We start from the raw sequence: 55,568 nt of genomic DNA, 5'->3' as shown, positions 1-55,568 counted from the left end.
GAGAGGTGGGGAATGCGCGAGATCAGCCTGGACCGCCTGCGCACGCTGGTCGCCATCGCGGACCACGGGTCCTTTGTCGCGGCGGCGCAATGGCTTCATCTCGCGCCGCCGACCGTCAGTCTTCACATTGCCGAACTGGAAAGCCGCATCGGCGCACCGTTGCTGTCCCGCACGCGCGGCAACGTGCGGCCGTCGCCCATCGGCGAAGTGTTGGTGGAACGGGCGCGGCGTCTGCTGGCCGAGGTCGAATCCACGCTGGACGATGTGCAGCGGCAGGTGCAGGGGTTGACCGGGCGCGTACGCCTCGGCGCATCGACCGGGGCGATCGCGCACCTGCTGCCGCAGGCGGTGGCCCGGTTGCGCGAGCAGCATCCGGACATCGATGTCCAGATCGCGGTGCTTACGTCGCACGACACGCTGGCGCGCATTGCGCAGGGCACGCTCGATATCGGACTGGTGGCGTTGCCGCAGACGGCGGTCGCGGGATTGTCGATCCGCGCGTGGCGGCGCGATCCGGTGATGGCGTTTCTGCCGGCGGACTGGCCGCTCCCGGCGCGCGTCACGCCCGGCTATCTGGCTGCCCGCCCGCTGATACTCAACGATGCGACCACGCGCCTGTCGCGGCTCACGACGGAATGGTTCGCGCTCGGCGGCCACCGGCCGGAACCACGGATCGAACTCAACTACAACGATGCGATCAAGAGCCTGGTCGCTGCGGGTTACGGCGCGACGCTGCTGCCGCACGAGGCGGGGGCCCCGCTATCCGACGCACGCGTCGTCATGCGGGCGTTGCGTCCGGCGTTGTGGCGGGAACTGGGTATCGCGCATCGGGCGGGAGCGGTCGAACGGGCGACACAGCACGTGCTCGATGCGTTGTGGGCGTTGAAGGCGCGATAGCGCGCCGGCATGCGGGAACGGCATTGCGGCTGTTCGTTCGTGCCGGCCGCATCTGCATCCGCGGCATGACGCCTTAAAGCCGGTTGTCCTTCGCGAGCGTCAGCACGCGCGCCCAGCGTTGTGCATCGCGCTTGTCCATCATCGGCAGCTTCCACTCGCTGCGCACGGCATCGCGCACGTGCACGACGAGATGCCAGCGGCCGCCGATCGGCGCGGCCTGACAGCCGTCGAGTTGCGACAGCGTATAGCGGCCATCCGCGCCGTCGTGCGACAGCCACAGCAGCCCCTGCGTCGCGGACACACGCAGCTCGCCCCACGCGCGATGCACGACGTGGGTCCAGCCTTCTTCCTTCGTATTCGGTGCGATGTCGCGGCGGCGCTTGATCCACCACGCGATCAGCGCGATCAGGATCGCGGCGGCGAGCACGGCGGCCGCGATGGCAACCGGCTGGCCGAACTGCGCGGCGATGACATGAAACAGGTGAACCGCGCCCCATCCGAGAGCGATGAGCGCGAAGAGTGCGATGAAGATCGGCATGGCGAATCGGGAAAGAAGACGGACCGGCGCATCCATCGCGCCGATCCGTCGCACACGGCATTACCGTTTGCGGTGAATGTCGTGCGTCACGAAGCCCGAGTCGTTGTTGGGCAGCGCGAGGCCGTCCTTGACTGCGAGCGTCTTGCGGATGTCGTCGAGACCCGCGGACCAGTGGTCACGCATCGTCGACAGACCGAACTGATAGTCCTTGTAGTGATGTTCGTACGCCTTCTGCTGGTAGATCAGGTGCTGGATGTTGTACTTCTTGCTGCACGACATCGCATCGGCCTCGACGCACCACGGATCCGCCTTGCGCTGTTCTTCCGGCACCTGGTCGAGCACGTGGCGCAGCACGTTGCGGTAGCGCTGTTCGCGCTGCAGCGTGTCGGTGACGAAACGCGTGCGGCTCGAATACTGGACGTCCTTCGTGCGCTCGGCGACGTCGGCCATCGAGCGCGGCAGCGGCCCGCGCGCGCTCCACAGATCGACCTGGAACGCGAGCGTGTCGCGGCGCGGCCGGGCACGGAGCACTTCCATCAGCGGCGTATTCGACACCACACCGCCGTCCCAGTAGTACTCGCCGTCGATCTCGACCGGCGGGAACGCGGGCGGCAGCGCGCCGGACGCCATGAAATGCTCGGGCGCGAGGCGGGTGCGCGTGTTGTCGAAGTACACGAAGTTGCCGGTGCCGACGTTGACCGCGCCGACCGACACGCGCGTCTCGCCCGAGTTGATCCGGTCGAAATCGCACAGCTTCAGCAGCGTCGCGCGCAGTTGCGACGTGTCGTACCAGCTGATCTTCTCCGGGTGATCGGACACGCCCGGCACCGGCGGCGGAAAGCGCGGCACGAAGAAGCCCTGCTGGCCCTGCATCATCGCGCTCGCGGCCTGCGACGCGGTGAAGAACGTGCGGATCTGGTCGATGCTGTTGAACAGCGCGAATTCGAATGCGGCCGGAACCGTCGGGAAGAACGCCGGCTTGCAGATCGTTTCCCAGAACTCGCGCAGCCGCTCGACGCGATGCTCGGGCGCATTGCCCGCGATCAGCGCGGTGTTGAGCGCGCCGATCGAGATGCCCGCGATCCAGTCGAGCGGAATGCCCGCCTCGTGCAGCCCTTCGAACACGCCGGCCTGGTACGCGCCGAGCGCACCGCCGCCTTGCAGCACGAGCGCGATCGTCTCGTACGGCAGCGTGCGCGCGGCGGCCGGTGCGCCGACCTCGTGATGCAGGTCCGCTGCATCGACGGCCTGTTTTTCTGTTCGGGCGTGCGGTTTCATCAGTTCTCCGAGAAATCCCGCCATTCATGGCGGAGACGGATGGCGCGACGTCGACGGACGGCGCACCATCGTGAGTAGTGAGAATAGGCGGTGATGCGGGAATCGCCTCCCTTCAGGGAGGCGGGGGCGTTACTGCATGAACCAGCCGTGGCTGACGATGAACGACTGGCCCGTGAGCGCGGCGCTCGGGAAGGCCGACAGGAACAGCACCGTCTGCGCGACGTCCTGGACGGTCGTGAACACGCCGTCGACCGTATTGCCGAGCATCACCTTCTTCACCACTTCCTCTTCGCTGATGCCGAGCTCCTTCGCCTGCTCCGGAATCTGCTTGTCGACCAGCGGCGTGCGCACGAAGCCCGGACACACGACGTGCGAGCGCACGTTGTGCTTCGCGCCTTCCTTTGCCAGCACGCGCGCCAGGCCGAGCAGGCCGTGCTTGGCCGTCACGTATGCCGACTTCAGCGGCGACGCTTCGTGCGAGTGCACCGAACCCATGTAGATCACGACACCGCCGCGATCGTCCTTGTACATGTGCTTGAGCGCGGCCTTGGTCGTCAGGAACGCGCCGTCGACGTGGATCGCCTGCATCTTCTTCCAGTCGGAGAACGCGTAGTTCTCGATCGGGTTGACGATCTGGATGCCTGCGTTCGACACGAGGATGTCGACCGAGCCGAACGTTGCGGCCACCTTGTCGATCCCGCTGTTCACGGCTTCCTCGTTCGTCACGTCCATCGCGACGCCGATCGCCTTGCCGCCCGCCTTGACGATCTCGTCGGCAACGGCATTCGCGCCGTCCTGGTTCAGGTCGGCGATCGCAACGGCCGCGCCCGCCTTGGCGAGCTCGAGTGCGATTTCCTTGCCGATGCCGCTCGCGGCGCCCGTGACGACTGCGGTCTTGCCATTCAGGTTGCTCATGTTCGAATTCCCGTGGTGAAAGGATTGACAGGGAGAAAGGACTGCGGACGTGTTACTGAGCCAGGTAATCGTAGACGACTTCGCCGAGACCCAATGTCAAATCTGCGACCAGGTGGCGGGCTTCGACGATTTCGAGCACCGGCAGATCGGCCACGGGCGCGAGTGCGTGCGGCGCCAGCTCGAGCGATGCGGGGCCCGTCCACGCGCCCTTCATCTTGATGTCCTGCATGTAGTAGCGCACCAGTTCGCAGACGCGCGCGGTGCCGTCGACGTGCGGGATGATCTTCAGCAGGAAATTGGGGCCGGCGAGACGCTTGGTCTGCTCGTCGATGTCCAGTTCCTTGTGCTTGTAGCCCATCGTGCCGGTGGCGACGCGCACCTTGCCGTAGTCGAGCGTGCCGAGGATGTGGTCGGTGTTCACGTGCAGCGTGGGCGACGCGAGCTTCTTCGGGAAGCCCCACAGCTCGCGGCCGCCGGCGATCGGCGGGTGATCGTCGAGATACATCGCGAGCGTATAGCCGCCCGGCTGGCCGTTGTATTCGACGGGAATCACCTGACCGCTTTCGGTGTAGTCGCCGAAGCCGGTGGAATCGGCCATGCGAATGAATTCGTAATGCACGAGCGGCTCGGTGACCTGCAGCGGCTCGGGGACGATTTCGCGGAGACGGTCCGGATCGGTGCGATACGTGATGATCAGAAACTCACGATCGACGAAACGGTACGGGCCCATCGGGAAGGCAGGGCTGGTCAACGGCATCGCAAACGCTTTCGATCGGACATCGCTGGGTTTCATGCGGACTCCTTGTTGTTGATCGCTTCGTGGATGAGTGCTCGTAAGCTCGTAATCCTATGCCTGTGCGTTACCGTTGTGCGATGCCGCATTTGGAATTAATTGTTGCCGATTTCGAAGCATTCGCAGCGTAAATATTGAGATGAATGACGCAAACGGCCTGGACGACACGCGGCGTCCCGATGTTTGCACACGTCGATGACGCCACGATGTGAAAAAGGTGAGTCTTTACGGGGGGCTGGGTGAGCCTTTTCGGGAGACGGTCGCGCGGGAATATGACAATTTCGTGAACTTGTGTTGCAGTGCAGGCTCTAAGTGCGTTCGCCGCCGCGGGCTTCGTCGCGTGCGGCCGCCCATTAAGCATCGCTTAAGCGGGTACGCCTTAGCATCGTTCGTATCAGGCCGGGCAACCGGCCGATTTTTTACGCCCCACGCAACCGGATTCATGCAGACCCTCAATCTCACCCTCTTTTCCGCCATCAACGCCGGGGTTGCGCCGCAGCCGGGCGTTGCCCGCCTCGCCATCTTCGCCGCCGACTGGCTCGTCTATGCGTTGCCCGCGATGCTGCTGCTGACCTGGATCTTCGGCGCGCGCCAGTCGCGGCGCCAGGCGATCGAAGCCGGCGTCGGCGTGTGCGTGGCGCTCGTGCTCGCCCAGGTCATCGGACATTTCTGGTTCTCGCCGCGCCCGTTCATGGCCGGTGTCGGCACGCAACTGATTCCGCACGCGCCGGACAGCTCGTTTCCGAGCGATCACATGACGTTCGCGTGGAGCATGGCGGTCGGGCTGATGCTCGGCGGCACGACCCGGCTCACCGGGTTCGTGATGGCCGCGATGGCCGTGGCGATTGCATGGGGACGTATCTATGCGGGCGTGCACTGGCCGTTCGACATGGCGGGCGGCGTGCTGGTCGGCACGGCCGGCGCGCTGGCTGCGCACCTGTACGGGCAACGCGTGACCGCGCGGCTCGAACGGCTCGGCGATTCGGTGCATGCCGTCGTGATGGGCCGCCGGCACGCGCCGTAAGCGGCAGGAGATCGGGCAGGACGCCGTCAGCCGGGTGTCTTGGCCGATTCGGCCGATGCGGACGGGCCGCCGCCCGCATCGTGTAGTTCAGGGGTATCGGCCGGGTGTTGCGTGGCGTCGCGGTCGAGTGCGCTTTCCTTCAGGATCGCGCACATCGCGACGAACAGCGCGAGTACCACCGCGGCAAGGCCGCAATAGCCGGCGATCTTCAGGTTGCGAAGGAACGGCGACGCGTGGCTTTCTTTTGTCATGACCGGGCGCTCCTGGGCGGGCTGCGGCGGCTGTCGCCCGACAGCGGCGTCGCACCCACAGATATATACCAGTCGCGATCGCGGTGCCAAGCCCGCTGGTGCGCCGACGCCACGATTGTGTCATCGGCCGGTCAACCTCAATCGGGTACCCCTTGACCGGGTACCCGCTCCCGTCAGTCTTCCAGCGTTTCGTGCACGGCCGCCGCGCCGCGCTTCCAGTAGGCCGCCGCGCGGATGCGCGACTTGTCGACGCCGCGCTCGCCGGTCAAATGCTGGCGTACCGCACGCATCGACAGCGCTTCGCCCGCCGCCCACACGTAGCCGTCGCCGGACGGCGGCAGCGGCAGGTCGCGCACGGCATTCAGCAGCACGTCGCTGTCCGCCGCGTCGGCTTCGGCGCGGAAGCGCCAGATTTCATGCACGTCGGCGCGGGTGTCGAACGCGATCTGCGCGGTGCGATCCGCGACTTCCATCACGACGGCCACGCGCGCACCGGCCGGCAATTCCTCGAGACGCCGCGCGACTGCCGGCAGTGCCGTATCGTCGCCGATCAGCAGGTGCCAGTCGAAACCGGTCGGGACGACGAACGAACCGCGCGGGCCGCCGATGCCGAGCCATTGGCCGACGCGTGCCTGGGCGGCCCACTGCGACGCAGGGCCCGGGTGGTTCAGCACGAATTCCAGATCGAGTTCGCCGGCGGCGCGGTCGAAGCGGCGCGGCGTGAAGTCGCGCGCGACCGGCTTCGGCTCGCCTTCCGGAAACTCCGGACCGTTCGCGCCGAGCGTCGGCAGCACGGGCCGTTCAGAGCCGGGCGGCGGGAAAAATACCTTCACGTGATCGTCGAACGACGCGGATTCGAAATCCGCGAGATCGGGGCCGCCGAGCGTGACGCGCAGCAGGTGCGGCGTCACGGCGTGCACGCGCAAGACTTGCAGCAAGCGGAACTTGAGGGTGTGGCGCACGCGGGTCACGGTGCGGTCGGATGTGTTCTGCATCAATCCGTTCTCCTTAGGGTTTGACGGGGCGGCGCGGATCACGCGCCGGTGCCGCCTTCGATTTCGGCCGTCGCGCGGCGCATGATGGCCGCGATGCGGCGCTGTTCGTCGGCGTCGGCGGCGCTCTTGTGCAGCAGCGCGCGCTTGAGTGCGAGGCGAGCCTCGACGAATTCCGGCAGCCAGCCCGCTTGCGCGTCGTCCTGCGTTTCATTGCCCGCCGATTCCCCGGCGAACGCGCGGCGCATGAACTCCATCTTGCGCGCGAGGTGCGTGAGGCGGGCGAACAGCGTGTCGACGCGTTCGCGCTGGGCATCGAGATGCGCGCGGCCGGCGTCGGTCAGCGCATAGCGCTTGCGGTTGCCTTCCGCCTGCGACGCGACGAAACCGACTTCTTCGAGATACGTGAGCGCCGGATACACCATGCCGGGGCTCGGGCTGTAGAAACCGTTCGAACGCGTGTCGAGCGCCTTGATCAGCTCGTAGCCGTGGCTCGGTTGCTCGGCGACCAGGGCAAGCAACAGCAGCTGGAGATCGTCGGAGCTGAACTGGCGGCCGCGCGGCATGCCGTCGTCGCCGAAATCGCCAAAGCCGCCGCGCCCGCCACGGCCACCGAACGGGCCGCCACCAAACGGATCGTGGCCGCGACGGTGGCGGCCGATCGCGTACCAGAGACCGGCGAACCAGTCAGGGCGGCCATGCGCACCATGACCGTCGCATCGGGCATGGCCGCGGGAAGGGTTGTGTCGCATGATCGAGTCCTATATGTCGAAAAACATATCTAAAGATATATATCGAAAGATAGGTCGTCAAGGAGATTTATTGGGGCTGGATGATGGGGTGAGGATGGAGCTGGCAGCGTGCGGCGGAGATTGCCGTCGATGCGTTCCAGCTCGTTCGTTGGCGAGTCGGTCACGACGATCGGACGGTCGACGCGTTGCCGGCTTCTGCAGCCTTGGCCAGCGACAGATCGTGACGCAGCGACGTGCTGGCACGTATCCGCTTGCCGATGACACCGCGAGACATTGGCCGTGACGCACTAGAACTGCGCAGTAATTCATGTAATGCAATCTACTAAAATGCCGATGGCCATTATTTAAATCGTTTGAACTATTTAATTTATTTTTTTTGATCAAACAAAATTTCCGCGCCGGCAAAGGTATTTAAATGCGTCCCGTCATCCAATGAGGTGCTTCTGCTCGACTCAAGCCTGTCATGGATCGCGGAGTCGTGAAGATTTTCGACCCTTTATATTTGAACTGAAGCTTTGCCGAAAATGTAAAGCATTGCAATATCAAAACGGTATTTGAGCATTTCGATTGCGATGCATGATTTTGTTTGGCAGGATTTTCATCAAGTTGCTCGACTTAAAAAAACAAAACGGCAGGCCATTCAATCAGCCGAAATAACACGTGCCGGATGAGCAACGATTCGAAAGGAAGCTGACGAAGGAACTGGTAACGAGGCGGCGAACGGTCGACATCGTTCGCGATCATTGAATCAATCGCTTTCCCGGGCGTCGACGCGTCACTCGAGCGACCCGGGCGAATCCGACACGGGGCAGCCATGGCGATACTCAAGAACGATTCTTCCGGGGAAGCGTGCCTGCTCCGCGCGTATCACGTGTTCGGTCGCGATACCGCGCGCTGCGATACGGTCATCCGCGACGCGTCGGTATCCCGTGTCCATGCCCATATCCGCTGGGCCGGCGGGCTATGGGAGCTCCACGATCACAGCAGCAACGGCACGTCGGTATCGGGCGTGCCGTTGCGCGACGGCGAGCACGCGGTGCTGCAGCGCGGCGACGTCATCCGGTTCGGCACGGCGGGTGTCGCTCCCTGGCGCGTCGATGCGCTCGACGATCCGGCCGATACGCTGTGGCCGGTACGGGGCGCCGTGCATCCGATCGTGCTCACGCCCCGCCAGATCCTGGCTGCCCACGCCGCGCAGCCGGTCACGATCGTCCAGTCGCCGGCCGGCGAATGGCTGTGCGACGACACGTTGCCGCCGCGCGCGCTCCATGACGGCGATGAAGTGTCGACGGGGGGCTTCACGTGGCGCGTGGCGCTCGTGCGCCATGGCTCGACCATGACGCTGCGCGCGCCTGCCGATCCGACCGCGCCGTCCCGACTGCTCGAGTTCTTCGTCAGCCGGGACGAAGAACACGCACGTGCGCTGCTGCACATTCGCGGCGGTGTGGTCGACCTCGGCGAGCGCGCGCATCACTACAGCCTCGTCACGCTTGCCCGCGCACGCTCGGCCGACATGCAGGCCGGCTACGACGCCGCCACGCAAGGCTGGATCGAACTCGACCGGCTGGCGCGCATGCTCGGTATCGATACGTCCCATCTCAACGTGCAGATTCATCGCGCCCGGAGCCAGTTCGCGGCGCTGCCGGGGCTGGACGCGAGCCAGCTCGTCGAGCGGCGGCGCGGCAGCGTCCGCTTCGGCGATTTCCCGTTCCGCGTCATGCGTGGCGAGCGCCTCGAGTGCCAGTCGGTGCCGCGCGTCGAGCCGCGTATCGGCATGCATCGTCCGGTGCCGGATCCGGTCGTCTACTGCTCGTGAACGCGGAACGACAACCCGGGTTGCCGACGGCGTCACGCGCACGCGTCGGGCCGCATACGCGTGAATCGCCGCAGCCCGCCGCGCCCTTCGCGACGTTGGCCGGCAAGCGGCATTACCGGCTCGGTGCGTTGCTCGGTGAAGGCGGCAGCGGCGTGGTGTTCCGCGCGACCTGCTGCGAGACGGGGCAAGACGTCGCGATCAAGCTGATGCGGGACGATGTCGCGCGGACCGCAACCGAGCGCGCGCGCCAGCGCATGCGCTTCCGGTGCGAGACAGGCCTGTGCGAGGCGCTACGTCACCCGAACATCGTGGCGTTGCTGGACAAGGGCGAGGCACCCGACGGGCGGTTGTTCGCCGTATTCGAACGCGTGCAGGGCCGGACCCTGCGCGACCGGCTTGCGATGGAGGGGCCGTTGTCGGCCGTCGACACGGGGCGGCTGATGACGGAGGTGCTCGATGCGCTCGCCGCTGCGCATCGCCGCGGCATCGTGCACCGGGATCTGACGCCGCACAACATCGTGATCGCGATGGCCGACGACGGGCCGCACGCGAAGCTGCTCGATTTCGGGATCGGTGCGCTGTTGCCCGGCACGGCAGATATCGCGCCGCAGGCCGCGACGCTCGCGGTCGAGGTGCTCGGCTCGCCGTCATATTGCGCGCCCGAGCAATTGCGCAACGAACCGCCGACGCCCGGAAGCGACCTGTATGCGTGGGGCCTGGTCGTGATCGAATGCCTGACGGGCGAAGTCGTGATGCAGGGCGCAAGCGTGGCCGACATTCTGTATCAGCAGCTCAGCCCGGTGGATATCGCGCTTCCGCGGTCGGTCGCGTCGCATCCGCTCGGCTCCGTGCTGCGGCATGCGTTGAGCAAGAATCCGGCGCAGCGTGCCGCCTCGGCCGACGAACTCGCGGCGCAGTTTCGCGCGATCAATTTCGCTGCGCTCGTCGGCCCGTTCGATGCCGGTCGTGCAAGCCGGCGCACGCAGCCGCACCCGTTCACACCGCGCAGCGAGGCAGTCGCAACGGCTGGCGAATACCGGCAGGTCACCACGCTGTGCTGTTGCGTGACGATCACCGGAGACGGCCGGCAACGTCATGCGGGAACCGATCACGGCGCCCTGCTCGACCGCTACGAGGCGCAATGGCTGACGAAGTGCGCGGATATCGCCGTCGGCTATGGCGCGCAGGTCGATGAGCGGCTCGGCGACACGCTGCTGTTCCATTTCGGCCTGCAAGGCGATATCGACCGGCCCGCGCGCCGCGCGGCGCGTGCGGCACTCGACATGGTGCGGGTGGCCGGGCGCGCACGGCTGCCGGTGCCGGCCGACGCCCGCGATGCCGTCGGTGGTGAAGGCTGGCACGTCGAAGTGGCCGCCGCGATTCACGTCGGGCAGGTTCTCGCGCATGCGTCGCAAATGTCGGGCGGATCGACGCCGGCCGCCGCGTCGCGGCTGTTGCGGCTTGCCGGGCCCGGGCAGATCCTGATCAGCGACGATGCGCGGCTCGCGCTCGAACGGCATGCCGACTTCCGGCCGACCGGGTTGCGGCTGGCGCGGGCGGGCCTCGCGCCGCAGCCGGTGCACGAACTGCTCGGCGAGTGTCGGGCCGATACGCCGTTCGATTCGCTCGACGGCGGCATGAGGGTGCCGATGATCGGCCGCACGCGTGAACTCGACACACTGCTGCGCGCGTGGCAGGAGACGTGCGCACGCCATCGTCGTGCGATGCGCGGCGTGCCGCGGCTCGTCGTCGGCGATGCGGGAATCGGCAAGTCGCGCGTCGTGCATGCGCTGTGCGAGGCCGTGCGGACACAGGGCCACGCGTTCGCGTATTGCGGGTGCCTGCCCGAGCGGGAGAATCATGCGCTGTTTCCGATTCTGCGGTTCATCAGTGCGCATTGGCAACTCGATGCCGACAGCCCGCCCGGTACCACGCGCGCGGCGATCGACGCGATGCTCGCGCCGCTCGAATGCGATCGTGTGGCGGCCCGTGTCGCGCTGTCGACCTGGCTGGGGTTGCCCTGCGATGCGAAGGAGGCACGGTGGTCGGGCGCACGCGAACCGCACGCGCTGTTCGACGTGCTCGAGCAATTGATCGTGTCGCTTGGCAAGGGCGCGCCGGTGTTGCTCGTCGTCGAGGATGTGCAGTGGATCGACCGCTCGACCGAGGCCTTTCTTGCGTTCCTGCAGCGCTCGCCGCGCGCGGCGGCGCTCTGCGTCGTGCTCACGTCACGACCCGCCCGACTCGCTCGTTGGCGTGGCGCGACCGAACGCCAGGTGCTGCGCCGCCTGTCGCGCGACGATGCGCAGCGCCTGATGTCGGCATGCCTGGGCCAGGGCGCGCTCGATCCGGCCCGGCTCGACCCGCTCGTCCATCGGACGGCAGGCATTCCGCTGTTCATCGAGGCCGTCGCGCGCGAGCTGACGATGCGTGGGTCGGACGGCTCGCTCGCCGGGCTGCGGACGACCGACCCGTGCCCGCTTCCGCTCAGTCTCGGCGGAATGCTCGGACGCGCGTTCGACCGGATCGACGACGCGCGCGACACCGCGCAGCTCGCCGCGACGATCGGGCTCGAGGTGGATGCGCACTTGCTGGCCGCGGCATCGCCGCATGATCGCGCGACGCTCGACGCGCACCTGCAGCTGCTGCTAGAAGAACGGATCATGTACGCGCAGCATCGGCGCGATCGCGTGTTCTATTCGTTTCGCCATGCGTTGATTCGCGACGCGGCGTACGCGTCGATGCCGCCGGCCGTGCGATGCGCCAACCATGCGCGAGTCAGCCGCGCGCTGGCCGCGCAAACCGATCGCGGCGCCGGCGCGCATGCGAACGGCGTCGACGGACACTGCGCGCGCGCGTGCATGTGAATCCTGCATTCGATGCACGGATGTCCCAGCGGCGCCGCAACCCGCGTCCTACAGTGGGCCAGATATGCCGATCCGCCTTCCAGCGCCGGATCGGCCTTTAATCTGGAGACAGCCACATGACAGCCGAATACACCCTTCAACACCGGATCGCGGGCGAGGCATGCGACGCCGCACAGGGCGAGTGGTTCGAGAAATTCGAACCGTGCACCGGACACCTGCTTGCACGCGTGGCGGCCGGCACCGGTGCGGACGTCGACCGGGCCGTGCGCGCAGCCCGCGCGGAATTCGACGGCGGACACTGGAGCCGGTTGCCCGGCGCGGCGCGGGCGAAGCTGCTGCATCGGCTGGCCGACCTGCTCGAGCACGACGCTGAGCGCTTCGTCGAGCTGCTCGTGCGCGAACAGGGGCGCCCGGCCCTGGAAGTGCGCATGATGGACCTGCCGATGTCGATCGACACGCTGCGCTACTTCGCCGGATGGGCGGACAAGCTCGAAGGCCGCCAGATTCCGACCGGCGGCTTTATGGGGCGCCCGACCGTCAACTACACGGTGCGCGAAGCGGTTGGCGTCGCTGGCCTGATCGTGCCGTGGAATGCGCCGCTGATGATCGCGTGCTGGAAGCTCGCGCCCGCGCTCGCGGCCGGCTGCACGGTCGTGATCAAGCCGTCGGAGGACGCGCCGCTCGCAGTCGGCGCGCTGGCGGACCTGGCGGCGCAGGCGGGCTTTCCGCCGGGCGTCGTGAATCTCGTGCACGGCATCGGCGCGTCGGTCGGCGCCGCGCTGGTCAATCACCCGGGCGTCGACAAGATCAGCTTCACCGGCAGCACCGAGGTCGGCCGCACGATCGCGCGCGAAGCCGGCGCCCGGTTCAAGCGGCTGACGCTGGAACTCGGCGGCAAGGCGCCGCAGATCATCTTCGACGACGCGAATCTCGAGCAGGCGATCGCCGGCGTTGCGATGGGGTTGTTCGTCAACCAGGGGCAGACGTGCGCGGCCGGCACGCGCGTGCTGGTGCAGCGCCGTCACTACGACGACGTCGTCGGCGCGCTCGCGCATGCGGCGCGGTCGGTCAAGGTAGGCACGCCGTTCGACCCCGATACGCAGATGGGCGCGCTGATCAGCGCCCGCCATGCCGATCGCGTGAAGACGCACATCGCAGCGGCGCTGCGCGACGGCGCGACGATGGTCGCGGGCGACGAGCCGGTGCCGTCGCAGGGCTTCTTCGTGCGGCCGACCGTGTTTGCGAACGTCGATCCGGCGATGCGCATCGCGCGCGACGAAGTGTTCGGGCCGGTCGGCACGATCATTCCGTTCGATACGGAAGACGAGGCCGTCGCGCTGGCGAACGACACCGTCTATGCGCTGTCAGCATCGCTGTGGACCCGCGATCTCACGACCGCGCACCGCACCGCGGCCCGGCTGCGGGTCGGCGCGGTCGCGGTGAACGCGTGGAGCCCGCTCGACGCGCGGCTGCCGTGGGGCGGTTTCAAGGAGAGCGGCGTCGGGCGCGACCTGTCGCAAAGCGGGCTCGATGCGTACCTGGAGGAGAAGGTCGTCACGATCGCGATGTAGCCGCGCACGTTCCGGCACGGAGACACCACAACAACAAGATCGCGGGCGTTGCGTGGCTCGCCCGCCTATCCCACTCGACAGACACATGACTACTCAAGACCTGACCTTCGATTACGTCGTCATCGGCGCGGGTTCCGCCGGTTGCGTCGTGGCCGCGCGGCTGATCCAGCAGAACGCCGGTTCGGTGCTGCTGCTGGAAGCCGGCACGCGCGACGACAATCCGTTTCACCGGATTCCGGGCGGCGTGATGCAGGTGTTCCAGAAGAAATCGTGGCCCTACATGACCGAACCGCAGCCGAACGCGAACGGCCGCAGCATGATCATCGCGCAGGGCAAGGTGCTGGGCGGCGGCAGTTCGGTCAACGGGATGATCTATATCCGCGGGCAGCGCGAGGACTACGACGACTGGGCGACGCAGTGGGGATGCACGGACTGGCGCTACGACGACGTGCTGCCGTATTTCATGAAGGCGGAAGCGAACGAAAGCCTGGGGCCCGCGTATCACGGCCAGACCGGCCCGCTGCCCGTCAGCGAGAACCGCTATCGCCATCCGTTGACGGCCGCGTTCATCCGGGCCGGGCAGGAAATGGGGCTGCGCTACGTCAACGACTTCAACGGCGAAGTGCAGCAGGGCATCGGCTATTACCAGACGACGACGCGCAACGGCGAACGTGCGAGCACCGCACAGACCTATCTGGCGTCGGTGCGCAACGACGCGAAGCTGAAGGTGGTGACCGGCGCACTCGTGCACCGGATCCGGACCGATGCGGGGCACGCGGTCGCGGTCGAATTCAGCGAAGGCGGAAATGCGCCCGTGTCGGTGCGTGTGCGCAACGAGGTCGTCGTGAGCGCGGGGGCAATCGGGAGTCCGAAGGTGTTGATGCTGTCCGGTATCGGGCCGGCGGAGCATCTCGCTGCGCTCGGGATCGATCCGGTTGCCGCGTTGCCGGTCGGCCAGAACTTCCACGATCATCTGCACATGTCGGTGCAGGCGTCGATTCGCACGCCGGCGAGCCTCTATGGCGAGAACACGGGGTTCCGGGCGATGCGCCATTTCCTGCAATGGAAGTGCTTCAGGAGCGGGCTGCTGACCAGCAACATCCTCGAAGGCGGCGCATTCATCGATACGCTGGGCACGGGGCGGCCGGACGTTCAGTTCCATTTCCTGCCGCTGCTCGACAATTTCGACAATACGCCGGGAGAGAAGCCGCCCGCGAGCGAGCACGGCATGTCGGTCAAGGTCGGCCATCTGCAACCGAAATCGCGCGGGCAGGTGGGGTTGCGCAGCAAGGATCCGGCGGACCTGCCGAGGATCGACGCGAACTTCCTGAGCGACCCGGCCGACCTCGACGGTCAGATCCGGGCCGTTCAGGCCGGGCTCAGGATCCTGTCGGCGAAGGCACTGCAGGCGCACGTGAAGGAAATCGTCGCGCCGGCCCGGATCGATCCGGACGATCTGCCGGCGATCGAGCGATTCGTGCGGCAGGACATCAAGACCGTCTATCACCCGGCCGGCACTTGCAGGATGGGCGCGGACCCGCGCACGTCGGTGGTGGACCAGAAGACGCTGCGCGTGCACGGCTTCTCCAATCTGCGCGTGATCGACTGCTCGATCTGTCCGCAGGTGCCGAGCGGGAATACCAATGCGCCGGCGATCATGATCGGCGAACGCGGCGCCGATCTGCTGCTCGGTCGATGAAAGGGGCGGCGCAGGGATGACCTGCGCCGCCTTCGCGTCGGTCAACGCCGACACGGATCCGTTCGCATCAGAGCGGAAACACCGCCTTGAGCCAGAACGCCGCGCCTTCCGGGCGGTTTCGCACATCGGTTTCCATCTGGTATTTGGCGGTCACGAACCAGCCTTTCCCGCTGTCGTACTTAATCGACGGGCCGATCGCGAACGAACGGCCGCGATTGCCGGCGATGGTTTGCCCGGCCTGTGAGTCGTCCGTCATCTGCCGGTAGACATAGCCGCCCGCGCCGATCGTCAGGCCGTTGCCGAAACCCCAGCCCGCCGAATAGTCGACGATGAATTCCTGGCCGGACTGGTAGTCCGTCGCGTGGTTGCGCTGGTTGAAGGTCCACATGAGCTTCGCGTCGAACACCGGCCCGGTACGGCGGCCGTACGAAATGCCCGCGATCGGCTGGATCGCCCAGTAGTGTCGGCCGATGTTGGCCAGGTCGCTTTTGTCGTACCGGCCCGTCGGCGCGAAGACATCGACGGCGAGCAGCGTGTGGAGCGTCGGCGTGACGTGCCAGCCGAGCGCTGGGCCGAACGTCATGTCGCCGACACCGGTTCGCCGCTGAGCTTGCCCGCCCGCGTGCACGTCGAGCGTGACGAGCGGAAGCAGCGCGTGCATGGCCAGCGATGCGCCTGCAAATGTGTACGGCGTGACCCACACGATCCGCGGCGTCACCGAATACGCGGTGATGCTGAAGTCCGGCGGCGCGACGTTGCGGCCGTCGTTGTCGCGCAGTTCACCGGCGTGGTAGCGCTCCGCGTAGATCAGTGCATAGAGCCCCGGCGGCGGCAGTGCGCAGCACAGGTAGCCTTCCGCCCCGGTCGGGTAGACGGAGCCGCCGCCTTCGGTTGCGTGAGCGCCGTGCGCGACCGCGAGCGCGGACAGCATCACGGAAATGGAAAGTCGTTTCATCGTTTGTCTCCTCCTGCGGCGCGCGAGCGGCCGCCGTTTGTCTTCGGGCGGCGTGCGGGACGGCATCGGCCACGCACGTGAGGCCCGGCCGGAGGCCGGTTTCCGCCCGTCAGCAGGGTGCCGCGCCAGTTTCTCGATCGCATGTGTTTGCGTGCAGAGCCATCAGGAGTGCGGTGCATCTAGGTGAAATCTTTACTGCGTCAGGTAGCGTTCCGGCCGTGCATGGGAGTTGTGCGAATGTTCTTTTGCATCGACGCGCCGTACGCTACGAGCCGATCCCCTCTCATCGATGCTGGCCGGGCGCGTGTCGCCGCACGCGACCGGAAGTCGGGCGAGTCGATCGTCGCGCCCGCTGCAGGCTTACGCAGGCGGCCAGGCAATGGACGTACTTGAAAGCCGGATATTTCTGGAGGCGAACGTCATGATCGATTCGGGAGCGCATCCGCCGCTGCGGGAGGGCGGCGTGTCGTGCTGGTCGGAGCAGATCCGGCATCGGTTCTTTCCGCTGGAGCTCAATGCCGGCACGTCCGGCGAATTCGACGCAAACGTCGACGTGTTCGATCATGCGCGCTGCCGCGTGGCGCGCATTTCGGCAAGCGCGCATAGCGCCTCCATCGGACGCGACGCGTGCAAGACGCTGAAGCACCGCTACGTCAAGGTGATCTGGCAACTGAGCGGTGTGGCGAGACTCGAGCAGGGCGCGTGCGAAGTGATCGTGCCACCAGGGCATTTCACGTTGTACGAGGCGAGCAGCCCGTACTGGATTCAAAGCGACGCACACGGTGAATTCGTGACGATGCTGTGCGAAGTGGCCGACCATGACGCACTGCTGGCGTTGGCCCGGCACGCGATCGGCCGTGCGATGCCGACGACGGGCGGCGCGGCCGTGGCGCTCGCCAGCCTGCAGGCGATGATCGCCGAGGGCCGGCGCATGAATCCGCGCAGCCGCTTCGGCGTGCTGGAACTGGTGGCGACGTTGCTTGCCGAGACGATCGATTTCACGGACGGCACGGCGCCCGCTTCGCGGCGCAAGATCCGCGAGACGTTGCTGCGCGACGCGCAGCAATACATCCATCGGCATCTGGACGACGGCGAGCTGTCGCCCGATCGCATTGCCGCGGCATTGAAGGTGTGCCGCCGCACGCTCTACCAGGCGTTCGAATCGATCGGCGAGCGGCCGCAGGCGATGATCCAGCGCCTGCGGCTCGAGAAGTGCCACGAAGTGCTGTCGCAGACCGGCGCCGACGGGGCGAGCATTACGCGCCTCGCGTTGCAGTCTGGGTTTTCCGATCCGGCGTATTTTGCGCGCCTGTTTCGCCGGCGCTTCGGGGTCACGCCGTCGCAGTGTCGGGATGCGGGGATGCAGGATGGGAGTGGGGCGGAATCGTTGGGTTAGTCGTCTGCGCACCGGCAGGATGCGTGACTTGCTGGCGCTGCGCCCGGGTCGTCGGGCGATCCGGTTGCAGCGCCAGCTACGGGATCGCCGACTGGATTGACCGTGGGCCGGAATCGCGTGGCGAACCGATTCGTACGATCGGCCGCTTCATACGGTGACGACGCGCACATCGTGCCCGGATCGCGTCAACCCGGCAGCACGGCATTGACCACGATCTCGATGCCCATGCCCGGCACGACGAGCGCCTTGACGACCACGCTCGATCGGTTGGGATAGGGGGCGCGGAAATATTCCCGGTAGACGTTGTCGATGATCGGCATGCTGTCGACATCGGTCATCTGGATCTGCACCTGTGTGACGTCGTCGAGCGAGCCGCCAGCGGCGGCCATCGTTTGCGCCAGATTGGAAAAGGTCAGTCGTGCCTGATCCTCGATCGGTCCCGTGTCGACGCTGCCGTCGGACCGGACCGGGCCATGCGCAGTGAACACCAGATTGCCCGCGCGTACCGCCCATGAGAACGGCTGGCCGAGCGATGGCAGGCCGGTATCGATGACTTCCTTCATTGCACGTTCCCCCGCATCAGGCCGTCGAGCATCGCGTACCAGTCGCAATCCGGATCTCGCAGCGCGAGATGTGTTTCAAAGTGGTTCAAGTCGCGTGCTTCGCGACACACGACCGGGGCCGACTGGCAGGCCAGCAGGCTCGCCAGCCGCCGATTCGACCGGATCACGCGTTCCGAATCGTGCTCCCCGTAGCTCAGTGCGAACGGCACCGTATTACCGGCGGTCCAGCAGACGGGACTGAAGAGGCCATCGTCGTCCGCATCGCCGAGCACCATGTCGTACACCCGTGCTTCCAGGCTGCCTGCCGGCGGGGACGGATGTGCCAGATCCATGATTCCGCTGATCGGTGCGCATCCTCGTATCGTCACGCCGCCATTGATCGCGTCGTTGCGCCCGCCCAGGCGCAACGCCGTCAATGCGGCCAGATGACCGCCGGCCGAATGCCCCGCGACGTAGACCTGCTGCAGGTCGCCCGCGAAGCCCGGCGATGCAGCCAGCGCGCGCAGGAGCAGTGCGCAGTCGTCGAACGCGGCGGGCATCCGGCTTTCGGGCGCGAGGCGGTAGTCGGGCAGGACGAGCGTTGCACCGAGGCGGACGACATGCTCCGCCATGAAGTGCCCCCACTCCTTGTAGCCGTTCGTCCAGCCGCCGCCGTGCCAGAAGATGACGACCGGCGGTTTGTCGGCGTGACTCGCGTGGAAAACGTCGTAGCGGTGGAGGCGGCTCGGTCCGTAGCTGACATTCCGCTCGCAAGCGATGCCGGCGGGGACGTCCTGCGCCCAGGACAGTGCGGTGCGGGCATAGTTTTCCGCTTCGGCCGTCGGCAGCGGCATCTGCGCATCCAGTTGAAAAGGCGACGGGATCAATGGGTCTCCTCATGGTTATCGTGCCGGCGACGGCGGGCCGCCGCGCACCGGTTGGTTAGCATGCCGGACATCATAGAGCAGCCTGAAATTTATAAAAAGAACAAAATTTATGTTGACGGTGGTTATTGACCGACCAACAATGCGCCACATCGGATGACCGCCGTCGCGCAACGCGGCAGCAGCGCATCCGTCTTCGCGGGCAGGCGATTCGCGGGGATGACAAACAAGTCAGGAGACGACGATGGTTCAGGCGGTTGCCGTAGGCACCATGCGCAAGGTGACACTCAAGATCGTGCCGTTGCTGTTCGTGCTGTGGCTCGTGAATTTCCTCGATCGGGTCAACGTGAGCTTCGCGGCGCTCGACATGACGAAGACGTTTCATTTCACGCCTGAGCTCTACGGCTTTGGCGCGGGCATCTTCTTCATCGGCTACATCCTGTTCGAGATTCCGAGCAATCTGGCGCTGCAGCGCTTCGGCGCCCGCCTGTGGCTGGCACGCATCATCGTGACCTGGGGCATCGTTTCCGCATTGCAGGCGTTCGTCTTCAACGCGACGAGCTTCGTGGCGATCCGCTTCCTGCTCGGCGTGGCGGAGGCAGGCTTCCTGCCGGGCGTGCTCTATTACCTGACCCGCTGGTTTCCGGCGGAGCAGCGGGCCCGCGCGATCGGGCAGGTGATGTCGGCCAACATGATCGCTGTCGTGGTCGGCGCGCCGCTATCGGCGGCGATTCTGTCGATGGGGGACGTCGCCGGCCTGGCCGGGTGGCAATGGATCTTCATCCTCGAGGCGGTGCCGGCTGTCGCGCTCGGCGTGTTCGCGTACTTTTTCCTGTCGGACGAACCGGAGCATGCCAAGTGGCTGTCGGCGCCGGAGCGCGAATGGCTCGTCGACACGATGCAGCGCGATCGTGAAGCCGCGGCATCGCTGGGAACCGAGAAGCTGGGCGTGGCGATGCGGGAACCGATCGTCTGGCTGCTGGGGATGCTTTATCTGCTGGTCGGAACGGGCTTCTTCGGCATCACGCTGTGGTTGCCCCAGATCGTCAAGCAGATGGCGGCGATGTCGACGATCCAGGTTGGCATGCTGAGCGCGTTGCCGTTCCTGCTCGGCGCGATTGCGATGGTGCTCAATGGCCGGCATTCGGACAGGACTCGTGAGCGCCGCTGGCATCTGGCGATTCCGCTGGCGGTCGGCAGCCTCGGCTTGCTGGCAAGCGCACTCGTTCACTCGGCTGCACTGGAACTGGCATTCGTCTGCGTTGCGATGGTCGGAATCGGCGCTTCGCTAAGCGTCTTCTGGTCGATCCCGTCGTCGTTCCTGACCGGTCGGGCCGCAGCCGGCGGGCTGGCGCTGGTCAACACCATCAGCGGCCTGTCGGGCTTCATCGGGCCTTATGCGATCGGCTGGATTCGTGGGCACTCGCCCGACTTCTCCAATGCGCTGTTCTTCATGGCCGGCAGCATCGCGGCAGCGGCCGTGCTTGCCACGATCCTGCCGTTTCCCGGTGTGCCGGGCCGCAAGCTCGACCCGACGCCCCACTCGGCAGCCTGACAGGCGCTCGAGGCGAGCGCTCGTCGCGATCGCGCTACGCCGGATCAGGGCAGCAGTTGCGCGACAACCTGTGCGGTTTCGTCGATGTGCGCGAGCAGCAGCTTGCGCGCGCGCGGTGCGTCGCGATCCAGTACGGCTTCCATCAACTCCTGGTGTTCCCTGACGATGTCGCGAGCGAGCGCTTCCTTTGGAAGCGGTGCGGTGAAGCGCATGCGGCGGTAGCGCTCGGAATGCCGCACGAGTTGTTCGTCGATGCGACGTAGCCACGCTGAGCGGGCGGCGCTGATCAGGGATGCGTGGAAGCGTCGATGGGCGAGTTCCCAGCGATTTGCCGCCTGGATGTCGTCGGGGGCGGGTAGCGGCGTATGGACCAGCTTGTAGAAGGCTGCGGTGATCTGCGCACCCCATTCCTCGTCGCCATGCTTGATCGCGTCGACAAGCAGTTCGCCTTCGATTTTCTTGCGCGCCTCGAGGATGTCGAGCAGATCGTCCCGTGACGCTTCGGCAACCCTGAAGCCGCGCTGGCCCTCGTTCGTCACGAGCCCGTCGCAACTGAGCAGCATCAGCGCTTCGCGAATGGGGCTGATGCCGACGCCATAGCGTTCCTGAAGCGTCTGCGGCTTGAGCTTTTCTCCCGGCGGAAAGGCACCGGATAGCAGGTCGTTCTGCAGGTATTCGTAGGCCTGCTCCGAAAGTGTGGCTTTCGGCGTATCGGCCCCCGCGCGTTGCGGTGTTTGCGCTCTTTGCACCATGTCCCGTTCCTGAACCGTCGCCCGCTGCGACCGGATTCGTCCCAAAAGTATATGCAGGCGCCCAATTTATAGGGAAAACCGCAGGTTTTGCAAGAATTCCATATTTTATATAGACACATAAATTTATAAATTATATGGTTTCGACGGAATCCTAACGAAATGCGGCGTCAACCTTCTTGCTCGGGGAATCGAATGAAAAAGCGTCTGGCATGGCCTTGCCTGTTTCTGGTGCTGGCTGGAGCGGGGCATGCTCAAAGCAGCGTGACGATGTACGGATTGCTGTCGGAGGGCGTCATGGTCACCAGCAATGCTGGCGGGCATCGGCAGTGGCAACTGGCGAGCGGGGTCCAGCAGGCGCCGCGATGGGGGATCACCGGCAAGGAGGATCTGGGCGGTGGCAACCGCGCGATCTTCACGCTGGAAAACGGCTTCAACCTGTCGACAGGCACGCTGGGCCAGGGAGGGCGTCTCTTCGGGCGGCAAGCGTTCGTGGGCCTCGCCAACGAACGGCTCGGCCAGCTCACGTTCGGCCGCCAGATCGATACCATGGCGCAGACGCTCGCGCCATACGAGGCGGCCGTGCAGTTTGCGACCTACGGGCCGCCGATCGGCGACAGCGACAACATTTTCCCGACGTTCCGCGTGAACAATACGGTCCAGTACAAGAGCCCCGAGGTGGCGGGTTTCCGGTTGCTGTCGGCGTATGCGCTGTCGAACATGGCGGGCGGCTTTTCCGTCAACCGTGACTTCAATGCCGGATTGACCTATGCGAACGGGCCGTTGAGTGCCGGCATCGCCTATCACGCGGTCAACCGGCCGAACGATGCGGCGAACCCGTCAGGGGCCGTGTCGGGCGACTACGGATTCACGTCGCCGTTCGCGACGAGTGCGACGGGCGCGGGCGTCGACAAGCAGCAGATGGCCGGTATCGGCGGATCCTATGCGCTCGGCCCCGCAAAGGTCTCGCTGATGCTCACCCACGTGCTGTTCGACTACGTCGACCAGTCGCGGCTCAGGCTCACCAACTACGAATTGACGGTGACCGATTTCCTGTCGCCGACCGTCCTGATCGGTATGGGCTACATCTACACGACCGGTCGCTATCAACCGACCGGCAAGTCACCGAAATGGCACCAGGTGGATGCCGGCATCGACTGGTTCCTGTCGAAGCGCACCGATCTCTTTCTGGTCGGCATCTTCCAGAAGGCCGCAGGGGACGCGCAGTACGCGCAGATCTATTACAACTCGCCATCGAGTTCGCGGCAGCAGATTTCCGCGTCGATCGGCATACGGCACAAGTTTTGAGCCGATGGTTCCGGTCGATGCACGCTCGACCGGAACCATGGGGAGCCGCTCCCTCTTCCTTCAGAACCGCGTGCTGAACCCGACCCGCGCGATCGACTGCAGCGCGCCGCTCGACGCACCGTTCGCATCCATCACGCCATTGATCTGCGCGTTGCTGCCGTGGCTCGCGCGCTGATGCACGCCGGCCACATACACCATCGTGCGTTTCGACAGCCAGTACTGGACGGCGGCCAGGAACTGGTGCGCGTGCGCGTTGTCGAGTGTGTCGTTGCCCTTCATGTACGTGTAGCTCGCGCCGATCACCCACGCCGGTGACGGTCGCCACGCGGCGCCGGCTTCCGCCGACCACGCGCCCGCGCCGTTCTGCGCGTTGCGCACCGTCGTGAAGAGCGCTTTCCCCGTGACCGTGCCGAGCGTGTAGTGCACGCCCGCGCCCCAGTTGCGTACGCTGGTAGGCGGCAGCCCGTCCGTCGCGCCGTACTTCTGGTTCGTATAGGCCGCGCCCGCGCCGAACGGACCGTTGTCGTAGCTCGCGCCGACGCTGACCGTGTTGTTCGCGCCGACCGACCCCGCGAAGTTTCCGAAACCGTACAACGCACCGAAGGTCAGGCCCGACAGCGACGGGCTCGTGTACTTGACCGAATTCGCGACGCGATTGCTGCCCGCGACGCGATCCCAGTCGAATGCGCCGGTCGGATTGTTCGGCAACGCGAGCTTGTCGAACGGGCCGTTGCGAAAGCCGTACAGGCCGACGAGATCCTGCGCGATCTCGTTGCCGCTCGCGGCCAGCGAATCGACCATGAGCTCGTACTGGTTGCCGAGCGTCAGCTTGCCGTAGCGGTCGTTTTCCACGCCGACATAGGCCTGGCGCGCAAACAGCCCGCCGCCGATGATCGAGCCGTTGCCGAGCGAATACTGGTTGACGAGCCGGAAGATCGCGCGCGTGCCCGCGCCGAGATCCTCCTTGCCTTCGAAACCGAGCAGGTTCGGGAAGAAGATGTTGTCGTCGAACTTCGCGGCACCGTGGCCGCCCTGATTGCTGACATAGCTGATACCGGCATCCATCAGCCCGAACATCGTCACGCTGCTCTGCGCGAACGATGCGGCGGGAATGGCGCATGCCGCGAGCGCCAGAAGGGTCTTTTTCGTCATCTCCAATGTGCTCCTCACATGTTTCCGATCGGATCGGATATTTTTGATTGGACTACTGATTGATATGAACAAAGCCGAACCGGAAGAATCCCGGTTCAGGGGTAACCGAAGGAAATCGGTATGTGACGGGCATCGGCAGAAATCGCGTGTCTGCCGATGCCCGTTCAGCTGCGGGCTAGACCGTCGAATACCCGCCATCGACCGGCACGACCGCGCCGGTCACGAACGATGCGCCGGGTGAGCACAGGAACAGGATCACGTCCGCGACTTCGTCGGCCGTGCCCCAGCGCCCGAGCGGCGTGCGTTCGAGAATGCGTCGCGATGCCTGCATGTCGGCCTTCAGGCCGCTGCTGAGCGGCGTGTCGATCCAGCCGGGCGCGACCGCGTTCACACGGATGCCGCGATCGGCCCACGCCTGCGCGAGCGAGCGCGTGAGCTGCGCAATGCCACCCTTGCTCGCGCTGTACGCGGGGCGGTCCTTGCTGCCGAAGTACGTGTACATCGACGCGACATTGACGATGCTGCCGCCGTGCGCCGACAGTGCCGGCCGTGCGGCGTCGGAGGCCCGCATCACCGACGTCAGGTTCACGTTCAGCACGAGCTCGAACTGGTCCATCCGGTATTCGTCCGCGTGCCGGCTGATGCCGACGCCGTTGACGAGCACGTCGAGCCGCGGCAGCGCCGCGATCGTGCGCGTCAGCGCGTCGCTGTCGGTCACGTCGAGTTCCACGCAGCGGATGCCCGCATGCACGGGTGCGTGCGGGCCGGCCGCGTCGAGCCCGAGCGCGACGACCGACGCGCCGGCCTGCGCGAACCGCATCGCCGTGCGCGCACCGATACCCGACGTGCCGCCCGTCACGACGACGGACTGGCCCTCAAACGCCCACTGACGACTCATGCTCGATGCTCCCGATGGTGTGCGCGCGACGGGGAGGCCGTTGCGCGGGTGAAACGAGGATCTTGATCTGCGCGCGGTCGGCGAGCAGCGCGTCGAAGCCGTCGGCGACGGCGTCTTCGAGCGACACGGTGCGCGTGACGATCGACGTGAGGTCGAGCGCACCCGACGCGACGATGCGCAGCAGGTCTTCGTACGCATGCCGGTAGCCGACGCTCGCCGTGAAGGTCAGCTCGTCGTTGACCGCGCGGAACGCGTCGAAGCCCGCATGCGGCATCAGGCCGACCATCACGATGCGTCCACCCTTGCGCAGCGCGTGCATCGCCGATTCGAACGTTGTCTGCAGCCCGGCCGCTTCGAAACTCGCATCGACGCCGAGCCCGCCCGTGGCCGCGCGGATCGCGTCCTGCAGTGCGGATGCACCGAGTGCGCGTGCATCGAACGTATGCGTTGCGCCGAAGCGCGTGGCCGCCGCGAGCCGTTCGGGCGAGACATCGACAGCCACGATCGTGGTCGCGCCCTGCAGCTTCGCGAGCATGATCAGCAACAGGCCGATCGGCCCGAGGCCGAACACCGCACAGGTTTCGCCGAGCCGCAGCTCGCCACGCCGCAACGCGTGCAGCGCGACGGCCGCCGGCTCCATCACCGCGGCCTGTTCGAGACTCACGCCGTCGGGCAAGCGATGCAGCATGTACGCCGGCACGACCGCGAAGTCGGCCATGCCGCCGTCGCCCATCAGCCCGGCGAAGCCCATCGACACGCACAGGTTGTACGACCCCGAGCGGCAGTACGCGCACTGGCTGCAGCGATACTCGGGCTCGACCGCGACGCGATCGCCCGCGCGCAGCGCCGTCACGCCTTCGCCGACTTCGACGACGGTGCCGCAGAACTCGTGGCCGAGCGTCAGCGGCGCGGTACGGCGAGACAGCGGATGCGGCGTGTCGACCGGGATCGCGTGCGGGCCGTCCGCATATTCGTGCAGGTCGCTGCCGCAGATCCCGCAATACGCGACCGCGATGCGCACGTCGCCTGGGCCGACGCGCGGCGTGTCGATTTCCACGAGACGGACGTCGCGCGGGCCATGCCATTGAAGTGCTCGCATGTCAGCGACCTCCGAGGTTTTGCGCATCGAGACGGCTCGCGGCCGAGCCGGCGAGCGCGCGCTTGCGCAGCACGGCGGGCGCGGTTTCGACGAGGCCGAACGACAGCACGCATGCGAGGATCGCGCCGGCGGCCGACGTCCACATCGCGAACTGCAAGCCGTACTTGTCGGCCGCGAAGCCGGCGACGGTCGGCGCAACGAAGCCGCCGATCAACTCGCCCGCGCCCATGATCAGGCCGAGCGCGCTGGCGATCGCGCGCGGCGGCACCGTTTCGGCGGGGATCGTCGCCATGAACAGCGTGAAGCAGCCGAGGCCCGTGTAGGTGGCGAACACGAGCGCACAGAGCACCCACAGCGAGCCGGCATGGATCAGCACGATCGGGCACACGGCCGCGATCAGTGCGAACGCGATCATCGTCGGCTTGCGGCCGATCCGGTCGGAGATCGCCGGCACCGCGAAGCCCCAGAACACCCACGCGGCGCCGAGGCAGGTCATCACGACGCCCATGTCGGACGGCGACAGGTGGCGGCTTTCCACGAGGAACACCGGCGCGAACGAGATGATCACGATGAACCACGTGAGAAAGAAGCAACTGATCAGCATGCAGAGCAGGATGTTGCGTTCCTTCAGCAACGCCCAGCGGCTGACTGCCGCGCCGCTCGCGGCCGGCGTGCCGGCGGTATCGGCCTGCGCGTGCCGCACGCCGCCGGGCGGCACTTCGCGCACCCAGCGCCAGATGCAGAACGCGATCAGGAAGCCCGGAACGCACGACACGTAGAACGCCTCGCGCCAGCCGTACGCGGTTGCGATGCCGATGACCACCGGCGGGCCGATCATCGCGCCGAGCAGGCCGGCGGCGGAGCCTTGCAGCAGGCCCATGTTCAGCCCGCGGCGGCTCGGCGTCGAGCTTTCGACCATCAGCGATTGCGACAGCGGCAGCACGGGGCCTTCGGCGATGCCCATCAGCGCGCGGAACGCGATCAGGCTCGCGAAGCCGCCGACGAGCCCCGACAGCGCCGAACACACGGAAAAGCCGAGCACGGCCGCGATCAGCAGCGGCTTGCGCGTGCCGCGCGCGTCGGACCACGCGCCCGTCGCGGCACCGGACAATGCCCACGTGAGCGCGAGCGCGGACGACACCATGCCGAGCTGCGTGTTCGTCAGGTGCAGCTCGGCCGACATGAACGGGAACAGGAACGACAGCGCGAGGCGGTCGAAGAACACGAAGCCGAACGTCATGAACAGGATCAGCAGCAGCCGGTTCTCGTACGTCCAGGCGGATCGGGGGGAGGAAGGAGATGTCATGGTGAGCCTCGGCGCGCGTCAGCGGAACAGCTTCTCGATCGCTTGCGCGCCGAGGCCGACCTTCTCGTAATGCGCCTTGCACATCGCGATGTACGAGTGCACATCGAAGTAGCCGTCGGGGTTGCCGGCTTCGTCGAGCCAGATCAGCGGCCCCTTGACGATGAAGAACGCGCGCATCGGCTCCGGGTGATCGAACGCGACGAGCGTGTGGCCTTCGCCCGGTGTCTCGTACACGAAATCGCCGCGCGTCGCGGTCCATTCGTGCTCCAGATAACCCCACTTGCCTGACAGCGTGTAAGCGAACACCTCGTGCGGGTGATAGTGCCGGTTCACGAGCCCGGCTTCCTTCGCCATCAGGATGTCGCACCATTTGTTCTGCGACGGCGAAATCCACAGCGGCCGTGACGAAACCGTTTCGGTGAACGGAACGTAATAGCGATCGTCGTCGGTGGCCGCGTTCGCGATGTACGCTTCGGGCAGCGCATCGGGCTTGAACGGATTGGCAATCGGCGGGATGTTTTGCCAGAATTCGGCTACGGCTTTGTCGACCACGGTTTGTCTCCTGGTGTATGAGTTGTCGTGGGCTCGACTTTAGCCAGCCGGTGCGCGCCGCTCTTGACTGGGCTGGACGAATTGCTTGACCGCGCCGGACATTGCATCGCACCAGAATCCAGACGAACCATCCCCCAATCCGTGCTGCTCCGCACGACAGGCGCCCGCAGGAGGCGACGTGACGAATTCGACCGTTTTTTCCCGCACGCGAGGCTCGACGGCCGACGTGCCGGTGCGCGACAGGATGGCGTACTGGGACGCGTTCAATGCGGCGACGCTGGTCGGGCTGCGTTGCTCGTCGTTGTCGCCGGCCGGGCTCGAGGTCGAGAAGACCGATATCGCGCTGCCGGGCCTCGGCATCGCGGACATCAGCGGCCAGGATCACGTGATCGAGCGCAGCCCCGCGCTGGTGCGCCAGTTGCCGAAGGAGTCGCTGTTTGCGTGCCAGATCCTGAGCGGGCGCGCGTATTTCATCCAGCGGGACCGCTGCCTGCTCGCGGACGCCGGCGATGTCGTCGTCTACGACACGCGCGTGCCCTATCTGTTCGGATTCCTGACACCGATGCGGCAGCTGCTGATCGATATTCCGATCACGACGTTCGACGACCGGCTCGATGCGGAGCTGGCCGCGCTGCCGCTGCGGATCGCGCCGAAGCCGGGCGCGGGCGCGATGCTCGGTGCGACGTTGCGCGCGAGCGTCGAGCGCTTCATGAAGGATCCGGTCGAGCATGACGCCACGCGGTTCGCCGAACACACGCGCACGCTGATCGCCGAGCTCATCGATGCAGAGGTGAACGGTGCGGGTGCTTCGCGCGCGTCGCTGTCGTATCTGCTGACCGCGAAGCAGTACATCGCGACGCATCTCGGCGACCCGGAACTCGCGCCGCAGGCCGTCGCGGACGCGGTCGGGCTGTCGCTGCGGCATCTGGGCCGGCTCTTCGCGGCCGAAGGCGAGTCGATCACGCAGCACATCTGGTCGGAGCGGCTGTCGCATGCGCATCGCGAGCTGACCGATGCGCGGCTGCGCAAGACGAGCGTCGGCGAAATCGCGTTCCGCTGGGGATTTTCGAGCCAGGCGCACTTCAGTCGTGCGATTCGTGAGCGCTATGGTGCGTCGCCGATGGCGCTGCGCGACGCGGCGCGGGCGGATGGGAGCTGATTGCGGCAGGTGATGCGGATGGAGCGGCGGCGCGTGTTTCACGCGCCGTTTTGCTTTTCAGCGGCTGTTGAACAGCCGTGCACGCGCGTCGCCGTATCGCGTTACTCCGCGAGCATGAACTCGGCGCAGCGCTCCGCGATCATGATCGTCGGCGCGTTCGTGTTGCCGGACACGATGCGCGGCATCACCGACGCATCGCAGATCCGCAATCCGTCGACACCTTGCACAGCGAGGCGCGGTGTGACGACCGCATGCGCGTCGTTGCCCATGCGACAGGTGCCGGCCGGGTGATAGACGGTTTTCGCGCGATGCCGCACATAGTCGGCGAGTGCCGTGTCGGTCAATGTCTCGGCTTCGCGCACGATGCGTGCGAGCGACGGCGCACGGATGATCTGCCGCGCGAGCGCGACGCCGCGCACGAGGCCGTCGACATCGGCCGGGTCGGACAACGCGCCGCTGTCGAACAGGATCGGTGCGGCCGGATCGTTGCCGCGCAGTTGCACCGAGCCGCGCGAGCGCGGCCTGAGCAGGCATGGGTTGATCGACAGGCCGTGGCCGGGCAGTGGCTCGCGGTCGACGTCGCCGACGAGCGTCGGCAGCACGTGGAACTGGATGTCCGGGCGGCCGCTGCCGGTCGTGTCGACGAACGCGCCGGATTCGACGACGTTCGACGTCAGCAGGCCCGTGCGGCACAGCATCCACTGCAGCCCGTGCCGCAGCGCTTTCAGCCCGCGATCCTCGCCCAGCAGGCTGACGGGCGCGTGGCTGCGGCCGTAGATCGAGACTTCGAGATGATCCTGGTAGTTCGCGCCGACGTCGCGGCTGTCGTGCAGCACGTCGATGCCGTGCGCGTGCAGGTGCGCGCCGGGCCCGATGCCCGACAGCATCAGCAGCTTCGGCGTGCTTAGCGCGCCGGCCGCGAGCACGACGTCGGCGCGCGCGGCGGCCGAACCCGTCGCGCCGCTTTCCGTCCGCCATTCGACACCGCTCGCGCGCTGGCCGTCGAACCGGATGCGCGTGACGCGGCAGCCGGTCAGCACGCGCAGGTTCGGGTGGCCGATCGCGTCGGCGAGATAGGTGGCCGCGGTACTGCCGCGCTGCCCGTCGAAGATCGTCGTGTGGTAGAAGCCGACGCCATGTTGCGCGGCGCCGTTGAAGTCGTCGTTGTACGCGATGCCGGTTTCCTGCGCGGCTTTCACGAACGCGAGGCTCAGCGGATGGCGGAAGCGCGTGTCGCCGACCTTCAGCGGCCCGTCGGTGCCGTGAAACGGCTCGGAGAGCCGCAGGTGCGATTCGGCGCGCTTGAACACGGGCAGTACGTCGTCCCAGCCCCAACCCGTGCAGCCGAGCGCGGCCCAGTCGTCGTAGTCGTCGCGCGTGCCGCGCACGTACAGCATCGCATTGACCGAACTGCCGCCGCCGAGCGTGCGGCCCTGCGGCACATAGGTCTTGCGGCCCGCCGCACCGGCTTGCGGCTCGCTCTCGAACGTGACCGTGCGCCGCGTGCCGAGCACGCGGATGAACGTCGCCGGCATCCGGATGAACAGGCTGTCGTCCTTCGGGCCGTCCTCGAGCAGCAGCACGCGCCTGCCGGCCTTCACCAGCCGGTGCGCGACCGTGCAGCCGGCCGAACCGCCGCCGACGACGATATGGTCGTACGTCTCCATCCCGCTTCTTCTCCTTGCTGTCGGGCGGCGGAACGAGTGCCGCCGCGCAGGAAGCCAGCTTAGCGACCGCTATGCGGCCCCATTTGACCGGGACGGACGCCGTGCTTGCCTCGCAGGGACACGGCGGCGGATGGTGGGTGGCAGATTGCGGACTAGCGCGCGTCGGCCGGCGCCGGCGCGCGCGTATCGCTCGGCGTCTCGCCGAAGCGCGCGCGGTAGCTGCGGCTGAAGTGCGCGCTGTTGTTGAAGCCCCATCGGAACGCGATCTCGCTGACCGTCAGGTGCTTCAGCGACCGGTCGCGCAGGTCGGCGCGGCAGCGCTCGAGCCGCCGCGCGAGGATGTAGCGCGTGAGCGGCATCCCTTCGATTTCGAAGACGCGCGCGAGCTGGCGCGGCGACAGGTTGATCGCGCGGCTCACCGACTGGCTGTCGAGATCGTCGTCGGCGAGATGGCTGTCGATGAACGCCTTGGCGCGCGACAGCGTGTGGACGGTCGACTTGGTCGGCGACGCGTCGCCGTCGCGCAGCCGCAGCATCGACTGCACGAGATCGAGGATCGCGGCGGCGCGCCGTTCGCGGGCGTCGGACGTCGGCTCCGGTGGCGCGGCGAGCAGCGCATAGACCTGCCGCACGGCCCACGATGCGACGCCGTCGTCCCGGTCGATCTTGACGAGGCTGCGGTAGCGCCACGGGCCGACGCGCGCCTCGAACACGTCGCGCGGCACGTCGAGCACGGTCATCGCCATGTCGGCGGGAAAGCCGTGGCCGTACGGCATCGACGTGTCGTAGAGGACGAGGTCGCCGGGCCCGTGCTGCATGCAGTCGACGTCCTGGAACGTATAGCCTTGCCCTGCGTGCATCAGGCAGATGAACACGGCGTCGCGCTGGTCCGCATGGATGTTGTGCGACGTGCGCACGACCGCGTGCCGGTTCGCGACGATGTCGCAGGCGCCGAACAGCCCGAGATCGCGCTTGCGCAGCGACGCGTCGATGCCTTCGGACGACTTGCCGCTGCATTCGATCCGCACGAGCGTGCGCGCGACATGGTCGACCCAGAAGTCCACGCGTTCGTGGCCGCGTACGGCACGCGTCGAGATCGTGGCGATCTCCGTGCTGGTGTCCGGCATGACGTTCTCCCAATGACCGCCTGAGCGGCGCAGTCTCGGGCAGGTCGAACGGCGCGGTCAATCCGTGAAAGACCGGGGACGGGCGTGTGACGCGCTTGCAGTGGGGCGCTGTGGCTGCAAGCGCGATCAATGTCCGTCTGAGTCAACACAAGCGGCCGTGCCGGTCAAAACGCGATGGCGGTTTTCGGCTATGTGGTGTGCATTTCGCGACGCATGTGAGACAGGTGCCGCCGGCTTACCTTGACGAGGACGACGTCAGCCCGAGCGACACGTCCTGCTCGTAACCCATCTTGCCGCCGCGGTACTCGACGCTGACGTAGCCGGCCCGCCGCGCGTCGGCGACGTTGGCGTAGATCGACGTCATCACCATTCCCGCGTCGCAGTCGAGCGGGATCGTGCGGTCGATGCGGCCCGTCGCGATGTTCACGGCCCGCAGCGACTGCATCGCAATGCCGCACTTGTCGGACAGCGCATAGACACCGACCAGCATGTGGGTCTTCGTGCGATACCACATCGGAATATCGACTGTGCCGTTGAGCTGGAGGTGATCCTGATCGTTGTCGTTCAACCGCCCGACTTCGTTCAGCGTGATCGGGAGTGTCTTGCGGCCGTCGTCCCAGACGCCGGTTGCCGTTTTACCGGCGACGTTCAATGTGATCGGGCAGGGCTTCGGCCGCGATGGCGATGCGGCCGGCACGACCGGCGAGTCGGCGTTCGAGGCGGGCGGCGATGCTTCGCACAGCGTCACGCGGCCGTCGGGCTCGCGGTGGCCCTGCAGCGTGATCGGCCTGCGATGCGCGTCGTAGTAGTAGCTGCCGTCGACGCGCCAGCGGCCCGCGTCGTTGTGGTTGATGGCGTCGTAGGTCTGCAGCGAGACGTGGACGGGTGCATTGCCGATCGTGCCGGTGTAGTTCGTGACTTCGTACCAGCCTGCGTAAGACGCGGCCGGCGCGCACGCGAACAACACGGCGAGCATGGCGACGAACGGGGGAGCGTAGCGGGTGCGACGAGTGTTCCGGGACATGGGCGGTGTATGTGCGTGGTGTAGGCCTGGCCGTCACGGATATCGGTCCGGGGCCGCGTCGAGCCGTGCGGCGGGCCGCCCGGGCGCACGCCATTGTATCCATCTGCACTCACGGATTGCCCGCCTCCGCGAATGCGGCGGCAAGGGCGCGCACATGACGCAGGCCGGTCGCGGAACCGCGCGCATGGCGCGATCCGATCGACCGGCCCGCCACCGACTTCAGCCCGCGCTGGCCTCATCGATCCGGCGAATATCGTCCTGATCGAGCTGAACGCGGATCGCTTCGCCGAGCGATTCCAGCTGCGCCAGCGACGTCGCGCTGGCGATCGGCGCGGTGATCGTCGGCCGTGCGATCTGCCAGGCGAGCGCGATCGCGGCCGGTTGCGTGCCGTGCTTCTCGGCCACCGCATCGAGGGCTGCGAGGATGCGCAGCCCGCGCTCATTGAGATACCCGGCGACGCGATCGCCGCGCACGCTCTTCTTCAGGTCGGCCTCGCTGCGGTACTTGCCCGACAGGAAGCCGCTCGCGAGCGCGTAGTAGTTGACGACACCGAGCTTCAGGTCGCGCACGACCGGTTCGAGATCGCGTTCGTAGTCGGCGCGGTCGAGCTGGTTGTATTCGGGCTGGATGACCTGGTACGCGGGCAGGCCGTCGCGCTTGCTGATGTCGGCCGCTTCGCGCAGGCGTGCGCCGCTGTAGTTCGATGCGCCGATGATTCGCACCTTGCCCGCGTCGATCAGCGTTTGATAGGCGCCGAGCGTTTCTTCGAGCGGGGCCGTATCGGCGAGATCGCTGTGCGAGAAATACAGGTCGATGTAGTCGGTCTGCAGGCGGCGCAGCGAATCGTCGGCGGCCTTCAGGATGTTGTCGCGGGTCAGCCCTGCGCGCGTGGCCAGCAGGCCGACCTTGGTCGAGATCACGACCTGCTCGCGCTTGCCGGAACGCTTGAGCCACTTGCCGATGATCGTTTCCGATTCGCCGCCACTGTTGCCGGGGGCCCAGGCCGAATAGACGTCGGCCGTGTCGATGAAGTTGATGCCGGTATCGGCGAGCGCGTCGAGCAGCGCAAACGACGTGTTCTCGTCGACGGTCCAGCCGAAGACGTTGCCGCCGAACGTGAGCGGCGAAACCTGGATGTTCGACGTGCCGAGGGTGCGTAGTGCCATGTTCTGCTCCGATTTCTGCGGGGTGACGGAATGGAACTGCGGGATGGGCCGAGACGACTACGGCGAGACGACGAGGTACGTGGCGTGGTCACGCCGTTGTCGCGGGACGCCGGACATTCTCGCCGATCGCTTCGATTCGTGCAGTCAGCGCGCCGTCGCGATGGCGGACGGTTTGACGCGGATGACGGACACGCCATCCGTTGCGTGAGTGTTTCGCGTGGCTGCGTTCGATCGGGAACCGATTATTTGTCGCGGCTGGCGCGACGGGGCGCGGAACGGAGTGCGGAGGGAGGCGGGCGGGAGGGCGGATGCTCCGGCATTGCGCCGGAGCGGGCGGGACGACGGGCGGCAAGCGGCCGCCCGTGCGACGGTGAGCAGGTCAGCGCAACTGCACGGCCGCGAGAAACAGCACCATGCTGCCGATCGCACCATCGAGCACGCGCCACGCCACCGCTTTGCGGAACCACGGCGCGAGCAGTCGCGCACCGTAGCCGAGCCCGAGGAACCACACGAGGCTGACCGACATCGCGCCGATCGCGAACGCGAGCCGCGCGCCTTCCGGCTCGCGTGCGCCGGCCGTGCCGATCAGCAGGAACGTGTCGAGATACACGTGCGGGTTGAGCCACGTGAACGCGAGCGTCATCAGCACGATAGCCAGGCCGCTCTGCGGCGGCGGCGCAACCGCGTCGCCGCGCACGTCGAGCGTTTCGTGGCCCGGCTTGAACGCGCGGCGCAGCGCGTTGATGCCGAACCACGCGAGATACGCGAGGCCGACGTACAGCACCGCGTGGACAAAGGTCGGATAGCGTTCGACGAGCACCGATGCGCCGCCGACGCCCGCGCCGATCAGGATCATGTCGGACAGCGCGCACAGCAGCACGATCTTGCCGACGTGCGAGCGCATGATGCCCTGCCGCAGCACGAATGCGTTCTGCGCGCCGATGGTGACGATAAGTGAACCGCAGAGTGCGGCGCCGTGGGAAAAAGCGAGCCAGTTCATGGTGGGTGACAGCAGTGGGAGTAGTAGACGGATGAATCGGGTAGCGCTAGTCTGCGGTCAGCATGAAAATAAGAGAAGCTAATTCACCTAATGCAGATTAAGGAAATCTAATGCTCGACTACGCGTTGCTCGATGCCCTCGCGGCCGTGATCCGGCACGGCTCGTTCGAGCGGGCGGCCAAGGAGCTGAATGTCACCGCGTCGGCCGTGTCGCAGCGCGTGAAACTGCTGGAGGAGCGGGTCGGCAGCGTGCTCGTCAAGCGCGGGCAGCCGTGCGTCGCGACGACGTCGGGTGCGCTGCTGTGCCGGCATACCGAGCGCGTGCAGCTGCTCGAGGCCGAGCTGGGCGGCCGGATGCCGGCGCTGCCGGGCCAGATCGCGAGCGCGTGGCCGACGTTGCGCGTGGCCGTCAACGACGACAGCGTCGCGACGTGGTTCATCGACGCGGTCGGGCCGTTCTGCACGGAGCGCGAAACGTTGCTCGACCTCGTGATCGACGACCAGGATTACACCGCTTCGCGCATTCGCGACGGCAGCGTGCAGGGCGCGGTGACCGCACAGGCCGAGCCGATCCAGGGATGCAGGTCGGAGCGACTGGGGCGCATTCGCTATCGCGCGGTGTGCTCGCCGGCGTTCTACGAACGCTACTTTGGCGCGGGCATCACGCGCGATGCGCTGCGCCGCGCGCCGTGCGTGATGTTCAATCCGAAGGACGGGCTGCAGGCGCGTTTCATCCGGCGCGTGACGCGCGCGGATCTCGATCCGCCGCAGCACTGGATACCGCACGTCGCAGGCTACCTGCGTGCATGCGAAACGGGATTGGGATGGGGAATGTGTCCGGACCGGATGGTCGACCGCCAACTGGCGGCGGGCGAACTGGTCGACATGTCGCGCGGGCGAACGATCGACATCGACCTTTACTGGCAGAGCTGGCGCTTGTCGATCGGCTGGCTCGACGATTTCAGTGCGGCGCTGAAGGCACGCGCCGCACTGTTTCTCGATTGACCGATTGCGTGACGCACGCGGCGCGCGAGATGCGCGCGCCGTGCGGCATCACGTCAGACGTGATGCAAACCGTCGAAATCGACGATCTGGACGTGGCGGCCCTGCATTTCGATCAGGCCGCGCTTCTGGAATTTCGACAGCGTGCGGCTGACCGTTTCGAGCGTCATGCCGAGGTAGCTGCCGATGTCTTCGCGCGTCATCCGCAGGTTGAATTCCGACGGCGAGTAACCGCGCTTCAGGTAGCGTGACGACACATCGAGCAGGAACGCGGCGACACGTTCTTCGGCATTCAGCGAACCGAGCAGCATCGTTTGCGACGTTTCGCGCACGATCTGTTCGCTCATCAGCTTGTGCATGCGCAACTGCATTGAACCGGCTTCCGAGCACAGCGTCTTGAGTGCGCTGTACGGAATCACGCAGACCGAGCTGTCTTCCAGCGCGACCGCGGTGCGCGGATGCGTGTCGTCGCAGATGCCGTCGAGGCCGAGCGCTTCGCCGGCGAGGTGCAGGCCCGTGACCTGCTCGCGGCCATCGTGACGTGTTGCGACGGTTTTCAGCGAACCCGAGCGCACTGCGTACAGGTTGTCGAATGCGTCGCCTTCGCGGAACAGTGCTTCGCCGCGCTTGACGGGGCGCGCTGCGCAGATGACCGACTCGAGGCGACTGAGCGCTTCGGGTGCCAGGCCCTGCGGCATGCACAGGTGCCGCATTGCGCACGTCGAGCAGTGCGCGGCCTGGCGAGGAGCCCAGCTACCGGCATGAGGCGTGGCGGCGGGACGTGTGGCGACGGGCGTCAGCATGATCGTTTACTCCGGCGTTGAATCGACGGAATCATTGTCCCACCGCAACTTGCCGCTGTCGGGTGACAAAACGTCGCGACCGCCCGCGCATGCCGAACGCCGCTTACGCGGCCGGTTCGTCGACGTTGGCAGCCGCCGGAATCAGCAGCACGGGCAGCGTCGCGTGGCGCACGCATTGCTCGGCGATGCTGCCGAGCACGAGACGGCGGAACCCGCGGCGGCCGTGCGTGCCGAGCACGAGCAGATCGGCATCGAACGCTTTCGCGCCGTCGAGGATCAGCGACGACACGTCGTTGAGCGACGTCGCTTCGCTCAGCTTCGTCTCGCCCTTCACGCCCGCTGCCTGCATCAGCGCGGTGAAATCCTTCGCGAGCGCGTTGCCCTGCGCGACGAGCTGGTCGCGCAGCACGGACGGATCGTAGCCGGGAACGTTGTAGTAGATCGCGGCGTTCTCGACGACGTAGAACGGTTGCAGCTCGGCGCCGTGCGATTTCGCGAGTGCCAGCGCGGCATCGAACGCATGGCGGGACGTGTCGCTGCCGTCGACGGCAACCAGAATACGCTTGTACATAGTGTCTCCGAGTGGCGGGTTGAAGCGAAGTCGGCCGGATGGCCGATCGGGATGGGCAATGCGCAATGCTGCGAGGCAGAGTAAACCAATGGCCGGGACTTTGCAGTGAGGTGCCGGTCGTGCCGCGCGGCGGTGAGCGATGCACTTGGCGCATGCTGCGCCGCGTGACGCGTCACGCATGTCGCGTGTCGCGTGTCGCGCGGCGTGGTGGTCGCTGTCGCCTGCATCGTCGGCGGGAAGGCACGCGCGCGCATCGGTGTCGCGTGTCGCACATGCACATGCACATGCACATGCATCGCCGCACATGACGCGCATACCGACCGCATCGACACGACAGTCACGCGGATGCGTCACCCGCATCGACATTCAATCGCAACCGCGCCGTTTCGACATGACCTCGATCAACGCATGTGCGTCAGTGCGATTCACGACGTGCATGGCGTCGCCGGTGCCGCTGCGCGGAATCATTCGTTCGTGCATCGTGCGGTTGCCGGTACCCGGTCGGCACACGAGCGCGTACGCCGATCCCCAGCCATCGGCTGTTGGCCGATACCGGTTCGCAAACGAACGATCGATTCAAACGCCGCGCCGGCTATCTCGGCACGGCCGTCAGCTCGAATACGCGCTCCGGACGCCGCTGGTGGCCGGGCCAGTACGCGCTGCCGTACATCCGGTGGACCGGGCCGAACAGCGCGTCGCTCATGGGCGGTGGCGCGTCGAAGCCCTTCTCGATCACCATGTAGCCGGCACGCAGCGCGAACGCCGGATGATTGCCGCCGGGGCGGCTGTCGAAACCGGCGAAACCGTCGCCGGCTTCCGGCATCGCATTGACGAGCGACGCGTTGCTGCGCGTGATTTCGTCGGGCGAGATCGGCCCGCCGCCGGCGAGGCGCGCCGCCTCGCGGTTCTTGCCGTCGGTATCGACCGTGCTGTCGTGCGTGTCGTCGTTGTCGAGCTCGATGCTGCGGGGACGCGAACGATCGGTTTGACCGGATGATTCCATCGCGGCTCTCCTCGCGGCGAAGCGTTCCGGATCGAAGCAAATCCCGTTCCGGGCGTGACGGGAAAAGGCGCGCGGGCGATCGCCGCGGTCGCGCGACGCGCACTGATTTGTCATGATTTATTTCAGCTAGAAGACGCGTTTTCTACAGAGTATGATTCTTTTCCTGCGAAGCGGCGACAGGGGATTCAGTCGCGCCGCCTCTGCCCGCGCCGGGGGGCCGCAGCACCCTTAAAGACGGGTAGTGAACAACAAATCAAGGGACTAGAGGTGGCGGATTCATGCAAGCGACTACTGCCTTCACGCACCGCGGTTATCTGTTGAACTGCGCGCCCGCGCGCGCCAGTGACGGTTCGTTCAAACCCTACGTCGTGATCTCCCGATCGAGCGACGGGGAACTCGTTGCGAACCGGTTTTTTCCGATCGAGCTCCAGTTCAACGACGAAGGCGACGCAATCGCGCACGCACGCGATTGGGCCGTGCGTTGGATCGACGCGAGCAGCATCACGATCTGACGCCGCCGCGCGTCGGCGCCATCGGCCGTCCGGCCGATTCCCGGTGTGCCGCTCCCGGACAAAAAACGCGGTAATCTTGCGGAACCCGTCACTTTATTAGCGGCCGTGCGACCGAGCGCGGCCGCCTGCATTGGCATATGTCGACATCACCCGCCCGTCAGTGGGGCCTTGAAGAAATCGTTGCCGGCTTGCGCGAGTCGCGCGAGGAACTCCATCGCACGCGCCATCCGCGCGGCATCCGCGAACTGCCGTCGCGCGATGCAATCTGCAAGATTGTGACCGGCCTGCGCGCGTCGATGTTTCCGACGCACTACGGCGCACCGGACCTGACCGATGAAAGCGTCGACTTCTACGTCGGCCACACGCTCGAAAGCACGCTGCGCATCCTGTCCGAACAGATCCGCCGTGCGCTGCCGTTCCTGCCCGAGCATGTCGATACGCCGTTCGCCGAGCTCGACGAACGCGCGTTCGAAATCGCGCGCGAATTCGGCCGGCAGTTGCCGGCGGTGCGCGCGCTGCTCGTCAGCGACATCCAGGCCGCGTATGCGGGCGATCCGGCCGCGCAGCACATCACCGAGATCCTGCTGTGCTACCCGGGCGTGCTGGCGATGATGCATCACCGGCTCGCGCATGCGCTGCACCGGCTCGGCGTGCCGCTGCTCGCGCGATTCATCAATGAAATCGCCCACTCGGCCACCGGCATCGACATCCACCCGGGTGCGCACATCGGCCCGAGCTTCTTCATCGACCACGGCACGGGCGTCGTGATCGGCGAGACGGCGATCATCGGCGAGCGCGTGCGCGTGTACCAGGCCGTCACGCTCGGCGCGAAGAGCTTCCCGGCCGATGGCGAAGGTGCACTGGTCAAGGGTAATGCGCGGCACCCGATCGTCGAGGACGACGTGGTGATCTACGCGGGCGCGACGATTCTCGGCCGCGTGACGATCGGGCGCGGCTCGGTGATCGGCGGCAACGTGTGGCTCACGCACAGCGTGCCGCCCGGCACGAGCGTCGCGCAGGGCAAGGTGCGCGAAGGCGGGAGCGCCGACAAGCCGTAACGCGGCGCGCGGCCGTCGGTTGCCGGCCGCCGCCGCGCGCGCCGGTCAGTGCTTGCCGTCGGGCGCGCGGTGCTTGTACAGCACGTCCTGGTCGACACGGATCAGGTTCTGCCCCGCATCGACGACGAAATCCACGCCGTTGTACGCGTTGCCCGTCAGCATCAGGATCGCGCTCGCGACGTCGTCGGGGCCCGCGATGCGCGCAAGCGGCGTCGATGCGCGGCTCGCGTGTTCGAAGTCGGCCTGCGTCTGGTCGTCGCTCGGCAGCATCAGCCCGGGGAATACCGCATTCACGCGCAGCACCGGCGCGGACGACAGCGCGAGCATCTGCGTGAGGTTGCCCAGCGCGGCCTTCGCGACCGTGTAGCTGAAATGGTCGCGGTGAAAGTTTTCCTTGATCTTCTGGTCGACCACATTCACGACGACACCCTGCGTGCCGGCCGCGCGGGCCCGTTCGTAGAACGCGCGCGTGAGCAGGATCGGCGCGCGGCAGTTGACGGCCCACGCCTGGTCGAACGCCGCGAGGTCGAAGCTCGGGAAATGGTCCTGCCAGAATACCGACGCATTGTTGACGAGCACGTCGAGGCGCCCGAAGCACGCATACACCTGGTCGATGAGCGCGGTGATCTGCGCGGCATCCGCCAGGTCAGCCTGCAGCGCGACTGAATCGTGTCCGCTCTCGGCAATCGCACGGGCCGCTGCCTGCGCGGCATCGGCCGAACGGTCGTAATGCACCGCGGTGCGATAGCCGTGCGCGGCGAAATACTCGGCGAACGCGCGCCCGGCCCGGCGCGCGGCGCCGGTCACGAGCACGACGGGCGCATGCGCCGCTTGCTTCGTCTGCGCCATTACGTATTCGTCAGGTTCACTGAAGAAGGATTCGCGACGATCGACAGGAATTCGCGCCGCGTCGACGGATCGGTGCGGAACGTGCCGAGCATGCGCGACGTGACCATCTCGACGCCCGGCTTGTGCACGCCGCGCGTCGAGATGCACTGGTGCGCGGCTTCGAGGATCACGCCGACGCCCTTCGGCTGCAGCACGTCGAACAGCGTGTCGGCGATCTGCACGGTCATCTTTTCCTGGATCTGCAGGCGTTTCGCGAATGCGTCAACGAGGCGCGCCAGCTTCGAGATACCGACCACGCGATGATTCGGCAGATACGCGACGTGCGCGCGGCCGATGATCGGCACCATGTGGTGCTCGCAGTAGCTCTCGAAGCGGATGTCCTTCAGCACGATCATTTCGTCGTAGCCGTCGACTTCGCTGAAGGTGCGCGCGAGGATGTCGCGCGGCTCCAGCGCATAGCCGGCGAAGAACTGTTCATAGGCGCGCACGACACGTGCGGGCGTGTCGATCAGGCCTTCGCGCGCGGGATCGTCGCCGGCCCAGCGCAACAGCACGCGAACCGCGTCTTCTGCTTCTTCACGGCTCGGGCGGGATGCGGCCGGCTCCGGCCGCGCGGACTTCTTTTTACCCATCTATCTGCTCCATCGAATGCCGCCGCCGGGGCGGCGCGGAATCCGGGCATTGTTTCATGCTTTCGCGGGGCGCGCGCGGGGCCTGGGGCCCGTCCTTCGCGGAAAGAGGCCTGGCACTCACTTCGGCCATTCGTCCTGCTCGTCGTTGAACAGTGAGGCGACGACGCCGCGCAGCCACGCGGTGCGCGGATCGTTGTGGTACTTGCGATGCCAGTGCTGCTTCAGGTCGAAGCGCGGCAGCGCGAGCGGCGGCTCGACGGGCACGATGAACGCGTGCTCGGCCGCATACGCATAGCCGATCGCATGCGGCACCGTCGCGATCAGGTCGGTACGGCTCAGGATGAACGGCAGGCTCATGAAGTGCGGCGTCTCGAGCACCGCGCGGCGCTGCATGCGCTGCTTCGCGAGATATTTCTCGAGCACCTCCTGGCTGCGGCCTTCGGCCCGCACCACCGCGTGCCCGCACCCGAGGAACTGCTCGACCGTGAACGGCGGCGCCTGTTCGAACGGATGGCCGCGCCGCATCAGGCACACGAACCGGTGTGTGAACAACCGCTGCTGGAAGAAGTTGTTGCCGTCGAGATCGGGGAAGTAGCCGACCGCGAGATCGATCGTCCCGGCTTCGAGGCCGCGTCCGACTTCGTCGTGCGCGAGCGAGACCGAGCGCAGGTTCGCGTACGGCGCGCGCGTCGCGAACGCCTGCAGCAGCTTCGGCAGGAACACGATCTCGCCGACGTCCGACAGCGCGATCGAGAACGTGTGCGTGCTCGCGGCCGGGTCGAAGTCGTGCGGCGCGACGAGGCCGCGCTCGATCTGCGCGAGTGCGTCGCGGGCGGCCGGCAGCAACGCGAGCGCGCGCGGCGTCGGCTCCATTCCGCGCGACGTGCGCACGAACAGCGGATCGCCGAAGTACTCGCGCAGCCGGCCGAGCGCGGTACTCACGCGCGGCTGGCTGACGCCGAGCAGGTCGCCCGCGCGGCTCACGTTGCGCGTGTCGTCGAGTGCGACGAGGTAGGGAATGAGGTTCAGATCGAGCGCATCCATCGCCAGGCCAGTATCGTCAAAACGTATACAACATATCTCCTGAATCGCGTTGCCGCATAGTCGGGAAAGCGCTCAAATGTGTTCGACGATTCGAATTAATGTTCAGGAGACGAACAATGCGCACCCAAGTCGCGATCATCGGCGCCGGCCCGTCCGGCCTTTTGCTGTCCCATCTGCTGCGCCTGCAAGGCGTCGATTCCATCCTCGTCGAAGCGCGTTCGCGCGAATACTGCGAGAACCGCATCCGCGCCGGCGTGCTGGAGCAGGGCACGGTCGACACGCTGAACGACGCCGGCCTCGGCGAGCGGATGCGCCGCGAAGGGCTCGAACACCACGGCATTGAGCTGCTGTTCTCGAGCCAGCGCCATCGCATCGACCTGTCCGCGCTCACCGGCGGGCGCGCGATCACCGTCTACAGCCAGCACGAAGTGGTGCGCGACCTGATCGCGGCCGGCGTCGAGCATGGCCACGCGATGCACTTCGACGTGAGCGACGTCGCGTTGCACGACGTCGAAGGCGAGCACCCGTTCGTCACGTTCAAGCACGCCGACGGCCGCGCAGACCGCATCGACTGCGACTACATCGCCGGCTGCGACGGCTTCCACGGCATCGCGCGCCAGACGATTCCGGCCGAGCGGCTGAACACGTTCGAGCGCGTCTATCCGTTCGCGTGGCTCGGCATTCTCGCCGACGCGGCACCGTCGCTCGACGAACTCGTCTACGCGCATCACGACAACGGTTTCGCGCTGTTCTCGATGCGCTCGCCGACGGTCACGCGCCTGTACCTGCAGTGCAAGCCCGACGAAGACCTCACCGAATGGTCCGACACGCGGATCTGGGACGAATTGCACACGCGCTTCTCGAACGACACCGGCTGGACGCCGACCGAGGGCCGGATCACGCAGAAAAGCGTGACGCCGATGCGCAGCTTCGTGTCCGAGACGATGCAGCACGGGCGCCTGTTCCTCGCCGGCGACGCCGCGCACATCGTGCCGCCGACCGGCGCGAAGGGGATGAACCTCGCGGTGGCCGACGTCCGTGCGCTGTCCCGCGCGCTCGGTGCGCGCTACCGCACCGGCGACGCGACGCCGCTCGACACGTATTCGGCGACCTGCCTCGAACGCGTGTGGCGCGCCGAGCACTTCTCGTACTTCATGACGAACATGCTGCACTCGTCGCCGGAAGACTCGCCGTTCGTCAATCGCCTGAAGTTTGCCGAGCTGAAATACGTGACGCGCTCGCGGGCTGCCGCGCAGGCGCTCGCCGAAAACTACGTCGGCTTGCCGTTCGACGACGCAGCGGCCCCCGAGGCAACCCGCCTTGACAACGCGCTGTGCGCGACTCTATGATCGGCCCATCGTTCGCTAATCGAATCTAGGTTCGAATAGCGAACAAATACCGGAGTCGATATCGGCCCCGGCGCGGCACGCGGCACGCGCGTGTCCGCTCGACAGGCCGCGCATCGAGCCGCGGGTTCGTATCAGGAAGAGACATGGTCAACAAGATTTTCGAATCGCTTCAGTCGGCGGTGGCCGACATCCACGACGGCGCGACAATCATGATCGGCGGCTTCGGCACGGCAGGCATGCCGTCCGAGCTGATCGACGCGCTGATCGAACAGGGCGCGCGCGACCTGACGATCGTCAACAACAACGCGGGCAACGGCGAGACGGGCCTCGCGGCGCTGCTGAAGGCGAAGCAGGTGCGCAAGATCATCTGCTCGTTCCCGCGCCAGAGCGACTCGCAGATCTTCGACGGGCTGTACCGCGCCGGCGAGATCGAGCTGGAGCTCGTGCCGCAGGGCAACCTCGCGGAGCGCATCCGCGCGGCGGGCGCCGGCATTGGCGGTTTCTTCACGCCGACCGGCTACGGCACCAAGCTCGCGGAAGGCAAGGAAACGCGTGTGATCGACGGCAAGCCGTATGTGTTCGAGACGCCGATCCACGCCGACTTCGCGCTCGTGAAGGCGTACAAGGGCGATCGCTGGGGCAATCTTGTGTATCGAAAGACCGCGCGCAATTTCGGGCCGATCATGGCCAGCGCCGCGAAGGTCGCGATCGTGCAGGTGTCGGAAGTCGTGCCGCTCGGCGCGCTGAACCCGGAACACATCGTGACGCCGGGCATTTTCGTCCAGCGCATCGTCGAGGTGCCGCAGGCCGCGCACGCGGCCGAGCTGGCCGCCGAACACGCATCGCAAGCCGCCTGACCGCCCGAGGAGCATTCAAATGAAACGACTGACCCGCGATGAAATGGCCAAGCGCGTCGCCCAGGACATCCCCGAAGGCGCGTACGTGAACCTCGGCATCGGCGTGCCGACGCTGGTGGCGAACCACCTCGACCCGAGCAAGGAAATCTTCCTGCACAGCGAGAACGGGCTGCTCGGCATGGGCCCCGCGCCCGCGCCCGGCGAGGAAGACGACGAGTTGATCAACGCCGGCAAGCAGCACGTGACGCTGCTCACCGGCGGCGCGTATTTCCACCATTCGGATTCGTTCGCGATGATGCGCGGCGGCCACCTCGACTACTGCGTGCTCGGCGCGTTCCAGGTGTCGGCGAACGGCGACCTCGCGAACTGGCACACGGGCGCACCCGATGCGATTCCTGCGGTCGGCGGCGCGATGGATCTCGCGATCGGTGCGAAGCAGGTGTTCGTGATGATGGAGCACCTGACGAAGCAGGGCGAAAGCAAGATCGTCGCGCAGTGCTCGTATCCGGTCACCGGCGTGCAGTGCGTGAGCCGCATCTATACGGATCTCGCCGTGCTCGACGTGACGGCCGACGGCCTCGCCGTGAGCGAGATCTTCACCGACCTGTCGTTCGACGAACTGCAGAAGCTGACCGGCGTGCCGCTGATCGACGCGACGCAAAAGGCCGCTGCCTGAACCGCAGGCGTGCCGGCGCGGGCGCTTGCGCGCAGGCCGGCACGCTTGGGTGGACAATAGGCGCACGCCGTTTCCCCAATCTGATGCCATGCTCGAAGACAGCGCCCGCCTGACCTCCCTCATCTGCGGCACCGAGCCGCTCAACCGGATCTGGTCGCCCCGCGCGACGATCCAGCGGATGCTCGACGTCGAGGCCGCGCTCGCGCGTGCGCTCGCCGCGCAGCAGGTGATTCCCGCCGCCGCGGTCGCGCCGATCGAACACGCGTGCGATGCAAGCCGGCTCGACGCCGACGCGCTCGCGCACGGTGCGGCGCTCGGCGGCAATCTCGCGATTCCGCTCGTCAAGCAGCTCACCGCGCAGGTGAAGGCCGACGATCCCGAGGCCGCGAAGTTCGTGCACTGGGGCGCGACGAGCCAGGACATCATCGATACCGCCACCGTGCTGCAGTTGCGCGACACGCTCGACGTGCTCGAGCCGATGCTCGACGAAGCGTGCGCGTCGCTCGCGACGCTTGCGCGCACGCATCGCGCGACGCCGATGATCGGCCGCACGTGGCTGCAGCAGGCACTACCGATCACGCTTGGCCTGAAATTCGCGCAATGGCTCGATGCGCTGCTGCGCCATCGCGCGCGCTTCGCCGAATTGCGCGAGCGTGCGCTCGTGCTGCAGTTCGGCGGCGCGGCCGGCACGCTTGCGAGCCTGCGCGAGCACGCGGCCGGCGTCACGGCGGCGTTGGCAGCGGACCTGAAGCTCAAGGCGCCGGCCGTGCCGTGGCACACGCAGCGCGACCGTATCGCGGAAGCCGCATCCTGCTTCGGGATGCTGACCGGTACGCTCGGCAAGATTGCACGCGACGTGTCGCTGCAGATGCAGACCGAAGTCGGCGAACTCGGCGAGCCCGTTGCCGCCGGCAAGGGCGGCTCGTCGACGATGCCGCACAAGCGCAACCCGGTCGGTTGCGCAGCCGTGCTGACGGCTGCCGTACGTGCGCCGAACCTCGTCGCGACGGTGTTCGCGGGGATGGTCCAGGAACACGAACGCGCGCTCGGCGGTTGGCAAGCCGAATGGGATGCACTGCCCGATCTCGCGCGCCTGACCGGCGGCGCGCTTGCGCAGATCGCACAGATCGTCGCGGGCCTCGACGTGAACACCGAACGCCTGGCCGCGAACCTCGACCTGACGCGCGGACTGATTCTCGGCGAAGCGGTGATGCTCGCGCTCGGCGACAAGATTGGCCGGCTCGACGCGCATCACGTCGTCGAACATGCGTCGAAGGAAGCCGTACGCACGGGCGCGACGCTGTTCGACGTGCTCGCCGCCGATGCGACCGTATCGACGCACCTGTCGCGCGACGCGCTCGCGCGGCTGCTGGATCCCGCTCATTACGTCGGCGAGGCGCAGGCCTACGTCGACGCCGTGCTCGCGCTGCACGCGGGCGCGCAATCACCAGGAGAACATTGATGCCTTTCGCCACTGTCAACGGCGTGAAACTGCATTACCGGATCGACCGTGCCGTGCGCGACGACGCGCCGTGGCTCGTCTTCTCGAACTCGCTCGGCGCCGACCTGCAGATGTGGGCACCGCAGATCCGTCCGCTCACGCAGCACTTCAACGTCCTGCGCTACGACACGCGCGGCCACGGCCATTCCGATGCGCCGGCCGGTTCGTACACGGTCGAGCAGCTCGCCGGCGACGTGATCGGCCTGCTCGACCACGTCGGCATCGCCCGCGCACACTTCTGCGGAATCTCGATGGGCGGGCTGACGGGTGCTGCGCTGGCCGCACGCTTCCCGACGCGCATCGTTCGCGCGGTGCTGTCGAATACCGCCGCGAAGATCGGTTCGCCGGAAGTGTGGGCGCCGCGTGCGCAGAAGGCGCGTGCAGAAGGGATGGCCGCGCTCGCCGACGCCGTGCTGCCGCGCTGGTTCACCGACGCGTTCGTCGAGCGCGAGCCGCGCCTGTTCGATGCGATCCGCGACACCTTCGTGCATACCGACAAGGATGGCTATGCGGCGAACTGCGACGCGCTGAACGCAGCCGACCTGCGCGAAGAAGTGAAGGGTATCGCGCTGCCGGTGCTCGTCGTGACCGGCGCGAAGGACATGTCGACGCCGCCCGACCAGGGCCGCGCGCTGGCCGCCGCGATTCCGGGTGCGCAGCACGTCGAATTCGACGCCGCGCATATTTCGAACATCGAGTGCACCGACGGCTTCAACCGCGCGCTGCTCGATTTCCTGACCGCGTGAGGCACCGGCGATGGATGACCAGGAACGTTACGAAGCAGGGATGAAGGTGCGTCGCGCGGTGCTCGGCGATGCGCACGTCGACCGCTCGATCGAGAACCGCACCGAGGTGACCGACGAATTCCAGAACCTGATCACGCGCTATGCGTGGGGCGAGATCTGGACGCGCGACGGCCTGCCGCGCCATACGCGCAGCCTGCTGACCATCGCGATGATGGTCGCGCTGAACCGTGGCGAGGAACTGGCGCTGCACCTGCGCGCCGCGCGCAACAACGGCGTGACGCGCGACGAGATCAAGGAAGTGCTGCTGCAGACCGCGATCTACTGCGGCGTGCCGGCTGCGAATTCCGCGTTCCATTTGGCAGACAAGATCTTCAAGGAACAAGACGGGGCCGCCGGTTAAGCGCCGGGCGTAGTCCGAGCTTGCTTCGAGGCCTGCCGATGGTTGGCGGGCCTCGACGATGAATGAACGCGCCGGCAGAGCATCGGCGCGCGGCGCACCGGATGGCCGGTGCGCGAACAAAGGCAAGACGCGGTTCCGAGGTCGCGTCGCTGATAAACAAATGAGCTTTGCATAGGGTCCCGGCAAGCGCTAAAGCGCCAACCTGGATCGACCGCGAAGCATGGGATCCAGGCAAGCACCAAACCGCCAACCTGGATCGACACAGGAGACTAGCGATGAATCGCACACCCGTGGTCGATGTCCAGACCTTCATCAACGAGCAGCCGTTCGGCGGTTTTCAATGGCTCGTATTCCTCATGTGTTTCGTGATCGTGCTGCTCGACGGCTTCGATACGGCTGCGATCGGCTTCATCGCGCCGTCGCTGCTCGGCGAATGGAACCTCACCAAGCCGGATCTCGCACCGGTGCTGAGCGCCGCGCTGTTCGGCCTCGCATGCGGTGCGCTCGTGTCGGGCCCGCTGTCCGACAAGCTCGGGCGCCGCTCGCTGCTGATCGGCTCGGTATTCCTGTTCGGCGTCGCATGCCTGATGTCCGCATTCTCGACGACGATCGGACACCTGACCATCCTGCGTTTCATCACCGGCGTCGGGCTCGGTGCGGCGATGCCGAACGCGGTCACGATGATGGGCGAATTCTGCCCGGACAAGCGCCGCGCGACCGTGATCAACCTGATGTTCTGCGGCTTCCCGCTCGGCGCCGCGTTCGGCGGTTTCCTGGCTGCATGGATGATTCCGCATTTCGGCTGGCGCAGCGTGCTGATCCTCGGTGGCGTGACGCCGCTGCTGCTCGGCGTGCTGTTGCTGCTGAAGATGCCGGAATCGGTGCGCTTCATGGTCGCCAACCATCACGCCGTCGACAAGATCCGCTCGACGCTTGCGCGCATCTCGCGCGACGCGCTGAACGCCGGCTCGTTCGCGATGACCGAAGCCGCGCCGCAGACGGGCAGCAAGGGCCTCGGCGTCGTGCTGTCGCGCTCGTACATCGTCGGCTCGGTGATGTTGTGGCTCGCGTACTTCATGGGGCTCGTGATCTTCTATGCGTCGATCAACTGGATGCCGATCCTGCTGAAGGATGCCGGCCTGACGCCGAAGAGCGCGACGCTAATCTCCGCGCTGTTCCCGCTCGGCGGCGTCGGGGCGGTGCTGTGCGGCGTGCTGATGGACCGCTTCAACGCGAACCGCGTGATCGCCGTGTGCTACGCGCTGACGGCGGTGAGCGTCTATGCGATCGGGCAGGCGGCCGGCAACGTCGGGCTGCTCGTGCTGGTCGTGTTCGTGGCCGGCGTGCTGATGAACACCGCGCAATCGTCGATGCCGGCGCTTGCCGCCGCGTTCTACCCGACCGAGGGGCGTGGTACGGGTGTCGCGTGGATGCTCGGCGTCGGCCGCTTCGGCGGGATTGCGGGATCGTTCCTCGTCGCCGAGCTGACGCGCCGGCATTTCTCGTTCGCGGGCGTGTTCGCGACGATCGCCGTCGCGGGCTTGCTCGCGTGTGTCGCGCTGCTGGTCAAGCAGATGGCGCGGCCGCATGGCGTGACGCAGCCGGCAGGCAAGATCGAATCGCTCGGGCATTGAGCGAAGCGCGGGCCGGTGCGATGCGCCGGCCCGCCGATACGGCGGCCGTGGGGCCGCCGGTTATTCTTCCGCGTCGTGTTGCTTCACGAAGTTGCGCAGATACGCGCGCAGCGCGGCCTCCCGGCTGCGATGATCGGCGAGGTTCGCGGCGCCCATGTCTTCCTCTTCGCCGAACATCGTCGGCGGCGCGCTGTAGATACCGATCTCGATGTCTTCGCGCAGCACGCGAATCTCGTGCGTGAGCGGGTGATACTCGGCGATCCAGTGCATCCCCTCGATGTGTTCGCCCGCCCTCAGCAGTGGCTTCATCGACACTCTCCCGGCAGCAGCGGCGCAACCGGCCAAGCGGTTGCGCGCGCCCGTTACAAAAGGGTACGCCTGCATCGGGCGAATCTCAACGGGCGCGCGGTGAGCGCTCACTACGCCAGCAGGTGCGCGACCAGCGGATACAGCGACAGGATCAGCAGCACGGCCATCGTCACGTTGAAGATGCGCAGTGCGCGGGGGTTCGACAGGAAGCGGCGCAGGCCGAGGCCGAATGCGGCCCACAGGCAGATGCACGGGAAACCGATCAGGATGAACACGACGGCCATCCATGCGGCGTTCAGCCCGTAGTCGGCGGACAGGCGAACCGTCGTCGCGGCCGTCAGCACCATCATCCACGCTTTCGGGTTGATCCACTGGAATGCGGCGGCTTCGATGAGCGTCATCGGCCGCGGCTTGCCGCCGTGCGCCTTCACTTCGCCCGACGTGCCGATGCGCCACGCGAGATACAGCAGGTACGCGACGCTCGCAGCTTCGAGGATCGTGTACAGCAGCGGCATGCGCTTGAACGCTTCGCCGAGGCCGAAACCGACGCAGAGCATCAGGATCGCGACGCCGATGCTGATGCCGAACAGGTGCGGCATGGTGCGGCGGAAACCGAAATTGACGCCGGATGCGAGCAGCATCGTGTTGTTCGGGCCGGGCGTGATCGACGTGACGAGCGCGAACAGCATGCCGGCGGGCAACGCGCTCAAGGTGAGGAATTCCATCGCGGATTCTCCATTCGGTTCTGGACTGGGATGGAGGTCAGTTTAGCGACGGTTTTCTGTACAGTACCGGTACAGTTGACTTGACGAATGCCGGTACGGGGAGGGAGGGGGAGAGGTTGCGGGCTTCTGTTGTTGTTGTCTCTCAGAAAAGATGTCCGCAGTCTCAATAAGTTGTCTTTGAATAAAAGGCGACATATCAGTGGCTGTCAGCCCAATTTATGTCATCCCGAGCGGATGCGAGGTCAATCTTTGCAATCGAAGAATTTTTGCGCAATTTTCGATCGATAGCATCGTATCGTTGACGTCTCATTTGACAGTGAGCGCAGCAGTTTCGCCCCCGATGCGTGTGCAAGGTCCCGGGGCTGCCTTTACTGCGGGTTGTCGGTGCAGTGGGGTGAAAGTTTGTGGCGAGAGTCGGCGCACGATCCTGGGAGTTCGATCTTTCTCGACACGAGATAGCGAGTACGAGTGGCGGCGCCTACGCTCCGCGAAATCTGCTAAATACTTGGTCAAGAAAGACTGCGACCTCGCCAATCAGAACCGTTGCCTCAGGAATCAGGCCACCCATCGTCAGAAAGCCATGTATCTGACCTGGATAGTGCTGATGACGAACCGAGACACCCGCATCGCGAAGTCGGGCGGAATATGCGGCGCCTTCGTCACACAACGGATCATGGCCACAAGTCACGACATACGCTGCCGGCAAGGTGGCAAAAGTGGGAGCCCTGAGCGGTGACGCTTTCCAGTCGAGGCGATCTTCGCCTACCGGCAAATATTGATCTGCGAACCAATCGAGACTTGCTTTTGTCAACGTCGGTCCAAGCGAGAACTGCTCGAGTGACGCTGTATTCGCCGCGAAGTCGGTGGCAGGATAGAGCAGTACTTGCGCGATCGGCTGATGCCCGCCCGCGTCGCGCAATAGGTGTGTGAGAACCGCCGCGAGGTTGCCACCCGCACTGTCACCACCCACGGCGATCTTTGTCGCATCGATGTTCAATGACGACGCGTGTTCAAGAATGTAAGCGTACGCAGCTTGCGCGTCTTCGATTGCCGCCGGAAACGGATGTTCAGGAGCGAGTCGATAATCGACCGCCATCACCGAGATTCGCGCCGTGCTGGCTATCGCTCGGCAGGCGTTGTCATGGGTGTCGAGATCCCCGGACACCCAGCCGCCGGAATGGAAGAAGAGCAGGCATGGAAGCTGGGATCCGTCGTCCGTTCCCCACCCGCGATAACAGCGGAGTCCGAGTTTTCCGTCCGGGTGCACGACTTCGAGATCCCGAACCGAGGAAACCTGAACCGGCTGCGACGCAAGCGCTTTGCGACTTGTGCGAAATGCAACGCGCGCCTGCTCGGGGGACCCGGCTTCCGGGCCCAAAGCCCCGCTTTCGCGCGCGAGCGCAACCACGCGTGCCGCGCCCGGGTCCAGCGGAAACTGACTCATGCGCTACCTCCCGACCATGCCACCGCCTCGATCTCGACAAGTGCCTCGGGGACGGTCAATCCACATACCACCGTCGATCGCGCCGGTCGATGTGCCCCAAACACGCTCGCGTATGCGGCGTTGAACGCTTCGAAATCTGACGCACGGCGAAGCCAGACCGTGGTTTTACCGATGTCCGTCAAGCCAAGACCCGAAGGTGCGAGCAGCGATGCAATGCGTTGCAGTATGACGCGCGTCTGATGCACCACGTCTCCCTCAATATGCCCTTCAGCATCGAATGCGAGTTGGCCGGAAGTGAAAATTATTTCTCCCGATCGGACGGAAGGTGAAAGGTGTGGTTGAGTCAATGGAATAGTCCCGATAGTTCAAGCGAAGATCCAGCGGAAGTTGTTCGACTCCCGCTTCACGTAACCTGCTGAATTCGCGCCAAAGTGCGCAGGTAAAACCAGTGCACCGGATTCAGCCGTATATTCGAGCATCCAGCGCCTCGACTTGCGTGCCGCATCCTGGTTCTCGCAGAAGGCGGAGTTCCATTCCGGTCGGTAAATCTGAATCGGGTTGTGAATGACGTCGCCACTGAAAAATGCGTGGCCTCCACCTGACCGGATACTGATCGACATATGGCCGGGAGTGTGCCCGGGAGTGGGGTGAAACATCACGCCTTCGATCACTTCTGCACCAACGTCGGGAACAACATCGACAAGACCCGCATCGACAATCGGACGCACGCTGTCTTCGTAGACGCCAGGAGAGACGATATTCCTGAAAGTATCGCCGGCAGCCCAGTCATGCTCGCCGCGAGACCAGAGATAACGCGCAGACGGAAACGTCGGAACCCAGGCTCCGCCCGACAGATGCGTGTTCCAGCCAACGTGATCGCTGTGAAGATGAGTACAAAATACAAAATCGACGGCATGCGGATCTATGCCGTTAGTCTTCATTCGTTCGAGGTATCCGGTATTAAGGTTGTTGAATGCTTCGATGTGACGTACTCGACCATCTCCGATTCCGGTATCGACGATGAACAACAGATTTGGTGTTCGGACGACCCAGGAGTTCACATAGACGATCGCACTTCTGCGATCAGGTGTTAAAACCCCTTCGTGCAGATTTTGGAGCTGCGCTTCAGTCAGATTGTCCTGCCATTCCGGAAACAGAAAGGTCACCGGGAATTCGAATGAAATTTCGGTGATACGTGTGATTTCCATATCACCCACGTGAAATCGGGGTGCTGCAATTACTGAGATATCGACGCTCATCTGACTCTCATAGTGATGGCTGAACGAATCTACTATACTCAGGCTACGCTAATACATCCAATCGATACCAGGCATGGAAACTATCGATCATTTCGATCTGCGTTCGTTCGACATGAATCTGTTGATCGCATTCGATGCGCTGATGCAGGAACGCAGCGTGACGCGCGCAGCCGCAAAACTACGGATCCAGCAACCGGCAATGAGCCACTCGTTGTCGACGTTGCGTCTGCTGCTCAGAGACGAACTGTTCATCAGAGTCGGGCGGACATTACAGCCGACCCCGCGAGCATTATCGTTGCAGCATACGGTCCGGAGTTCATTGCTGCAGTTGCAGGAAGCATTGAAAACGGAAGAGTCATTCGATCCGTCGAACGCACGGCGAGACTTCCGCGTTGCAATGACAAACGGAATCGAATCGCTGCTCCTACCGGATATGGTTGCCCGCTTCCGGACCGACGCTCAAGGCATGACGTTGCTGGCGCGTTCGGTCGATCCGCAGGACATGCCCGACATGCTCGATCGTGGTGAACTGAATCTAGCTATCGGTTGCTACGAAAGCACCCATCCCTGGATACGACGACACGAGCTATTTAATGAAACACTGACCTGTTGTTTCAATCCTGATCTGCTTCCGATCAAAACACCGATTGACGAACAAACCTATGTTGAAACGCCACACGTAGTTGTATCAATGCGAAATACAATATTAGGTTGTCTCGAAGATGCATTGCGCGATGCACGCGTCGAACTCAATATCGTTTCTGCCGGCCCCAATTTTCTCGCAGTGCTAATGATGGCAGCGGACACCCCCGTTCTCACGACGTTGCCATCACGCATTGCACTTCGGTATGCGGATCGTTTTGGTCTTTCGACCTGCCCCGTTCCGATTTCATTCTCCGCAAATCCGATCGCGATGGTATGGCATGCCCGTGAAGATCGGGAGCCAGGGAGCGAATGGCTGAGACGGCTAGTTAGAGAGCTGTGCCCCTTCGAGCGAGCTGATTGAACGTGAGCGGTTCGCATGCCGATCAAATCAAATTCCCTACCCGGGCTCACGGTATCAATTGATCTAGTGCCAGGCGCCCACCCGGCAACGCCAACTGATGCAGGCCTGTCCATGGCGCTGCTTGTCGCCAAATTCCGTCGAGGAACCTCGGCAGGGTCGTGCCATTCCCGAAGACAAATTTTCAGAGAATTTCTGCGGCCAAGGATATCTTTTCTGAGATGAGAGGTGCGCAGTTTTCTCAGAAAAGATATCGAAGTTCTTGATTTATCTAGGGGGCCAAAGCCCCCTTTTCTGAGAGCCCACACTGGTGTTGTCTCTCAGAAAAGATGTCCGTGGTCTCAAGACGTTGGCAGCCCAGTGACGTCAACAGGGTTTCGGCTGGCGCTATCAACCACAGAGGCGAACAAATTCTAGATCGCGAGTGGCTTGCCCGCGAACTCCTCGATCGGGTTTGCCGCGACCAATTTCTGATCTGCTGGAGACTGCTTTTGTACTTGACCGAGGTCTCAGTCGAATATAGGCACGCGCTCCCCGTGGTTGGGGCAACGGGGCTGATCGAATTGCAACGACAGTTTGGCGTCTCCAGCCCGCGATCAGCGGGACAACTCACTTTCGTACCGTTCGATGGTGTCTACGCAATATGCCATGAGCAGTTGCCCGCGCTCGACCGAACCCAGCAGTTGTCCGACCTCGAGCAACGTTGCTATGTGTGTGATCGAGCGAGTCGCGGAATGGATGGGTGGGCAAGTCGTTATTGTTCGTGCCGTCGACGAACAGCGTGATATGGAACGTTGGGGGCCGGACATCAACGTATCGCACACCAGCGCACGCCCCTTCCGCAACGCCGTGACGCTGCCCGCCACACGTCCCCCGAGGCATCGGGTTGGCCCATTTGAGGCTCATTGTGCGCTTCCTCCGTCACGGTATAACCGATTCCATTCCTGATCCACCACACCGTGCGCGATGTACGGATCGTTGTCTTGGGGGCGTATGCCAGGATCGTTAGCGTCGCCTTTCTGGCCGTCGGCCACCATGATGCGAACCCGGTCATCAGGCAGGAAGACGGCCCACAATCCACCCATGACCTGCCCATACTTTGGTATCCGAATGTTTTCGGCCTTGTACCAACTCGTCGTTTGATCCTGTTTCCTGTAAACCAGCCAACGGACCGTCAGCCTCAGATCCGGCTGCCAGACACGAGGGACGTTGCTGCAGCAAGTTTCTTTGCCACCGCCAGAGGGTTTTCCGTCCGGTCC

General features: G+C 65.6%; 53 protein-coding genes and 1 pseudogene (1 of these 54 cut by a window edge). 21 read left to right on the top strand and 33 right to left on the bottom strand.

Annotated elements, in window-relative coordinates:
- The first annotated feature begins 12 nt into the window (after positions 1-12).
- Positions 13-897, top strand: a complete 885-nt coding sequence (locus BCEP18194_RS38530; RefSeq protein WP_011356757.1) for a LysR family transcriptional regulator — start codon at positions 13-15, stop codon at positions 895-897.
- Positions 898-970: 73 nt separating this feature from the next.
- Here the strand turns inward: BCEP18194_RS38530 and BCEP18194_RS38525 are convergent, their stop codons facing one another.
- From BCEP18194_RS38525 to BCEP18194_RS38510, 4 genes are all read right to left on the bottom strand, one after another.
- Positions 971-1,435 carry a hypothetical protein gene (locus BCEP18194_RS38525; protein WP_041493432.1) on the bottom strand — a complete coding sequence of 155 codons (465 nt, stop codon included), beginning with the start codon at positions 1,433-1,435 and terminating at the stop codon, positions 971-973.
- A 60-nt stretch (positions 1,436-1,495) separates the two neighbouring features.
- Positions 1,496-2,713, bottom strand: a complete 1,218-nt coding sequence (locus BCEP18194_RS38520) for a patatin-like phospholipase family protein (RefSeq protein WP_011356755.1) — start codon at positions 2,711-2,713, stop codon at positions 1,496-1,498.
- A gap of 129 nt (positions 2,714-2,842) precedes the next feature.
- Positions 2,843-3,628 (bottom strand): 3-hydroxybutyrate dehydrogenase, encoded by a 786-nt coding sequence (locus BCEP18194_RS38515; protein ID WP_011356754.1) that lies wholly within the window; start codon positions 3,626-3,628, stop codon positions 2,843-2,845.
- Between the two features lie 52 nt (positions 3,629-3,680).
- Complete coding sequence (locus BCEP18194_RS38510; protein WP_009687317.1) at positions 3,681-4,421, bottom strand: acetoacetate decarboxylase; 741 nt, start codon at positions 4,419-4,421, stop codon at positions 3,681-3,683.
- A 442-nt stretch (positions 4,422-4,863) separates the two neighbouring features.
- Here BCEP18194_RS38510 and BCEP18194_RS38505 point away from each other — a divergent pair, with 442 nt between their 5' ends.
- Positions 4,864-5,445, top strand: coding sequence for an undecaprenyl-diphosphatase (locus BCEP18194_RS38505; protein WP_011356753.1), 582 nt, complete (start codon positions 4,864-4,866; stop codon positions 5,443-5,445).
- 26 nt (positions 5,446-5,471) lie between these two features.
- Here the strand turns inward: BCEP18194_RS38505 and BCEP18194_RS38500 are convergent, their stop codons facing one another.
- The 3 genes from BCEP18194_RS38500 to BCEP18194_RS38490 all read right to left on the bottom strand — a co-directional run bounded on the left by BCEP18194_RS38500 (position 5,472) and on the right by BCEP18194_RS38490 (position 7,440).
- Positions 5,472-5,696, bottom strand: coding sequence for a hypothetical protein (locus tag BCEP18194_RS38500; RefSeq protein WP_011356752.1), 225 nt, complete (start codon positions 5,694-5,696; stop codon positions 5,472-5,474).
- Between the two features lie 173 nt (positions 5,697-5,869).
- The gene (locus BCEP18194_RS38495; protein WP_011356751.1) at positions 5,870-6,691 is read right to left on the bottom strand and encodes a siderophore-interacting protein; all 822 of its coding nucleotides are present in this window, start codon (positions 6,689-6,691) and stop codon (positions 5,870-5,872) included.
- A gap of 38 nt (positions 6,692-6,729) precedes the next feature.
- Complete coding sequence (locus BCEP18194_RS38490; protein WP_011356750.1) at positions 6,730-7,440, bottom strand: PadR family transcriptional regulator; 711 nt, start codon at positions 7,438-7,440, stop codon at positions 6,730-6,732.
- Positions 7,441-8,254: 814 nt separating this feature from the next.
- Here BCEP18194_RS38490 and BCEP18194_RS38485 point away from each other — a divergent pair.
- From BCEP18194_RS38485 to BCEP18194_RS38470, 4 genes and pseudogenes are all read left to right on the top strand, one after another.
- Positions 8,255-9,256 (top strand): FHA domain-containing protein, encoded by a 1,002-nt coding sequence (locus BCEP18194_RS38485; protein ID WP_011356749.1) that lies wholly within the window; start codon positions 8,255-8,257, stop codon positions 9,254-9,256.
- A pseudogene (locus tag BCEP18194_RS38480) lies at positions 9,253-12,114 on the top strand (TOMM system kinase/cyclase fusion protein); the annotation flags it as partial. The gene BCEP18194_RS38485 and the pseudogene BCEP18194_RS38480, both read left to right, overlap by 4 nt.
- Before the next feature lie 125 nt (positions 12,115-12,239).
- Positions 12,240-13,694, top strand: a complete 1,455-nt coding sequence (locus BCEP18194_RS38475; RefSeq protein WP_011356747.1) for an aldehyde dehydrogenase family protein — start codon at positions 12,240-12,242, stop codon at positions 13,692-13,694.
- Positions 13,695-13,779: 85 nt separating this feature from the next.
- Complete coding sequence (locus BCEP18194_RS38470) at positions 13,780-15,393, top strand: GMC family oxidoreductase (RefSeq protein WP_011356746.1); 1,614 nt, start codon at positions 13,780-13,782, stop codon at positions 15,391-15,393.
- A 67-nt stretch (positions 15,394-15,460) separates the two neighbouring features.
- On the opposite strand, the gene BCEP18194_RS38465 is transcribed toward BCEP18194_RS38470, so the two are convergent.
- Positions 15,461-16,348 carry a SphA family protein gene (locus BCEP18194_RS38465; RefSeq protein WP_011356745.1) on the bottom strand — a complete coding sequence of 296 codons (888 nt, stop codon included), beginning with the start codon at positions 16,346-16,348 and terminating at the stop codon, positions 15,461-15,463.
- 421 nt (positions 16,349-16,769) lie between these two features.
- Here BCEP18194_RS38465 and BCEP18194_RS38460 point away from each other — a divergent pair, with 421 nt between their 5' ends.
- On the top strand, positions 16,770-17,744 hold the full coding sequence (locus BCEP18194_RS38460; protein ID WP_157687439.1) for a helix-turn-helix domain-containing protein: 975 nt from the start codon (positions 16,770-16,772) through the stop codon (positions 17,742-17,744).
- A 185-nt stretch (positions 17,745-17,929) separates the two neighbouring features.
- Here BCEP18194_RS38460 and BCEP18194_RS38455 read toward each other — a convergent pair whose 3' ends face one another.
- Both BCEP18194_RS38455 and BCEP18194_RS38450 read right to left on the bottom strand, forming a co-directional pair.
- Positions 17,930-18,307, bottom strand: a complete 378-nt coding sequence (locus tag BCEP18194_RS38455) for a RidA family protein (RefSeq protein ID WP_011356743.1) — start codon at positions 18,305-18,307, stop codon at positions 17,930-17,932.
- On the bottom strand, positions 18,304-19,140 hold the full coding sequence (locus BCEP18194_RS38450) for an alpha/beta hydrolase (protein ID WP_041493431.1): 837 nt from the start codon (positions 19,138-19,140) through the stop codon (positions 18,304-18,306). Before BCEP18194_RS38450 ends, BCEP18194_RS38455 begins: the two co-directional genes overlap by 4 nt.
- A 274-nt stretch (positions 19,141-19,414) precedes the next feature.
- Between BCEP18194_RS38450 and BCEP18194_RS38445 the strand changes: the two genes are divergently transcribed.
- The gene (locus tag BCEP18194_RS38445; protein WP_011356741.1) at positions 19,415-20,725 is read left to right on the top strand and encodes an MFS transporter; all 1,311 of its coding nucleotides are present in this window, start codon (positions 19,415-19,417) and stop codon (positions 20,723-20,725) included.
- Between the two features lie 44 nt (positions 20,726-20,769).
- Here the strand turns inward: BCEP18194_RS38445 and BCEP18194_RS38440 are convergent, their stop codons facing one another.
- The gene (locus tag BCEP18194_RS38440) at positions 20,770-21,522 is read right to left on the bottom strand and encodes a GntR family transcriptional regulator (RefSeq protein ID WP_244273055.1); all 753 of its coding nucleotides are present in this window, start codon (positions 21,520-21,522) and stop codon (positions 20,770-20,772) included.
- A gap of 147 nt (positions 21,523-21,669) precedes the next feature.
- On the opposite strand from BCEP18194_RS38440, the gene BCEP18194_RS38435 reads away from it, so the two are divergent.
- The gene (locus tag BCEP18194_RS38435; RefSeq protein WP_011356739.1) at positions 21,670-22,782 is read left to right on the top strand and encodes a porin; all 1,113 of its coding nucleotides are present in this window, start codon (positions 21,670-21,672) and stop codon (positions 22,780-22,782) included.
- A 60-nt stretch (positions 22,783-22,842) separates the two neighbouring features.
- Here the strand turns inward: BCEP18194_RS38435 and BCEP18194_RS38430 are convergent, their stop codons facing one another.
- The 5 genes from BCEP18194_RS38430 to BCEP18194_RS38410 form a co-directional block, all read right to left on the bottom strand.
- Positions 22,843-23,934 carry a porin gene (locus BCEP18194_RS38430; RefSeq protein WP_011356738.1) on the bottom strand — a complete coding sequence of 364 codons (1,092 nt, stop codon included), beginning with the start codon at positions 23,932-23,934 and terminating at the stop codon, positions 22,843-22,845.
- A 175-nt stretch (positions 23,935-24,109) separates the two neighbouring features.
- Complete coding sequence (locus BCEP18194_RS38425; protein WP_011356737.1) at positions 24,110-24,832, bottom strand: SDR family NAD(P)-dependent oxidoreductase; 723 nt, start codon at positions 24,830-24,832, stop codon at positions 24,110-24,112.
- A complete protein-coding gene (locus BCEP18194_RS38420) occupies positions 24,810-25,931 on the bottom strand; it encodes a 2,3-butanediol dehydrogenase (protein ID WP_011356736.1) in 1,122 nt (373 codons plus the stop codon). The genes BCEP18194_RS38425 and BCEP18194_RS38420 overlap by 23 nt, the downstream gene beginning before the upstream one ends.
- 1 nt (position 25,932) lies before the next feature.
- Complete coding sequence (locus tag BCEP18194_RS38415; protein ID WP_011356735.1) at positions 25,933-27,237, bottom strand: MFS transporter; 1,305 nt, start codon at positions 27,235-27,237, stop codon at positions 25,933-25,935.
- Between the two features lie 18 nt (positions 27,238-27,255).
- Positions 27,256-27,789: a 2,4'-dihydroxyacetophenone dioxygenase family protein gene (locus BCEP18194_RS38410; protein ID WP_011356734.1), complete on the bottom strand. Its 534-nt coding sequence runs from the start codon at positions 27,787-27,789 to the stop codon at positions 27,256-27,258.
- Between the two features lie 178 nt (positions 27,790-27,967).
- Here BCEP18194_RS38410 and BCEP18194_RS38405 point away from each other — a divergent pair, with 178 nt between their 5' ends.
- Entirely contained in the window at positions 27,968-28,948 is a 981-nt protein-coding gene (locus BCEP18194_RS38405; protein WP_011356733.1) for a helix-turn-helix domain-containing protein, read from the top strand.
- Positions 28,949-29,049: 101 nt separating this feature from the next.
- Here BCEP18194_RS38405 and BCEP18194_RS38400 read toward each other — a convergent pair whose 3' ends face one another.
- The 5 genes from BCEP18194_RS38400 to BCEP18194_RS38375 all read right to left on the bottom strand — a co-directional run bounded on the left by BCEP18194_RS38400 (position 29,050) and on the right by BCEP18194_RS38375 (position 34,933).
- Positions 29,050-30,615, bottom strand: a complete 1,566-nt coding sequence (locus tag BCEP18194_RS38400; RefSeq protein WP_011356732.1) for a GMC family oxidoreductase — start codon at positions 30,613-30,615, stop codon at positions 29,050-29,052.
- Between the two features lie 152 nt (positions 30,616-30,767).
- A complete protein-coding gene (locus tag BCEP18194_RS38395) occupies positions 30,768-31,742 on the bottom strand; it encodes a helix-turn-helix domain-containing protein (protein ID WP_011356731.1) in 975 nt (324 codons plus the stop codon).
- Between the two features lie 235 nt (positions 31,743-31,977).
- On the bottom strand, positions 31,978-32,766 hold the full coding sequence (locus tag BCEP18194_RS38390; protein ID WP_011356730.1) for a hypothetical protein: 789 nt from the start codon (positions 32,764-32,766) through the stop codon (positions 31,978-31,980).
- Between the two features lie 219 nt (positions 32,767-32,985).
- Positions 32,986-33,933, bottom strand: coding sequence for an aldo/keto reductase (locus BCEP18194_RS38385; protein WP_011356729.1), 948 nt, complete (start codon positions 33,931-33,933; stop codon positions 32,986-32,988).
- A gap of 379 nt (positions 33,934-34,312) precedes the next feature.
- Positions 34,313-34,933: a LysE/ArgO family amino acid transporter gene (locus BCEP18194_RS38375; RefSeq protein ID WP_011356728.1), complete on the bottom strand. Its 621-nt coding sequence runs from the start codon at positions 34,931-34,933 to the stop codon at positions 34,313-34,315.
- Positions 34,934-35,043: 110 nt separating this feature from the next.
- Between BCEP18194_RS38375 and BCEP18194_RS38370 the strand changes: the two genes are divergently transcribed.
- The gene (locus BCEP18194_RS38370) at positions 35,044-35,937 is read left to right on the top strand and encodes a LysR family transcriptional regulator ArgP (protein WP_011356727.1); all 894 of its coding nucleotides are present in this window, start codon (positions 35,044-35,046) and stop codon (positions 35,935-35,937) included.
- Positions 35,938-35,990: 53 nt separating this feature from the next.
- Here the strand turns inward: BCEP18194_RS38370 and fnr are convergent, their stop codons facing one another.
- From fnr to BCEP18194_RS38355, 3 genes are all read right to left on the bottom strand, one after another.
- Positions 35,991-36,737, bottom strand: coding sequence for a fumarate/nitrate reduction transcriptional regulator Fnr (gene fnr, locus BCEP18194_RS38365; protein ID WP_011356726.1), 747 nt, complete (start codon positions 36,735-36,737; stop codon positions 35,991-35,993).
- A 103-nt stretch (positions 36,738-36,840) separates the two neighbouring features.
- Positions 36,841-37,308, bottom strand: coding sequence for a universal stress protein (locus BCEP18194_RS38360; RefSeq protein ID WP_011356725.1), 468 nt, complete (start codon positions 37,306-37,308; stop codon positions 36,841-36,843).
- A gap of 592 nt (positions 37,309-37,900) precedes the next feature.
- Positions 37,901-38,311, bottom strand: coding sequence for a DUF3005 domain-containing protein (locus tag BCEP18194_RS38355; RefSeq protein WP_011356724.1), 411 nt, complete (start codon positions 38,309-38,311; stop codon positions 37,901-37,903).
- A gap of 278 nt (positions 38,312-38,589) precedes the next feature.
- Here BCEP18194_RS38355 and BCEP18194_RS38350 point away from each other — a divergent pair, with 278 nt between their 5' ends.
- Positions 38,590-38,823: a hypothetical protein gene (locus BCEP18194_RS38350; protein WP_011356723.1), complete on the top strand. Its 234-nt coding sequence runs from the start codon at positions 38,590-38,592 to the stop codon at positions 38,821-38,823.
- 137 nt (positions 38,824-38,960) lie between these two features.
- The gene (gene epsC, locus BCEP18194_RS38345) at positions 38,961-39,881 is read left to right on the top strand and encodes a serine O-acetyltransferase EpsC (RefSeq protein WP_011356722.1); all 921 of its coding nucleotides are present in this window, start codon (positions 38,961-38,963) and stop codon (positions 39,879-39,881) included.
- 45 nt (positions 39,882-39,926) lie between these two features.
- Here the strand turns inward: epsC and BCEP18194_RS38340 are convergent, their stop codons facing one another.
- The 3 genes from BCEP18194_RS38340 to BCEP18194_RS38330 all read right to left on the bottom strand — a co-directional run bounded on the left by BCEP18194_RS38340 (position 39,927) and on the right by BCEP18194_RS38330 (position 42,406).
- Positions 39,927-40,730 (bottom strand): SDR family oxidoreductase, encoded by an 804-nt coding sequence (locus BCEP18194_RS38340; protein WP_011356721.1) that lies wholly within the window; start codon positions 40,728-40,730, stop codon positions 39,927-39,929.
- A complete protein-coding gene (folE, locus tag BCEP18194_RS38335) occupies positions 40,730-41,362 on the bottom strand; it encodes a GTP cyclohydrolase I FolE (RefSeq protein ID WP_011356720.1) in 633 nt (210 codons plus the stop codon). The genes BCEP18194_RS38340 and folE overlap by 1 nt, the downstream gene beginning before the upstream one ends.
- Before the next feature lie 117 nt (positions 41,363-41,479).
- Positions 41,480-42,406, bottom strand: a complete 927-nt coding sequence (locus BCEP18194_RS38330) for a LysR family transcriptional regulator (RefSeq protein WP_011356719.1) — start codon at positions 42,404-42,406, stop codon at positions 41,480-41,482.
- Positions 42,407-42,522: 116 nt separating this feature from the next.
- On the opposite strand from BCEP18194_RS38330, the gene BCEP18194_RS38325 reads away from it, so the two are divergent.
- The 7 genes from BCEP18194_RS38325 to BCEP18194_RS38295 all read left to right on the top strand — a co-directional run bounded on the left by BCEP18194_RS38325 (position 42,523) and on the right by BCEP18194_RS38295 (position 49,569).
- A complete protein-coding gene (locus BCEP18194_RS38325; protein WP_011356718.1) occupies positions 42,523-43,755 on the top strand; it encodes a 4-hydroxybenzoate 3-monooxygenase in 1,233 nt (410 codons plus the stop codon).
- 143 nt (positions 43,756-43,898) lie between these two features.
- The gene (locus BCEP18194_RS38320) at positions 43,899-44,612 is read left to right on the top strand and encodes a 3-oxoacid CoA-transferase subunit A (RefSeq protein ID WP_011356717.1); all 714 of its coding nucleotides are present in this window, start codon (positions 43,899-43,901) and stop codon (positions 44,610-44,612) included.
- A 19-nt stretch (positions 44,613-44,631) separates the two neighbouring features.
- Complete coding sequence (locus BCEP18194_RS38315) at positions 44,632-45,288, top strand: CoA transferase subunit B (RefSeq protein ID WP_006482308.1); 657 nt, start codon at positions 44,632-44,634, stop codon at positions 45,286-45,288.
- An 88-nt stretch (positions 45,289-45,376) separates the two neighbouring features.
- On the top strand, positions 45,377-46,750 hold the full coding sequence (locus tag BCEP18194_RS38310) for a 3-carboxy-cis,cis-muconate cycloisomerase (protein WP_011356716.1): 1,374 nt from the start codon (positions 45,377-45,379) through the stop codon (positions 46,748-46,750).
- Positions 46,750-47,535, top strand: coding sequence for a 3-oxoadipate enol-lactonase (gene pcaD, locus BCEP18194_RS38305; RefSeq protein ID WP_011356715.1), 786 nt, complete (start codon positions 46,750-46,752; stop codon positions 47,533-47,535). Before BCEP18194_RS38310 ends, pcaD begins: the two co-directional genes overlap by 1 nt.
- A gap of 10 nt (positions 47,536-47,545) precedes the next feature.
- Complete coding sequence (gene pcaC / locus BCEP18194_RS38300) at positions 47,546-47,935, top strand: 4-carboxymuconolactone decarboxylase (protein WP_011356714.1); 390 nt, start codon at positions 47,546-47,548, stop codon at positions 47,933-47,935.
- A 275-nt stretch (positions 47,936-48,210) separates the two neighbouring features.
- Positions 48,211-49,569 (top strand): MFS transporter, encoded by a 1,359-nt coding sequence (locus BCEP18194_RS38295; protein ID WP_011356713.1) that lies wholly within the window; start codon positions 48,211-48,213, stop codon positions 49,567-49,569.
- 60 nt (positions 49,570-49,629) lie between these two features.
- Here the strand turns inward: BCEP18194_RS38295 and BCEP18194_RS38290 are convergent, their stop codons facing one another.
- The 5 genes from BCEP18194_RS38290 to BCEP18194_RS40675 form a co-directional block, all read right to left on the bottom strand.
- Positions 49,630-49,878 carry a hypothetical protein gene (locus tag BCEP18194_RS38290; RefSeq protein WP_011356712.1) on the bottom strand — a complete coding sequence of 83 codons (249 nt, stop codon included), beginning with the start codon at positions 49,876-49,878 and terminating at the stop codon, positions 49,630-49,632.
- A 110-nt stretch (positions 49,879-49,988) separates the two neighbouring features.
- On the bottom strand, positions 49,989-50,603 hold the full coding sequence (locus BCEP18194_RS38285; RefSeq protein WP_011356711.1) for a LysE family translocator: 615 nt from the start codon (positions 50,601-50,603) through the stop codon (positions 49,989-49,991).
- Between the two features lie 478 nt (positions 50,604-51,081).
- Positions 51,082-52,047 carry an alpha/beta hydrolase gene (locus BCEP18194_RS38280; protein WP_011356710.1) on the bottom strand — a complete coding sequence of 322 codons (966 nt, stop codon included), beginning with the start codon at positions 52,045-52,047 and terminating at the stop codon, positions 51,082-51,084.
- Entirely contained in the window at positions 52,044-52,394 is a 351-nt protein-coding gene (locus tag BCEP18194_RS42495; RefSeq protein WP_011356709.1) for a RidA family protein, read from the bottom strand. The genes BCEP18194_RS38280 and BCEP18194_RS42495 overlap by 4 nt, the downstream gene beginning before the upstream one ends.
- A gap of 18 nt (positions 52,395-52,412) precedes the next feature.
- Positions 52,413-53,306, bottom strand: a complete 894-nt coding sequence (locus BCEP18194_RS40675) for an MBL fold metallo-hydrolase (RefSeq protein ID WP_011356708.1) — start codon at positions 53,304-53,306, stop codon at positions 52,413-52,415.
- 73 nt (positions 53,307-53,379) lie between these two features.
- Here BCEP18194_RS40675 and BCEP18194_RS40670 point away from each other — a divergent pair, with 73 nt between their 5' ends.
- A complete protein-coding gene (locus BCEP18194_RS40670) occupies positions 53,380-54,312 on the top strand; it encodes a LysR family transcriptional regulator (protein ID WP_011356707.1) in 933 nt (310 codons plus the stop codon).
- An 899-nt stretch (positions 54,313-55,211) separates the two neighbouring features.
- On the opposite strand, the gene BCEP18194_RS40665 is transcribed toward BCEP18194_RS40670, so the two are convergent.
- A protein-coding gene (locus BCEP18194_RS40665; protein ID WP_011356706.1) for a DUF3304 domain-containing protein crosses the window boundary here: on the bottom strand, positions 55,212-55,568 show its 3' portion. It continues 261 nt past the right edge of the window; the window shows 357 of its 618 coding nt (coding positions 262-618); its start codon lies beyond the right edge, outside the window; its stop codon occupies positions 55,212-55,214.

This window comes from Burkholderia lata, assembly GCF_000012945.1.
Lineage (GTDB): Bacteria > Pseudomonadota > Gammaproteobacteria > Burkholderiales > Burkholderiaceae > Burkholderia > Burkholderia lata.
Note: the sequence above shows the minus strand (reverse complement) of the source record. Positions and strands in the feature narration are given on the sequence as shown.

Excerpts from the sequence above, each read along its gene's own strand:
- BCEP18194_RS38435 (WP_011356739.1), top strand. The coding sequence starts at position 21,670 with ATGAAAAAGCGTCTGGCATGGCCTTGCCTGTTTCTGGTGCTGGCTGGA.
- BCEP18194_RS38530 (WP_011356757.1), top strand. The coding sequence starts at position 13 with ATGCGCGAGATCAGCCTGGACCGCCTGCGCACGCTGGTCGCCATCGCG.
- folE (WP_011356720.1), bottom strand. The coding sequence starts at position 41,362 with ATGGGTAAAAAGAAGTCCGCGCGGCCGGAGCCGGCCGCATCCCGCCCG.
- BCEP18194_RS38475 (WP_011356747.1), top strand. The coding sequence starts at position 12,240 with ATGACAGCCGAATACACCCTTCAACACCGGATCGCGGGCGAGGCATGC.
- BCEP18194_RS38295 (WP_011356713.1), top strand. The coding sequence starts at position 48,211 with ATGAATCGCACACCCGTGGTCGATGTCCAGACCTTCATCAACGAGCAG.
- BCEP18194_RS38500 (WP_011356752.1), bottom strand. The coding sequence starts at position 5,696 with ATGACAAAAGAAAGCCACGCGTCGCCGTTCCTTCGCAACCTGAAGATC.
- BCEP18194_RS38350 (WP_011356723.1), top strand. The coding sequence starts at position 38,590 with ATGCAAGCGACTACTGCCTTCACGCACCGCGGTTATCTGTTGAACTGC.
- BCEP18194_RS38485 (WP_011356749.1), top strand. The coding sequence starts at position 8,255 with ATGGCGATACTCAAGAACGATTCTTCCGGGGAAGCGTGCCTGCTCCGC.
- BCEP18194_RS38325 (WP_011356718.1), top strand. The coding sequence starts at position 42,523 with ATGCGCACCCAAGTCGCGATCATCGGCGCCGGCCCGTCCGGCCTTTTG.
- BCEP18194_RS40670 (WP_011356707.1), top strand. The coding sequence starts at position 53,380 with ATGGAAACTATCGATCATTTCGATCTGCGTTCGTTCGACATGAATCTG.
- pcaC (WP_011356714.1), top strand. The coding sequence starts at position 47,546 with ATGGATGACCAGGAACGTTACGAAGCAGGGATGAAGGTGCGTCGCGCG.
- BCEP18194_RS38390 (WP_011356730.1), bottom strand. The coding sequence starts at position 32,766 with ATGTCCCGGAACACTCGTCGCACCCGCTACGCTCCCCCGTTCGTCGCC.
- BCEP18194_RS38280 (WP_011356710.1), bottom strand. The coding sequence starts at position 52,047 with ATGAGTCAGTTTCCGCTGGACCCGGGCGCGGCACGCGTGGTTGCGCTC.
- BCEP18194_RS38425 (WP_011356737.1), bottom strand. The coding sequence starts at position 24,832 with ATGAGTCGTCAGTGGGCGTTTGAGGGCCAGTCCGTCGTCGTGACGGGC.
- BCEP18194_RS38310 (WP_011356716.1), top strand. The coding sequence starts at position 45,377 with ATGCTCGAAGACAGCGCCCGCCTGACCTCCCTCATCTGCGGCACCGAG.
- BCEP18194_RS38505 (WP_011356753.1), top strand. The coding sequence starts at position 4,864 with ATGCAGACCCTCAATCTCACCCTCTTTTCCGCCATCAACGCCGGGGTT.
- BCEP18194_RS38400 (WP_011356732.1), bottom strand. The coding sequence starts at position 30,615 with ATGGAGACGTACGACCATATCGTCGTCGGCGGCGGTTCGGCCGGCTGC.
- BCEP18194_RS38525 (WP_041493432.1), bottom strand. The coding sequence starts at position 1,435 with ATGCCGATCTTCATCGCACTCTTCGCGCTCATCGCTCTCGGATGGGGC.
- BCEP18194_RS38415 (WP_011356735.1), bottom strand. The coding sequence starts at position 27,237 with ATGACATCTCCTTCCTCCCCCCGATCCGCCTGGACGTACGAGAACCGG.
- BCEP18194_RS38340 (WP_011356721.1), bottom strand. The coding sequence starts at position 40,730 with ATGGCGCAGACGAAGCAAGCGGCGCATGCGCCCGTCGTGCTCGTGACC.
- BCEP18194_RS38370 (WP_011356727.1), top strand. The coding sequence starts at position 35,044 with ATGCTCGACTACGCGTTGCTCGATGCCCTCGCGGCCGTGATCCGGCAC.
- BCEP18194_RS40675 (WP_011356708.1), bottom strand. The coding sequence starts at position 53,306 with ATGAGCGTCGATATCTCAGTAATTGCAGCACCCCGATTTCACGTGGGT.
- BCEP18194_RS38510 (WP_009687317.1), bottom strand. The coding sequence starts at position 4,421 with ATGAAACCCAGCGATGTCCGATCGAAAGCGTTTGCGATGCCGTTGACC.
- BCEP18194_RS38515 (WP_011356754.1), bottom strand. The coding sequence starts at position 3,628 with ATGAGCAACCTGAATGGCAAGACCGCAGTCGTCACGGGCGCCGCGAGC.
- BCEP18194_RS38520 (WP_011356755.1), bottom strand. The coding sequence starts at position 2,713 with ATGAAACCGCACGCCCGAACAGAAAAACAGGCCGTCGATGCAGCGGAC.
- pcaD (WP_011356715.1), top strand. The coding sequence starts at position 46,750 with ATGCCTTTCGCCACTGTCAACGGCGTGAAACTGCATTACCGGATCGAC.
- BCEP18194_RS38460 (WP_157687439.1), top strand. The coding sequence starts at position 16,770 with ATGATCGATTCGGGAGCGCATCCGCCGCTGCGGGAGGGCGGCGTGTCG.
- BCEP18194_RS38375 (WP_011356728.1), bottom strand. The coding sequence starts at position 34,933 with ATGAACTGGCTCGCTTTTTCCCACGGCGCCGCACTCTGCGGTTCACTT.
- BCEP18194_RS38465 (WP_011356745.1), bottom strand. The coding sequence starts at position 16,348 with ATGAAACGACTTTCCATTTCCGTGATGCTGTCCGCGCTCGCGGTCGCG.
- BCEP18194_RS38450 (WP_041493431.1), bottom strand. The coding sequence starts at position 19,140 with ATGCCGCTGCCGACGGCCGAAGCGGAAAACTATGCCCGCACCGCACTG.
- BCEP18194_RS38430 (WP_011356738.1), bottom strand. The coding sequence starts at position 23,934 with ATGACGAAAAAGACCCTTCTGGCGCTCGCGGCATGCGCCATTCCCGCC.
- BCEP18194_RS38445 (WP_011356741.1), top strand. The coding sequence starts at position 19,415 with ATGGTTCAGGCGGTTGCCGTAGGCACCATGCGCAAGGTGACACTCAAG.
- BCEP18194_RS38315 (WP_006482308.1), top strand. The coding sequence starts at position 44,632 with ATGAAACGACTGACCCGCGATGAAATGGCCAAGCGCGTCGCCCAGGAC.
- BCEP18194_RS38320 (WP_011356717.1), top strand. The coding sequence starts at position 43,899 with ATGGTCAACAAGATTTTCGAATCGCTTCAGTCGGCGGTGGCCGACATC.
- BCEP18194_RS38330 (WP_011356719.1), bottom strand. The coding sequence starts at position 42,406 with ATGGATGCGCTCGATCTGAACCTCATTCCCTACCTCGTCGCACTCGAC.
- BCEP18194_RS38495 (WP_011356751.1), bottom strand. The coding sequence starts at position 6,691 with ATGCAGAACACATCCGACCGCACCGTGACCCGCGTGCGCCACACCCTC.
- BCEP18194_RS38290 (WP_011356712.1), bottom strand. The coding sequence starts at position 49,878 with ATGAAGCCACTGCTGAGGGCGGGCGAACACATCGAGGGGATGCACTGG.
- epsC (WP_011356722.1), top strand. The coding sequence starts at position 38,961 with ATGTCGACATCACCCGCCCGTCAGTGGGGCCTTGAAGAAATCGTTGCC.
- BCEP18194_RS38470 (WP_011356746.1), top strand. The coding sequence starts at position 13,780 with ATGACTACTCAAGACCTGACCTTCGATTACGTCGTCATCGGCGCGGGT.
- BCEP18194_RS38420 (WP_011356736.1), bottom strand. The coding sequence starts at position 25,931 with ATGCGAGCACTTCAATGGCATGGCCCGCGCGACGTCCGTCTCGTGGAA.
- fnr (WP_011356726.1), bottom strand. The coding sequence starts at position 36,737 with ATGCTGACGCCCGTCGCCACACGTCCCGCCGCCACGCCTCATGCCGGT.
- BCEP18194_RS38355 (WP_011356724.1), bottom strand. The coding sequence starts at position 38,311 with ATGGAATCATCCGGTCAAACCGATCGTTCGCGTCCCCGCAGCATCGAG.
- BCEP18194_RS38360 (WP_011356725.1), bottom strand. The coding sequence starts at position 37,308 with ATGTACAAGCGTATTCTGGTTGCCGTCGACGGCAGCGACACGTCCCGC.
- BCEP18194_RS38490 (WP_011356750.1), bottom strand. The coding sequence starts at position 7,440 with ATGCGACACAACCCTTCCCGCGGCCATGCCCGATGCGACGGTCATGGT.
- BCEP18194_RS38285 (WP_011356711.1), bottom strand. The coding sequence starts at position 50,603 with ATGGAATTCCTCACCTTGAGCGCGTTGCCCGCCGGCATGCTGTTCGCG.
- BCEP18194_RS38395 (WP_011356731.1), bottom strand. The coding sequence starts at position 31,742 with ATGCCGGACACCAGCACGGAGATCGCCACGATCTCGACGCGTGCCGTA.
- BCEP18194_RS38455 (WP_011356743.1), bottom strand. The coding sequence starts at position 18,307 with ATGAAGGAAGTCATCGATACCGGCCTGCCATCGCTCGGCCAGCCGTTC.
- BCEP18194_RS38385 (WP_011356729.1), bottom strand. The coding sequence starts at position 33,933 with ATGGCACTACGCACCCTCGGCACGTCGAACATCCAGGTTTCGCCGCTC.